Below are 57,671 nucleotides of genomic sequence, written 5' to 3' on the forward strand. Positions count from 1 at the left end.
CGTGAAAGTCTGAATCTCTACAAATACTTGATTCTCAGCCGGCCATATCGTCGATTTTTGACTCAGTAGTATTAGCGAAGCGTAATCCGCCGCTTCCTGTCTACAGAGAGACGGCGGATTACGCCTTCGGCCAATCCGCCCTACGGGCTATGCAACTGTCGATCTGACGAATGCCTCATGAGTGAGACATGGATTATCGCAGTCTATTGCACGCAGCGACTGCCATCCAGAATCGATGTTCATCAGTATCGCCGTCAGCGAGCGCGCGTTCTGCCAGTTTGGTTGCGTAGGCTGCCGCCGAGAATCCGTGCCGGTCCAGTTGCTCATATGCGACGCGGCCCACTTCCATCCAGAACTCGTGATCGTAAGGTTCGTCTGCCATTCGTGTTCCGGGCCGCGGCGCTCACTGTTGCAGGTCAGCAATGACCCATGCTTGTTCTGGGCGCAACCTTGGTGGTCCGCTGGCGACTGTCAATTGGTCCGTCGGTTCGCCCTCGTGTGAACGCTGCGAAGCCGGTCGTCGGGCAAATCACAGCCATCGTGCCAAGTCCTGTCAAGGTCTTCCGAAAAACATAAACCATTTGGTGATTTCGCCAAATCAGCATTATAGTCCCGGCCATCCCGTTGCACGGTAGGGGACGGTTCGCGGTCGTCACGGACGTTGGCAAGGGGATGCGGTGGACGCGGGCGGCGGCGTGTGATGAGCACGGACGACCGTGCGGATCGCGGACGGTGAAGGCGTGTGGTTCTGATACTCCGATGCTAGTATCAACCCGGCGACGATGCCTGGCGGCGTCACGTTGGGGATGGTGGCCAGAAAGCCCGGTGCACCAGGAAGAGCGCGCTATAGCTTGTTAAAACCATCGCGCGGGGAAGGCCGGGTCTGTCCGGCTGTACTCGTGGTGACTGCCGCCTGCTTTTTTGTTTGCAGGCGGGCCACGGGCCTCAGCCGAGGTCCGGCCTTCCTCGCGCCCTCCATTTGGAAGAGGGCGGGATCTGGAGCACAACTCGGGCGCGGGATGCGTCGCGAGAGCGTGGGTGCTCGTGTCCCTGATCAGCCCGATGCTGTTTGAGATTGTGGATCAGTGTTGCCGCTTGCAATGACGGAAGGATGCAGCATGCCGCGCGGACGGTGAGCTCCCCTCCCCCTTGCGGGGAGGGGTTGGGGGTGGGGGTCTCCGGGCGCTGAATTTTCTTGGGATGCGGGAAGTTTTTTCTCCTCACGCGGCGTGAGAACGTTGCGCCAAGTATGCGTGCGCGATCGAGAGAGCGGAGTTCGGGGACCCCCACCCCCGGCCCCTCCCCGCAAGGGGGAGGGGAGTGGACCGGCCGTGGTGTGAGAGTGTGGCCGTTGCGGGAAGGCGCGAACGAAAAAGGCCGCGCTGGGCGCGGCCTTTTGGAAGGTCTGCGGCGCTGAGGCCGCCTTGCGAGGCGCGTCGGCTTACTTCGCCGCCGGCCCGATGCTCACCTTCAGCGTGCCGACGCCGTCGACGCCGCATTCGATCTTGTCGCCGGCGACGACCGCCGCCACGCCAGCCGGCGTGCCGGTCATGATGATGTCGCCGGCGGCGAGTTCGACCTGCTGCGAGAGCTTCCAGATGATCTCCGGCACGTTCCAGATCAGCTCGGAGAGGTCGCCGGTCTGGCGCTCGGTGCCGTTGACGGACAGCCAGATCTTGCCCTTCGACGGGTGGCCGATCTTGGACGCGGGCACCACGGCGGAGCAGGGCGCGGAATGGTCGAACGATTTGCCGACTTCCCAGGGGCGCTGCATCTTGCGGGAGGCGAGCTGCAGGTCGCGGCGGGTGAGGTCGATGCCGACGGCGTAGCCGTAGACGTGGTCGAGCGCCTTGTCGGTCGGAATGTTCAGGCCGCCGCTCTTGAGCGCGACCACCAGCTCGACCTCGTGATGCATGTCCGTGGTCAGCGGCGGGTAGGGGATGACCGCGCCCTCGGGCGCCAGCATGTCGGCGTGCTTCGCAAAGAAGAACGGCGGGTCGCGCTCGTCATTGCCCATCTCGCGGATGTGCTCGAGATAGTTGCGGCCGACGCACCAGATGCGGCGGACCGGGAAGACACCGGCTTCGCCCTGGACGGGAAGAGAAGGCTGCGGGAAGGCCGGGATGACGGTGGAGCTCATGAAAGGTCTCGATGCGGTGAAATGAATGGATCAGGACGTCGCGGTCATGGGGATGACGTTCGGCCCCATGTCGCGCTGTTGCAGGCGGAAGAACGAAGCATAGCGGCCGCCACGGCGCAACAGATCGTCATGCCGGCCGCGCTCGACGATGTCGCCGGCCTCGACGACCAGAATGGCGTCGGCGTTCATGATGGTGTGCAGGCGATGCGCGATGACGATGGTGGTGCGGTTCTGGCAGAGATGCTCGATCGCCTCCTGCACCTGGCGCTCCGACTCGGAGTCCAGCGCCGCGGTGGCCTCGTCGAGCAGGATGATCGGCGCATTGCGGACCAGCGCGCGGGCGACCGCGATGCGCTGGCGCTGGCCGCCGGAGAGCTGCGTGCCGTGCTCGCCGACCGGCGTGTCGTAGCCGAGCGGGAAGCCCATGATGAAGTCGTGCGCACAGGCCGCCTTCGCCGCCTCGATGATCTCGGCCTCGGTGGCGCCGGGCTTGCCGAAGGCGATGTTGGCGCGGATCGAATCGCGGAACAGGTAGACGTCCTGGCCGACATAGGCGGTCTGCTCGCGCAGGCTCCGCCGCGACACCTGCGAGATCGACTGGCCGTCGATCAGGATGTCGCCCCCGGTCGCCTCGTAGAAGCGCAGCAGCAGCGCCAGCACGGTGGACTTGCCGCCGCCGGACGGGCCGACCAAAGCGGTCACCTTGCCGGGCTCGGCGACAAAACTCATCCGGTTGAGCACCGGCTCGTTGTCGCGATAGGCGAAGGAGACGTCGCGCAGCTCGATCCTGGCCTGATTGAGCTTCAGCGCCGGCTTGTCGTCATCGGGCTTTTCGCTGGCGGGGCTGTCGACGACTTCGAGCAGCATGCGCGCGCCGACGAGCTGGCTGTTGAGATCGATGTTGAGCCGGGCGAGGCGCTTGGCCGGCTCGGTCGCCATCAGGAAGGCGATCATGAAGGAGAAGAACTGGCCGGGCGTGGCGTCGAGCGCGACCACGGAATAGCCGGCATACATCAGGCAGCCGGCGACGGCGAAGCCGCCGAGCATCTCCATCAGCGGATTGGAGCGGTTGGAGACGCGGGCCATCTTGTTGGCGTTCTGCTCGACGGCGGCGATGTTGGCATCGATGCGCGCGCGCATCGTGTCCTCGAGCGTGAACGCCTTGACGGTGCGGATGCCCTGCAGCGATTCCTGCATCGTCTCCAGGATGTCGGCATTGCCGGTGAACTGGCTGTAGGCAAGGCCCTTGATGCGCTTGACGAGCTTGCGCAGCACCAGCATCGCCGGCGGCACCACGAGCAGGCCGAGCAGCGACATCCAGGGATCCTGCAGCACCATCACGGCGATCATGCTGATCAGCGTGATGAGATCGCGCCCGATGGCGTTGATCAACATGCTCAGGATGTCGGTGATCGACTTGGCGCCGGAGGTGAGGCGGGCCAGGAACTCCGAGGAATGGCGCTCGGAGAAGAAGCCGACGCTCTCGTTCATCAGCTTGGCGAACAGCTGCCGCTGATTGTTGGCGAGGATGGCGTTGGAGATCTTCGACAGGATGACGGCGTAGCTGTAGGTGGTGATTCCCTTGACGAACAGCAGCAGCACGGTGACGCCGGAGAGCGCGACGATGCCGGGGATGCTCTTCTCGACATAGGCCTTGTTGATGACCTGGCCGAGCACGTAGGTCGCCGCGGCGCTCGCTCCGGCGGCGACCGCCATCAGCGCGAAGGCGGTGAGATAGCGGCGCCAGTAGACGAGGCCCTGTTCCATCACGAGGCGGCGGATCAGGATCGCGGCGCCATAGGGATCGTCGGTGATCTTCTTGGGAAATTCGGCCATTCTGGTCCCTGGCCGCCCCTCGGCAAATCGCCGGAGCGGACAGGTGTGCTTGCCCGCTCGGGGCGGCTTTTTCAAGCCCCCCGCTCTCCGGCTAAGTGCTTGATTCTACGCCGAGGCCCGCTGCAAGGCGCCGCTGTGGCGTTCCAGGAACAGTTTCTCCTCCCAGGCCAGCGCATGGGCGGCGATCGTTTCCAGATTGTCGTAGGCCGGCGTCCAGTCGAGCAGGGCCTTGAGCCGGCTGGTGTCGGCGACCATGCTGACGATGTCGCCGGGGCGGCGCGGCATCGACTGGGTCGGGATGGCGCGGCCGGAGACGCGGCGGACGGCCTCGATGGTCTCGAGCACCGAATAGCCGCGGCCATAGCCGCAATTCAGCGTCACCGAGGCGCCGCCGGTGCGCAAATAGGCCAGCGCGGCGCGATGCGCCTGGGCGAGGTCGCTGACATGGATGAAGTCGCGGATCGCGGTGCCGTCCGGGGTCGGATAGTCGGTGCCGAAGATGTCGATCTTGGCGCGCTGGCCGGTGGCGACCTCCATCGCGATCTTCATCAGATGCGTGGCGCCGACCGTGGCGAGGCCGATGCGCCCCTGCGGATCGGCGCCTGCGACGTTGAAATAGCGCAGCACGACATAGTTGAGGTCATGCGCCGCGGCCGCGTCATGCAGCATGATCTCCGCCATCAGCTTCGAGGTGCCGTAGGGCGAGGTCGGGCGCGTGGGCGCGGTCTCGAGAACCGGAACCTGCTCGGGCTCGCCATAGACCGCGGCGGTCGAGGAGAAGATGAAGCGGCTGATGCCGCGCTTGACCGCCGCGTTCAGGAGGCTGCGCGTGGTCATGGTGTTGTTGCGGTAATACAGCAAGGGATCGCGCACGGACTCCGGCACCACGACCGAGCCGGCGAAATGGATGATGCTGTCGACGCCGTGCTGGCTGATGACGCCGTCGACGAGGTTCTCGTCGCCAGCATCGCCGATGAACAGCGGCACGCCGTCGGGCACGAAAGCGGAAAAGCCGGTCGAGAGGTTGTCGATCACCACGACATCCTCGCCGGCTTCTGCCAAAGCGAGCACCATGTGGCTGCCGATATAACCGGCGCCGCCCGTCACCAATACAGTCATCGTTCGCCGCAATCCCTGTTGTTTTCAGGCACGGTAACGCCAATGAAATGAAGGACTTCTTGAACGGGGATGCGAACTGGCGGCGGTGCTCAATGTCCCGTATAGGGAACCGCTAAAATTGGAGTGATTGGGTGGGTTCCGAGCCGTTTTCCGCCGCCGATCTCGACGTGATCGTGCCGAACCTGCACCGGCGCTATTCCGGGGTGACGGCCACCAACCGCATGGTGGCGCCGAAGCTGGCGAAGCTGGTGCGCGCGGCCTGGTTCGGGTCGTATGCGCCGGAGGGGATCGCGCGGATCGGCGTGACCGATGTGCTGAAGCTGTGGGGCCGGCGGCGGCCGCTGATCTGGCATGCGCGCCGCAACGACGAGATGATCGTCGGCGTGATGATGCGCGCGCTCGGCTGGCCGCTGAAGCTGGTGTTCACATCAGCCGCGCAACGCCATCACAGCTGGATCACGCGCTGGCTGATCCGCCGCATGGACGCGATCATCGCGACGAGTGACATCTCGGCGTCCTATCTGAAGCGCGAGGCCACGGTGATCACGCACGGCGTCGACACCGAGGTGTATCAGCCGCCCGTCGATCGCGCCGCGGCCTTCGCCGAGAGCGGACTTCCCGGCAAATACGCCATCGGCTGCTTCGGCCGCGTGCGCGCGCAGAAGGGCAGCGACGTGTTCGTCGCCGCGATGTGCCGGCTGCTGCCGCGCTATCCGGAGTTCTCCGCCGTCCTGGTCGGCGCCGTGACGCCCGAGCAGATGCCGTTCGCGAGCGAATTGAAAAAGCAGATCGCGGCCGCAGGCCTGGAGCAGCGCATCGTCATCACCGGCGAGCTCGACATCGCCGAGGTGCAGCGCTGGTACCAGCGGCTGACGATCTACGCGTTCACCTCGCGCAACGAAGGTTTTGGCCTGACCTTGATCGAAGCCATGGCCGCCGGCGCCGCGCTGGTCGCCGCGCGCGCGGGCGCCGCCGAGATCGTGGTGGAGGAGGGCGTCACGGGCAGGCTGGTGCCGCCCGGCGATATCGATGCGCTGGTGACCGCGCTGGAGCCGCTGATGCGGGATCCGGATGCGGCGCTCGCGATGGGTGAAAAGGCGCGAGCGCGCGTGGTGGACAAGTTCAGCCTCGAAGCCGAAGCCGACAAGATCGCCGCGGTCTATCGCGGCCTGGTCTGAGCAATGACGTCGGCGACGAACGCATCGAGGTCGCCGCCGGCAAACAGGAAGCCGGGGAGACCGGCGGCTTCCGCGGCAGCGATGTCGGACGACCGATCGCCGATCACGAAGCTGCCCTCGCGCTGCACGGGCCAGTGCTGCATCAGGTCGAGGATCATCCCGGGCTGTGGCTTGCGCCAGGGATGCTCGCGCAGATATTGCGCGACGGAGCCCTCGGTATGGTACGGGCAATAGCGGATGTCGTCGATCACGGCGCCCTGCGCCGCAAGCTCCGCGCGCATCCAGTCATGCAGGCTGAGCACGTCGTCCTCGCTGAACAGCCCGCGCGCCACGCCGGACTGGTTGGTGAACAGGAAGACGTGATAGCCGGTCTCATTGAGCCGCCGGATCGCAGGACCCACATTCGGCATCCAGCGGATGCGGTCGGGGGAGCCGATGTAGTTGTCGTCGTGATTGAGGACGCCGTCGCGATCGAGAAACGCCGCGGGCTTGAGCTGGGCATTCGTCATCTAGGGCTGGTCTCGCATCAAGGCCGCCTCGATGGTCTCGCAAATGCCGTGCGCGGTGGCGAGGTGGATCTGCTGGATCAGCGGCGTGTCGTCGCTCGGCGCGACCAGCAACTCGTCGCACAGCTCGGCCATGGCAAGGCCCTTCGCGCCGGTGAAGCCGATCGTGACCAGCCCACGCTCGCGCGCCTTGCGCAGCGCGTTGAGGATGCTCGGCGAGCGGCCCGAGGTCGAGATCGCCAGCAGCACGTCGCCCTTGACGCCGAGGCCTTCGACCTGGCGGGCAAAAACGTGATCGAAGCCGTAGTCGTTGCCGATTGCCGTGAGCGCCGAGGTGTCGGTGGTCAGTGCGATCGCGGCATAGGCCGGCCGCTCCTGCTTGTAGCGGCCGACGATCTCGGCGGCGATATGCTGCGCATCCGCCGCGCTACCGCCATTGCCGACGATCAGCAGCTTATGGCCGCCGCGCAGCGCCGCGATGATCTCAGCCGCGATCCGCTCGGCGCTCGCGAGCATCGCGGCATCGCAAGCGGCGCGCGCCATCGCGGCTTGCGAGCGGGCGAGATGGCTGGCGATCAGGCTGTCCGGTACGGAGGTCACGGTGCTGGCTCGGATGGCAACAGGGCCGGTGTAGGGGGCGCGGCGTTGCGGCGCAAGCTAGGGTCCCACCGGGATCGCGGCCTTGGCCAGGATCTGCTGCGCAAGCGTCGCCACGTCGGTGGCCGGGATGTCGCGCATGCAGCGGTGGTCGTTCATGCGGCAGACCGGACGATGGCAGGGCTGGCAGGGCACCTGGGTCTTGGTCTGCACCGTCGCGGCGAGACCATTCAGGGGGGCCCAGTGGTACGGGCTGGTGGGGCCGAAGATGCCCATGGTCGGCGTGCCCAGCGCCGCCGCGATGTGCATCAGGCCCGAATCATTGGAAATGGCGACACCGGCCGCCGCCATCGCCAGGATGCCGTTGCGCAGATCGGTTCCCGTGAGGTCGCGGACGTCAGGCCCTCCCTGAGACACGATCTCCGCGGCGAGCGCCTTCTCACCGGGACCGCCGACCACCCAAACGTCGAGGCCGGCGGCGATCAGCAGCCGCGCTGCCTCACCGTAAAACGGCCAACGCTTACCGGAGCCGACCGAGCCCGGCGCCAGCGCGACCGCAGGGCGATTGCCGAGGCCATTGGCCTCGCGCCAGCGTGCGAAATCCTCCGACGGCACCCTCAGTTGCGGCACGGGCCATTCCTGAGGCAGCGGCGCGCCGTCCGGACGGGCCAGCGCGGCATTCTTGTCGATGAAGCGCGGCAGCTTCTTCTCGCCCCAGCGCCAGCGGTTCAGCAGCCCGAACCTGAATTCGCCGACGAAGCCGACCCGCTCGGGAATCGCGGCCAGCGCGGGCGCCAGCGCCGACTTCCAGGTCCGCGGCATCACCAAAGCGGTGCGATAGTGACGCTCGCGCAACAGGCTGGCGAGGTGCCACTGCTTGGCCAAAGCCAGCCGGCTGCGCGGCAGGTCCCAGACGATGCCGGAACGGACGCCGGGCATGTAATCGACCAGCGGGGCGCACAGCGACGTCACCAGCAGGTCGACGGGACGATTCGGCCAGCGCTCCTTGAGCACCCGCACCACGGTGTGGCCACGGACGAAATCGCCGATCCACATGTAGGGGATGATCAGGATCGGGCTGGCGTCGTCGGCGTCCACCTCGACCTTGGCCGAATTCACGTTCATTCTTTATCCGCTTGCCTGTGCGCGGCGCTGGTAGCCGCTCGGCCGCCGCAGGTAAAGTGGGCGAGCGCTGCCGTCACCAAACCGCTTACACTTTGGCCCCGCATGCGCTACGCGAGGGCCGGGTTTTCGGGATCAGGACGGGTTGCGCAATGTTGCTGGTGACCGGCGGCGCCGGGTTTATCGGATCGAATCTGGTGGCGGCGCTCAACGACGCCGGCCGGACCGACGTCGTGGTGTGCGATACGCTCGGCAGCGCGGGCAAGTGGCGCAATCTGGCCAAGCGGCAGCTCGCCGACGTCGTGCCGCCGGCGGAACTCGGCGAGTGGCTCAACGGCCGCCGCCTGGACGCGGTCCTGCATCTCGGCGCGATCTCCGAGACCACTGCGGTCGACGGCGATCTCGTCATCGAGACCAACTTCCGCACCTCGCTTCGCCTGCTCGACTGGTGCACGGCGAGCGCCACGCCGTTCATCTATGCCTCCTCGGCCGCCACCTATGGCGACGGAGCGCAGGGCTTCGTCGATGATCCCTCGCTCGCCGCGCTGAAAACGCTGCGGCCGATGAACCTCTATGGCTGGAGCAAGCATCTGTTCGACATGGCGGTGGCGGCGCGCGCCGAGCGCGGCGACAAGCTGCCGCCGCAATATGCAGGCTTGAAGTTCTTCAACGTGTTCGGGCCCAACGAGTACCACAAAGGACCGATGGTCGGCGTGCTCGCCCGCCGCTTCGACGACATCAAGGCCGGCCGCACCATCCAGCTGTTCAAGTCGCATCGCGAGGGCATTGCGGACGGCGACCAGCGCCGCGACTTCATCTATGTCGACGACATCGTGCGCGTGATGATGTGGCTGTTGGCCTCGCCGTCCGTGTCCGGGCTGTTCAACGTCGGCACGGGCGAGGCGCGCAGCTTCAAGGAGATGATGCTGGCGGCCTATGCTGCGCTCGGAGCCACGCCGCGGATCGAGTACGTCGACATGCCCGAGGCGATTCGCGGCAGCTACCAATATTACACGAAGAGCGACGTCCGCCGGCTGCAGGCCGCCGGCTATAATGGCGGCTTCACCTCGCTCGAGGACGCCGTCGCCGACTATGTCCGCGGCTATCTCGATTCGGCCGATCGATTCCGCTAGAGCATGATCACGCTGACCCCCATCCAGACGTATCGAGACTGCCGCTGATGTTCGACTTCGACGATCTCTCGCAAGCGATCGCCCGCCAGACGGTGCTGTGCGTCGGCGACCTCATGCTGGACGAGTTCGTCTATGGCGAGGTGTCACGGATTTCGCCGGAGGCGCCTGCGCCCGTCATCGCCGTCCGGCGCAGCGAGACCAACATCGGCGGCGCCGGAAATGTCGCGCGCAACATCGCCGCCCTCGGCGCGCGCTGCGTGTTCGTCGGCCTCATCGGGCAGGACGCGGCCGGTGATCAGCTCGAGGCCGAACTCGCCAAGGAGGCCGGCATCGAGAGCGTGCTGGTGCGCGATCCCGCGCGGCCGACGACCCGCAAGGTGCGCTTCGTCTCCGAGCATTTCTCCACTCACATGCTGCGGGCCGATTGGGAGCGTGCTGCCCCCGCGAGCGGCGAGATTGAGCAGACGCTGATCGCGGCCATCCTGCCCTTGCTCGCACGCGCCGACATCGTGCTGCTGTCGGACTACGCCAAAGGCGTGCTGACGGCGCGCGTGCTGCGAAACGTGATCGATGCCGCGCGCAAGGCAGGCAAACGGGTGATCGTCGATCCGAAGAGCGCCAATCTCGCGATCTATCGCGGCGCCAGCGTGTTGACGCCGAACCGCAAGGAGTTTTCGGAAGCCACGCGCAGCCGCGCCGAGACCGAGCAGGAGATCGCCGTGGCCGCGCAAGATGCGATCTACCTCGCCGACTGCGAGGCGATCCTGGTGACGCAGAGCGAGCGCGGCATGACGCTGGTGCCGCGGCAAGGCGATCCGGTCCACGTGCCGGCCTATCCGGTGAAGGTGCGCGACGTCTCCGGCGCGGGCGACACGGTGGTCGCCGTGCTGGCGGCGACCTTGGCGGCCGGCGCCGGCTGGGCGGACGCGTTGCGCATGGCCAGCGCGGCGGCGGCCGTCGCCGTCAGCAAGCAGGGCACCGCCAGCGTGACCGCGGCCGAGCTCCGGCGCAAGATCCTGCCGCATGCCTATCTCGCGGCCGAGGAGAAGATCATCACCGGCGATGATGATCTGGTCGTGCGCGTCGAGGCGTGGCGCCGCGACGGATTGCGCGTCGGCTTCACCAATGGCTGTTTCGACATCCTGCATCCCGGCCATGTGAAGGTGCTGACGGCAGCGCGCGCCGCCTGCGACCGCCTCGTGGTCGGGCTGAACAGCGACGCCTCGGTCAAGCGGTTGAAGGGCGAAAGCCGGCCGGTGCAGGACGAGCGCGCGCGCGCCGAAGTGCTGGCGGCCTTGGAGGCGGTCGATGCCGTCGCGATCTTCGGGGAAGATACGCCGCTGCGCCTGATCGAACTGGTCCGGCCGAGCGTGCTGGTCAAGGGCGGCGACTATACGCGTGAGCAGGTGGTGGGACATGAGGTCGTCGAGGCCCATGGCGGCGAGGTCCTGCTGATCGACATCCTCAAGGGACACAGCACGACGGCGCTGGTGGATCGCGCGCGGAGCGACAAGCGATGAGCGCGCTGGCAGGCCATCCCGGCCCGACCTTGCTGGTGCGCCGCTGGCGCGATCCCGCGGCATGGCGGACCACGTCCGACGTCGTTGCGATCCTGCTCGCGGTCTCGCTGCCGTGGTCGACGTCGCTGGTGTCGATCCTTGGCGTGGTCATGCTGATCACGATGGTGCCGTTTCTCGACATCGACCGCCTGCTGCAGGTGCTGAAGCGGCCGATCGCGCTGGCGCCGATCGGGCTGTTTCTGCTGGCGCTGCTCGGAACGCTGTGGTCCGACGTTGCCTGGGGGGCGCGGCTGTATGCGGTCGGACCGGCGGCCAAGCTGCTGGTGCTGCCGGCGTTGTTCTATCACTTCCAGCGCTCCGAGCGCGGTCTGTGGGTGTTCGCGGCCTTTCTCGGCTCCTGCGCGCTGATGGTCGTGGCGTCGACGGCGGTCGCGTTCAATCCGGCGCTGGCGCTGAAGGCGAATGCCGACCGCGGCATCTTCGTGAAGAACTACATCGACCAGGGCCAGGAGTTCTCGCTCTGCGCCGTGGCGCTGGCCTATCCGATCGCGCAGCTGTTGCGCTCGCGCCGCTATTGGCAGGCCTCTCTGCTGACGGCGCTGATGATCGCCTTCCTCGCGAACATGGCCTTCGTCGTCGTCTCGCGCACGGCGCTGGTGACGATCCCGATCCTGGTCGCGGTGTTCGGCCTGATGCATCTGCAATGGCGCGCCAACCTCCTGATCGCGGTCTCTGCTCTCGGGCTCGGCTTCGCGGCATGGGCGGTCTCGCCGCAATTGCAGGCGAAGGTCGCGACGTTCACCAGCCAGTATGACGACTATCGGAACGATCGCGCCACGACCTCGATCGGGGAGCGCCTGGAATACTGGCGCAAATCGCTGCGCTTCTTCGCCGAGGCGCCGCTGATCGGCCATGGCTCCGGCTCGACGCGCCATCTGTTCGAGCTCGCCGCGAGCGGAACCAAGGAGCTTGCCTCGGGCCAGGTGATCGGCAACCCGCACAACCAGACGCTCAACGTCGCGGTGCAATGGGGCGCGCTCGGCGTGATCATCCTCTATGCGATGTGGGCCGTGCATCTGCTGCTGTTCCGTGGCGAGGGGCTCGTACCGTGGATCGGCCTGCTCGTGGTGGTGCAAAACATCTTCACCTCGCTGTTCAACTCGCACATCTTCGATTTCCACGAGGGGTGGATGTATGTGATCGGCGTCGGCGTGGCCGGCGGCATGGTACTGAGATCGCGGGCGCAGGCCGAGACGACACAGGGGCCTGTCACGTCATGACGCGTCTGGCCCAGTTGACCTACCGGAACCTGCTGATCGCGGCGCATGACATCCTGGTCAGCGTCGTCGCGCTGTTCGCGGCGTTCTACATCCGCTTCGAAGGCGCCAGCTCCTTCTGGGAGCGGGTGCCGCTGCTGCTGCAGCTCCTGCCTTACTTCATCGCCTTCAGCTTCATCGTCTTCTACTTCTCCAATCTGCTGACCACGAAGTGGCGGTTCATCTCGCTGCCGGATGCGCTCAACATCGTCCGCGTGGCGACCGTGCTGACGCTGGCGCTGCTGGTGCTCGACTACATCATCGTGGCGCCGAACGTGCGCGGCACGTTCTTCTTCGGCAAGCTCACGATCATCCTGTACTGGTTCCTCGAGATCCTCGGGCTGAGCGCGCTGCGTTTCGCCTACCGCTACTTCCGCTACACGCGGGTGCGCCGGCACGCCAGGTCGGACGATGCCGCGCCGGCACTGCTGATCGGCCGCGCCGCCGATGCCGAGGTGGTGCTGCGCGGCATCGAAAGTGGCGCCGTCAAGCGCATCTGGCCGATCGGCATTCTCTCGCCGTCCGCGGCCGATCGCGGCCAATTGATCCGTGGCGTTCCCGTGCTCGGCGGGATCGATGACGTCGAAGACGTCGCCGCCGATTTCGCCCGGCGCGAGCGGCCGATCGCGCGCGCGCTGATGATGCCGACTGCGTTCGAGCCCGACTGCCATCCGGAGACGTTCCTGATGCGCGCGCGCCGCTTGCGCCTGATCGTCAGCCGGCTGCCGTCGCTGGAGAGCGGGGATGCGCCACGGCTGGCGCCGGTCGCGGTCGAAGATCTCCTGCTGCGGCCGAGCCACAAGATCGATTACGGCCGGCTCGAAGCGCTGGTGAAGGGCAAGGCCGTCGTCGTCACCGGCGGTGGTGGCTCGATCGGTGCCGAAATCTGCCAGCGCGTCGTGGCTTTCGGCGCCGCGCGGCTGCTCATTCTCGAGAACTCCGAGCCGGCGCTCTATGCGATCACCGAGGCGCTCGCGGCGGACCCCGAGGCGAATGTCGCCGTCGAGGGCCGCATCGCCGACATCCGCGATCGCGACCGCGTGTTCGCGCTGGTCGGCGAGTTCAAGCCGGATCTGGTGTTTCACGCGGCCGCCTTGAAGCACGTGCCCATTCTGGAGCGCGACTGGAGCGAGGGCGTCAAGACCAACATCTTTGGCTCGATCAACGTCGCCGACGCCGCGATGGCCGCCGGCGCCGAGGCCATGGTGATGATCTCGACCGACAAGGCGATCGAGCCGGTGTCGATGCTCGGCCTCACCAAGCGCTTCGCCGAAATGTATTGCCAGGCGCTCGATCGCCAGCTCGCCGAGCGTCCCGCCGGCCGGCCGCCGATGCGGCTGATCTCGGTGCGGTTCGGCAACGTGCTGGCGTCCAACGGCTCCGTCGTGCCGAAGTTCAAGGCGCAGATCGAGGCGGGCGGCCCGGTCACCGTGACCCATCCGGACATGGTGCGCTACTTCATGACCATCCGCGAGGCCTGCGATCTCGTCATCACTGCAGCCTCGCACGCCTTGGCGCCGCAGCGCCCGGATGTGTCGGTCTATGTGCTGAACATGGGCCAGCCGGTCCGCATCGTCGAGCTGGCCGAGCGCATGATCCGCCTCTCAGGGCTGCAGCCGGGCTACGACATCGAGATCAAGTTCACCGGCATCCGTCCGGGCGAGCGCCTCAACGAGATCCTGTTCGCCAGCGAAGAGCCCCCGGTCGAGATCGGTGTGGCCGGCATCATGGCGGCCACGCCGAACGAGCCGCCGATGCCGACCTTGAAGGCCTGGATCGCGGCGCTCGACCAGGCGATCACGCGCAACGACCCGGTGACGATCAAGTCGGTGCTGAAGGATGCCGTGCCGGAGTTCGGCTCAAGCGCCGCCTGATCGCGGCCGCGAGAAGCGGCGGAGCACGAAGGCGACGGCGGCAAGGCCCGCGAGCAGCAGGAGCCCATCCGCCGCCATCGACTGCAAGGCGACCGAGGCGCCGGCCAGCGCGGCGAGCCAGAGATTGAGCACGAAGACCTCGCTGACCACACGCGCAACGGTGAAGCCGTTGTCGGTCGCCTGCTGATAGAAGTGCGTGCGGTGCGCCGCCCAGAACGGCTCGCGCCGCGCCATCCGCCGCAGCAGGGTGAAGGTCGCATCGACCAGATAGTACAGCGGCAGCAGCAGCGCCGCCGCCACATATCCTTGCCACGCCAGATGCAGCAGGCCCCAGCCGAGCAGGAGGCCGATCGGCAGGCTGCCCACATCGCCGAGAAAGACCTTGGCGACAGGGCGGTTGAACGGCGCGAAGCCGAGCAGGGCGCCTCCGAGCGCGGCTGCGATGGCGGTGGCGGGCCACGGCAGTGATCCGGACACGCCGAACAGGACCAGTGTCGCCGTGATCGGCACCGCTTCCGACACGGTCATCAGGTCGAGCCCGTCCATGAAATTGACGAGGTTGACGAACCAGAGCCCCGCGATCAGCAGCAGCGTGCGCTCGACCGCAAGCGGGATCGGAAACAGCCTGAGGTCGTCGGGCGCGGTGAAGATCACGAGCGCAACGGCCAGCCCCTGCAGGACGAAGCGCGGCAGCACGGGGATCGGTCTGACATCATCGACCAGGCCGACCAGCGCCAGCATCGGCACCGCGATGAACAGCATCAGCAGTGGCGCAAAGCCCATCACGGAGGCGAACGCGCCGCCGACCACGAGCGTCGCGCCGATCACCGCGATCCCGGCGCCCTGAGGCGTCGGGATCTTGTGCGAGGAGCGCGCGTTCGGCCGCGCCAACGCATAGCGCTGCAGCAGGGGACGCAGCAGCACGATGAGCACGGCGCACATCACGGCCGCAAGCAGGGCGACAAGGGCCAGGATGGTCGCTGGATTTGCGATCATCGCGGCGCGCCCGTCGCGGAGGTGAGGCGATCATACAGCGCGACCACCGAGCGGCCGATGATCCGGGCCGAGAGCTTGTCCTCGACCAGCTTCCGGGCCGCCGCGCCATAGTGGGTGCGTAGTTCGGCAGAGGTCGCCAGCTTAGCCATCGCTTCGGCGAGTGCGCTGGCATCCTCCACCGGCACCGACAATCCCGTCTGGTTGTGAATGGCGATCTCGCGGCACCCCGGCGCATCGGTCGAGACCAGGGGCCGGCCGCAGGCCGCAGCCTCCAAGAGGCTCACCGGAAGACCCTCGCGATGCGACGGCAGCACCGCGATATGGCAGCGCCGCCAGAGCTCGGTGATGTCCTTGATCTGGCCGAGCAGGGTGATGCCGGGCTCCTTGCGCCAGGCCTCGATCTCTTCGGCGGACACGGAGGCCGGATTGGCCGGATCGGGGGAGCCTGCGATCAGCAGCTGATCGTCGCGGCCCTGCTGGCGCAGGATGCGGTGCGCCTTGACCAAGGCGCGGACGCCCTTGTCGGTGAGCAGCCGCCCGGCGAAGCCATAGGTGATCGGGCCGTCCGGTTCGGGCAGCGGCTGGAAGCGCTCGGTGTCGACGCCGGAGCCCGGGATCAGCGTGATCTTGTCGGCGCGGACGCCCATCGCCTGCAGCGCCTCGCGATCGTCCGGGTTCTGCACGAGCACGCAGCTCGACGCCCGGTTCATCAGGCGCGGCAGCAGCCATAGCAGGCCCTGCTTGAGCAGGCGCGAGCGGAAGCTCGACGAGGTAAAGACGTAGCCAAGCCCGGTCAGGGCGTTGACCACCGGGGTCGCGTGCCCGAGCGCGGCGAGTGAGCCGAGCACGCTCGCCTGCAGCCCCGAATGGTGTACGACGTCAGGCCGGATGGCGGCCTGCACGGCCCGGATGGCGCGGATCGTTGGCCAGGCCGACGACGGCGACAGGCCGCCGCGCTGGAACGGGATCGGATGCAGCACGAAGCGTTCGGCGGCAATCGCGGCCGCGCCCGCATTCACATTGGTCGCGACATGCACCTCGTAGCCGGCCTCGCGCGCCGCGCGTGCCATCGGCAGGCGATGCATCAGGAAGGCGAAATCCTCATTGGCCACATAAAGCAGGCGGCGCGGCGAAGCAGGGCGGGGCGGGGACATCACTTTCACGGTCTCGGGCGGTCGCAGCGCCGTATAGGCCAAGACCGCGCCGCGCGCGAGCCGTTATCCGCCGGCGGCGGCCGGAAAGCCGGCCGCGCCGCCCCGCAAAGATCGCGAGAGCGCCACCCGACAACGCTGGCCGCCGGCTGCGCACCGGGACGGCCGGATTTCAAACCAAATGGAAGGTCGACAGGTGCGACAGAAGCTCGGCCGTCGACACATGCTGGATCGTGATCGTGTCCTGCGCCGCATCGGTGATGACGGCATTGCCCGCAGCATCGTCATGGATTGCAGCCTGCAGCGCCGCCTGGTCAGCGAAGATGCCCTGGTTGAACACGATCTTGTCGGTCCCGGGAGTGAAGCCGGATACACTCACGTTGCCGAAATGCTCGGCGAAGACGAAGGCGTCATGTCCCTGAAGGGAGACCGGCTGACCGGTGGCCGCGGGGGGAGCGTTGACGCCGGAAATGAGCACACCGCCGTTGCTGTCCGCGGCGAAGTGGAAGCCATCGTGGAGCTCGGGGCCTGCGAAGTGCAGGACTGCGCTGCTCGTTCCGTCGTTCAGCGATAGCTGGCCGCTCTGATCGTCATAGACCGAACGGAGCGAGGCGAAGGCGAGGCTGCTGATCTTGATCTGGTCGGCAGTGCTTCCGTAGCCAATCAGCTCTCCGCTGAACGTGCCCGAAATCTCGAGAGCGTGGCCTGCCGAAGGACCCGAAGCCGCTGTCTGGATCGCAGAGGGGGAGGCAGCCAAACTCGTCGAGCTCGGGGGGCCAATGATGCTGTCGCCGTTCAAATCCTGTTGGAAAATCAGCTCGAACGACTTCACCGACGCAGACGTTCCATCGACGAGGCCGCTCAGGTTCGAGCTGTAGTTGCCGTTGGAGTCGATCGCCCAGAATGTGAACTGGCTTGTGCCGGGAATCTTCCAGGCCACATCGAAGCCGGTGGCCGTTTGAATCGCGCCGATCGGCGTGATCGTTCCGAAAATGCCGTCCGTGACCGGTGATCCTGCGTATTTAAGCTGCGGGCCGCTGCCATTCACGTAGATGTAGTAGGTGTCGGCGATGTGAAGCAGATTGGTCGAGCCGTTCGTGCGCACCAGGGCCGCGGTGACGCCGATCGTGCCGTCACCGTTGAAGTCCTGGCCGAAGGTCGTCTCCATCGACTCGGTCGCAAAGCTGCCGGCGGACACCAAGCCGGTGAGGTTGCCCGTATAGTTGCCATCCTTGTCGGTCGTCCAGAACGTGAACCTGTTCGTCGCGGAATCCTTCCAGGCCACGTCGAAGCCGTTGCCGACCTGAACCGCCGCGATCGGCGCGATCGTTCCGAACTGCCCGACAGTGAACGGACTGCCGGCGTACTTGAGCTGCGGCCCGGATCCATTCACGTACATGTAGAAGCCGTCTGCGATCTGCAGCAGACTGGTCCCGCCGTTGGCGTGCACGAGCGCCGCCGTGACGCCGATCGTGCCGTCGTTGTTGAAATCCTGGCCGAACGTGGTTTCGAGGGCCTCGGATGTGATGCTGTTGCCGGACACGATCCCGGACAGGTTCGACGTATAGTTTCCGTTGTTGTCCGTGGTCCAGAACGTGAACTGGTTCGTACTGGGAATCTGCCAGGCGACGTCATAGCCGGCGGCTGTCTTGACCGCTCCGATGGGGGCGATGCTGCCGAACTGGCCGGCGAGGACGGCCGCGCCGGCGTACTTCAGGACAGGCCCGACACCGCCCGAAACACTGTTCAGATAGTATGAGCTTCCTACCTGTGTCAGGCTCGTATCGCCATTCGTCCGAATGACGGTGCCTGACGACCCGATGAGATGAAACCCCAGGGCGACCATCTGCTTGAGGTCGATGGACGTGAGCGTCTGGAGCGTATTGTAGGTATAGAACTCATTGAACGGATCGTTTGCGCCCTGTACGCCGCTATTCAGGAAGTCGCTGGGATCCGACGACTGGCCATAGTCGCCGAGCTTGGTATAGCCGCCATCGACCGAGAAATAGGCCGTCGACGCCGTCGCGCCGCCGGTCATCAGGCGGACGCCGGGACTGGAGAAACGGAACAGATCGAACACGTCGGGCTGCGGCCCGTAGGGGACGCGGCCGAAGGCGTGCGTCAGTTCGTGCAATGCGACGCCGACCAGCAAATTGGGATTGATGTCGGTCGCGAACGTTGCGCTGCCGTCATCGGTGGTCGCGTCGTTGGCGCTCAGCCCGCCCCACAGTTTCAGCTGCGAATTCCAGACCGCGACGTAGGACTGTCCCTGAATGCTGGATCCGGTGGGCAGGGCATTGAAAGTGGTGTCACCGGGGCTCGCATTAGTGATCAGGTTGGAGCGGACGCTGGAATAGCTCATCCACTGACCGTTGTCCGGCCCGGCAGCCGCGCCGCCTCCGGTGCCGCTGTAATCGATCTTGAGATTGACCGTGATGTGATCCGAGATCGCGGAGGTCAGGATTGCCGCGGCCTGTTGAATGCCCGCCCGGAAGCTCGCGGGCGCATTCATCGCCGCGGTGTCGAACAGCAGATTGATCGTCAGCCCGCCTGCCGTTACCGAGGTGATGGCGCCGACGCCGGCGAAATCACCCTGAGCAAGCAAGGATTCGACGGCCTCTTCCGGAAGCTCGATGGGCGTAGACGGAGGGGTCCGTTCGTCGCCTGCCTGGGTTGTGTTCGGGGAGCCCTGTAGCGACGCTGACATTGCCTCAGTCCCTGCAATTCGTATCGGCGGAGCACTGATCGCCAACGTCCATCCGCTGGCGGCGATTCGCGCTCCTGCAGGCTTTACCTATCAGGCCGATCGTCTTGCCCGAAGGTTAATGTGCCGAACATCGGGAAATTACTGGGATACAGGTGGGCGTTGATCGAACGCGGCTTCCCTTGCGCGCTCAGTCCAAGAGTTCAGGAACCCGATCGAGAAAAGCAGGCACGGGCAATGCCGCACCGAAATTGTACGGGTTGTCGCGAAGAGTGGCCCGATAGCGATCGAGGAGGGGGCCGCCCTCGCGCATGGACTGGCCAATGCCGTCCAGGCAGTCGAGCTTGTAGCGAACCGCTTCCAGCACGTCCTGCGCCGTGTTGGCGTGAACCTCCAGGCCGTGGCGCGCCAGCACGGCGGTGTCGATCAGCAGCGCCTGCAATGGCTGGCGATAGGTTTCACGCAGCGACAGGTAGCGCCGGTTGCGCCGGTCGTAGACCGGACGGACGGTGAAGTCGGTGCGCTCGTGCCAGAACTGGCAGTCATTGGAGATGCAGTTCACCAGCAGCATGGGTGTTCCAAGCGCCTGCACGGCCGTGGTCAGGCCCGACGTGGTGCCGACGAACAGGCGTGCGGCGGCGCAGAGATACAGGTCCATCTCCGCCGACTTGATGTCGCTATGGGCATAGTCGAACACGCCTGCCATGCCGCGCAGCGGCGTCATGCTGCGGTCGCCGAGCCGGACGACGGCGCCGCCGCGCGCCGTGATGGCGGTGATCGCTTCGAGATAGTCGCCAACATTGGCGGAGCGATGCTGGCGGGTCGTGCCGGGACCGTCGCCGTGATAGCCGCCTTCGCGGATGTGGATTGCGACGAACCAGTCGGCGGTGACGCCGGCGGCGCGCAGCTTGCCGGCTCCCTTTTCCATCAGCTCTGCTGAAACCGTCACCAGCGGCCCGCGCTGCTGTTCAGCCCAGGCGACCTGGGCCCGCGAGGCTGCGTGCGCCCAGGGCTCGGCCAGGCCATCCTTGCCGCGGACGGCAATGAACTGATCCCCGACCAGCCGCTGATAGGGCAGGAGCTCATCGACGAGACCCGGGTCTTCGATGATCGTGACATGCTGCTCGAACAGCCTGAGAAAGGGCTGGTTGACCACCTTGTTGTGCGGGGCAAGCAGCACGTAGTTGGCGCGGGGCAGGATGCCCATCGCGGCCATGCGCAGATGGCAGTCGATGAAGCCGATATGGCCGATCAACGTCACCCATTCGTAGCCGAGCAGCCGGACCGGGAGTGTTGGATCGAAGATCCTGCTCGCGGCGGCGATCCGCTGGACCAGCTTGTCGGGAACAGACCATCTGCGCGCCAGGGCGTCCTGATGATCGAGCGCCGCCTGATAGCTGCGGAACGTGTCGTCGTAACGACCCTGATGATAGAAGTTCTCGCCGAGCTGAATCAGATTGTCGTAGATCAGGAGTTCGCCGGCATTCTCCAGCTCCCAGGAGCCGGGCGTGTAGGTCGACGGGTCGTAGCCCCCGGCATAATTTTGATGCGCCATCACCGAGCGCGGATCGCGTTCGACCGAGGCCTTGAAGCAGGCGGCCGCCTGGGCGTGATCGCCGGCCAGAGCATGGACAGCGCCGAGCTTACGCAGCGCGTTGCCGTCCCCGGAGGATGCGGCGGCTTCAAGGAAGTGAGCGGCGAGCGTGAGATTGCCGCGGTACATGTGAGCGACGCCGGCCGCGAAGTTGATCGCAAAGCTGTCGATCGTCTCGGGCTGCGGCACCTCCCGCACGATACGATCATAAGCGCTGCACAGGGCCAGGGTGGTGAAATAGGCCTGGGCGCCGACGCCTGCTCGCGCACGGATCTGGCTGCGGAACATCAGGTTCAGCAAGCGAACCGCACGCAGCGCGCTCGGCTTGCGGCTCGCGGCCAGGTGCACCTGCGCCGCGGCAGCCAGCGTGGTCGAGACGACGCGGGCGAGCAGATCGTCCATCCGTGAGCCTTCGGCCAGCCGGCGGTCCATCGACCGCAGCAGCCGTGCGCCTGCGGGCGCCAGGATGACGTGGTTATCGAGGACATTGGCGGCGCGGGTGGTCAGCGGCAGCAATTGCCGGCGCCGCGCGCTCAGGAACGCATACAGGCGAAAGGCCGTCCCAGTCAGCCAGACCCGTGGTGACCATTTGCCCGGCACCGGCAGGCTCCCGGTCGCTGCCGGCGCGACCGACGTCGTGACCGGCGCGGGCGGCCGGCTGCCGGCCATCCGCTTGCCGAGGCGATGGCGCAGAGAGCCGAAGGGGGCGCGCGTCGTCATGGCGCGCGGTACGCCGGGGTCGCGGAGATGATCTGCCGTCGAACCCCGCGCTGGGCGAGCAGACGCATGAGCGACATCGGGCGGGTCCTCAGGGTGATCCAGGCGAGAGCAGCCAGTCGTCCGGCTGCCCCGAGGCTGAGCATCACATGCAGCAGCCGGGTGTCGAGCACGTTTCCGTCGAGCAGGGCGGCGACGCGTGCGGCCTTTGCCGCGGGCGCCATCGCGTTGCCCAGTACCGTCCGCGCCGCGCCGAAGCGGTTCCGCCGTGCGAATGCCTGGTCATAGCCGGGAGGAAACAGGCTGCTCTGCTGGATGAGCGTGGAAATCTCGGCCAGCTTGGCGTTGAGCAATGCCGGGTCGGTTGCTGTCGCGGTCGAGTAGTTCTGGCCGTGGATGCGCCAATAGCCGAGGACGTCGGCGATGAACGAACAGCCATAGGTGAGCGCCAGCCGGCGGGCGAGGAACGCATCCGAGAACGAGCCCAGCGTGACGTCGAAACCGCCGAGCGCCTGCAAGGCCTGCTTGCGGTACAGCGAGGTGGTCCCGGAGAAATAGTTGTCGCCGAAGCCCAGGATGCGGCGGACGGCGGCGGGCGCCAGCATCGTTGATGCGGACGCCGGCAGCATCATCGGCCGCAGCATGCGCTTCGCGGACGGCCCGGTCGGCCCGATGATCTCGCAACACGCGAAGATCAGACCGGCTTCGGGATGATCCGCGGCTTGGCTCATGGCCTTTTCGAGATAGGTCGGATGCAGCGCGTCATCGGCCCCGAGAAATCCGACCCACTCCGTCTCCGCAAGGGCCAGCGCCTCGTTCTGGCCGCGCACCACGCCCTGGTTGACCTCGTGACGGATGAGCCGCCAGTTCGGCCGGTCCGCCACGAAGCGCGAGATGACCGCGATGCTGTCATCTGTCGAACAATCATCGATGACGATGACGCGGTCAGGCGCGTGGGTCTGCGCGGCGATGCTGCCGAGTGACTCCGGCAGGTAGTGCGCATGATTGAAATTGGGGACGACCAGTGTGACGGTCGGCGCGGCGGCTCGGCTGGTCGTGGGGGTCATGGCTCAGCGAACATCCCGCCGCATGTCTCGAGTTCGCCCGCTCAAGCCGGAGGCAGCTCTTTCACGACGTCATCGAGAGCGCCGAACGCCCGCACGCGCCCGCCCTCGAGATAGAGCCCGAGGTTGCAGGTCTCCCGCAGCAGGCCCAGATCGTGCGAGGCCAGCACCACGATGCCCGAGCGCCCTGTGATCTCTTGCAGCCGGTCGTGCGTCTTTTTGCGGAAATGAGCGTCGCCGACCGCGATCCACTCGTCCATCAGGATGATGTCGCCATGGATCGAGGCTGCGATCGAGAACACCAGGCGCAGCAGCATGCCCGACGAATAGGTCCGGATCGGCAGCTCGAGATAGTCGCCGAGCTCGGCGAATTCGGCGATTTCCGGCACGCGCTGCTCGATCTCCTCGGGGGAGAGGCCCAGGATGAGGCCGCGGGTGCGGATATTCTCGTAGCCCGAGGCTTCCTCGTCCATGCCGAGTCCGATGTCGAACATCGGCACATTGCGTCCGACGACGCGCAGCGAGCCGCGTGTCGGCTCGTAGATTCCGGCGAGCACGCGGATCAGCGTGGTCTTGCCGGCGCCATTGTGTCCGACGAGGCCGAGCCGGTCGCCCTGCTTCAAGGTGAAGCTGATGTCGTCGAGCGCCTGGACGAATTGGAACGAGCCTTGGCTGCGGGAGACCTGCCCGCCGACGCGCGAGGCCGCCTTGATGGCCAGATGCCGAAACGACCGCGCGTTCGGCGGCGCGACCGGGAATTCGATGCCGATTTGCTTGGCTTCAATCAGAGGCATGAGGGATCTCGAATGGCCTTCATCAGGCCCAGTAGACGACGCGCGAGCGGTAGCGCGTGTAGATATAGACCATGGCGGCGGTCAGCACGGCGACAACTCCGATGGCACCGGCCCAGGTGGCGAGGTTGGGAACGGCGCCCATCAGCGGGCCGCGCGTGATGGAGAGAAGATAGGCGATCGGGTTAAGCGTGACGGCCCACTCGCCGCCACGGATATGCGACGGCTCCCAGATGATCGGCGAGATGAAGAACAGAAGCTGCAGCACGGCCGCCATGACGGGGGGCACGTCGCGATAGCGCACGCAGATCATCGAGACGATCATCGAGGCGCTGACGACGAAGACGTAGACGATCATGAGGCCGACCAGCGCCAGCACGCTGCCAAAACCGATCGACCAGGGATAGACGAGCCAGATGAACGGGATCACGGCGATGTTGTGCAGGAAGATGATCAGATTGCGCTGAACCATCCGCATGATGTGGATCAGGATCGGCATGTCGACCGCTTTGATCATGCCTCCCGCATTGATCATCGTGTAGCAGGACTCGCTGAGCGACGAGGAGATGAAATTCCAGATCGTCATGCTGACCATGAAGTGGGGCAGGTAGGTCTTCATGTCCGCGCCGAGGAACCGGCCGGCGACCGTTCCCATGATCAGGGCCGTGATCGCATTGGTGGCGGTGATCCACCATGGTCCGAGCATGGTGCGGCGGTATTTTGAGCGGATATCGCCGGCGGCCAGGGCGCGCCAGGTGACGTGACGGGTGATGAACGGGGCGATGTCCTCGCGGCAGCGCGCCCAGGAGAAGCGACGCTTATCCGCAACCACGAACCGCTCGACCTGTCCATCGGTCAGGGTGGTCATTCCCGCTACCTCGCATGTGCCGTAAGTGTCTGGCCTGTCAGCCGAAACCGTTCGGGATCCGGCGCGGCAGCGACGGATCGTCAGCGCTTGCTGGACCATGTTACGCGGGGGCTGTCAACCGGGCAGCCCCGGGGCCATCAGTGGGGCGTGGAGATCCGCCCCGTGGGCTCAGAGTGTCGCCGTGCCGGCCGCAGCGACGATGCGAGGCTCGGGGAGCGGCACCAGGAAGCGGCCGCCGGCCTCGAGATACGCCTGGTTCCGTTTGAGGATCGGATCGGCATAGATCCAGGCGAGAATCACCACCAGGTCCGGCTTGCGCGTCGCGAGTTCGCTGGAGGGCAGCACCGGAATGTGGGCGCCCGGGCTGAAGCGGCCGTGCTTGAGCTGGTTGTCGTCGACGATGAACTTGATCCGGTTCTCCAGCTCGAAATGGTAGAGCAGGGTGGTCGTGGTGGTCGAGGCGCCATAGGCGGCGACCAGCTTGCCCTCAGCGATCGCGGCATCGACGGCGGCCAGCACCTTGCGCTTGCAGTTTTCGATGGCCACGAACCAGTCGCGGTAGATCTGCGGCTTGGTCACACCGCGCCGCTCCTCCTCGGCGATCAGCTGCGACAGCTCCGCCGAGCGCGGGCGCTTGCCGGTCGATTTCGGCTGCGCGAAGGCCCGGATCGAGCCGCCCTTGGTCCCGGTCCGCTCGACATGGAACAGCGTCATGTCATGGCGATTCAGGAAGGTCTCGAGCGGGATCAGCGCATGATGCGAGACATGCTCGTGATAGATGGTGTCGAACACCATGTTGTCGATCATGTCGACGATGTAGGAGACTTCGAACACGAAGGCGCCGTCGTCGGCGAGCAGCAGCCGGATGCCCTTCACCACATCCGACATGTTGTCGATGTGGGCGAAGACGTTGTTGGCGCAGAACAGCTTGGCTTCGCCCTGTTCGGCCTTGATCCGGGCCGCCAGCGCGCTGGTGAAGAAATCCGGGATCGTCGGAATGCCTTCGCCAGTCGCGGTCGCCGCGATGTCGCGCGCCGGATCTATGCCCTGCACGCGCATGCCCTCGTTCTTGAACGCCTTGAGCAGCGAGCCGTCATTGCTGCCCATCTCCGCGACCAGGCTGCCCGCAGGGATCGCGAGCGTCGACACGACGGATTGGGCGTAGCGCTTGAAATGCTCGACGAGGCCGAGCGACACCGAGGTGCGGTAGGTGTAGTCGCGGAACAGGATGTCGGGATCGACGACGTCGAGATTCTGCAGATGGCCACAGGACAGGCACAGATAGCAGTCGAGCGGATAGAGGTCCTGCTTTTCGTTGAGCCGATCGGCCGTGACGAAGGCGTCCCCGATCGCAGAGGCCCTGATCGGCAGCACGTGATCGAGCGAGGTCGAGCCGCACAGGCGGCAATCGGTCTTGTGCTTGACGTGTTGCATGAACTGGCGATCCTGGTTTGCGGGCCCGCAGAGGCGGGGTGGTCGGCCGAAGAGATTTGCGGCGCGTTTTACAGGCCCGCGAAGCTCTTGGCGACCTCTTCTTGCCAGACTGTGGACACTCCGCCATCCAGGAACAGGCTCTGCCCGTTGATGAAGGAGGAACGCTCGCTGCACAGGAAATCGAGCGCGTCGGCGCATTCCTCGGCCGTACCGAGCCGTCCGAGCGGGACCAGCTTGCGGTAGGTCTCCATCAACCTGTCGTTTTGCTCGTAGAAGACGCGCGATTCGCGCTTCAGATAGGTCAGCGGCATGATCGCGTTGACGCGGATGCCGCGGCGGCCGAGCGTGGCGGCATAGTGGCGGACCATCGCGTTGAGGCCGCCCTTGACGACGTGATAGCCGACCGGCTGCGACGAGCCCACGAATTCGGCGTAGACTGAGCTGACCACGCCGATGGCACGGTCGCCGGCTTCGGCGAAATGGCCGGAAAAGCCCTCGATCAGGTCACGCGAGGCGGTCAGGCCGACCTGGATCTCGCCGGCCCAGGGGTCGCCCTGGCCGCGGAAGCGCTGGCTCAGCACGAGGTAGCGGACCGGACCATTGGCGTCGGCGACGTCGCGCCAGAGGCTGGAAAAGCTGTCGCTCCGCTCGAGATCGGCGGAAAAATGTTTCAGTCCGGGTTGATCGGGAAAATCGGCCGGGCGTTGCCGCGACACCACGCTGACCGCGCATCCGCGGGCCAGAAATCGCTCGACCACCACGCGGCCGAGGCCGCGGGTGCCGCCGACGACAACAGCATGCTCGGTCATGCTGCGGCGTCCTGAAGCGCCGCGACGCGCTTGACGAGATCGGCCTGGTAGGCAGCAGCCTTGGCGGCGTCGCTGTCCTCCGGCGCGAAATCGGCGAACACGCTGGCGCCGGGGCGGAACGGTCCATTGGTGATCTCATGCACGATCAGGAGATCACTGCGAATGATCAGCGTATGGAAGAAGGCGTTCGACATCCGGTAGTAGAACGGACGCGTGCCGCCCGGCGCCCCCAGCTCCACCACCCGTTCGATGCCGCCGTCATCGTTGAACACGACGATGTCGACCTCGCCCTCGATGATGTGGAAAGCTTCGCTTTTTCCGGGATGCTTGTGCGGCCGGATGTAGCTGCTCGCGTCGATCGCGATGATCATCTCGTGCAACTGGTCCTCGCCGTCGGGATGCGTATTGATCCGGGCCCGCTTTTTCGGGCTGGCCTTGACGGCGGCCTTGAGGGTGCTGATCTCGGCCACGCCGACCGAGGCGATGGGACCCTCCGCCAGGAACACCTCGGGAGATTTTTGAACGAGGCTCATGGCGCCATGTCCTTCAGAATGGAGTTGCCGTCCAGGTTAGCGCAGACGGAGCGCACTTCACACCGCACATGTGCCAGTTCTCCAGCCACGTGCCTCTTGACATGGTCGGACGTGGCACCAGGCGGGGAGGGATCCGCTCTTCGGGCTATCGGACGATGAGGGTCTAGCATAGGGCGGCGCAGGCAGGATGCAAAACCGGGGCTTTTCCGCAGGCTAGATCATTGGCCGGGGCGCGATGTTCGAGGCGCAAAAGCGCGGCAGCCCCGTCCAGCTCGGTCGATAGCGACTTATCCGCGCACCGCTCCTGATCGAGCTACTGCAGCTGGAAATTCCGCTGGTCAACGAAATGCAACCCGCTATCCTCGGACGCCGTCGTGCACGATGTGGTAGCGATGGTTTCCGGGTGCAACCACGATTGATAGCCTCGGCTTGATTGATTGTTGCGCGTTGTGCCTCGACGGCTCGTTTCTGACTTGATGATCTTCTCGATCCAAATGGGGCTGCGACACCGCGCTTTTGGGTGCCGCGTCGGTCTAGTGCAGGGAGACTCTGTCGGTGGGTATGAATTTGAACGGCCCGATTTATTTGCAGCGCAAGGGATTTTTGACGCCGCAGCTAAACAAGGTGCTCGATATCGGACCTCAGAACGTGCTGCTCGTGAAGGAGGAGCAGATCCGGGAGTTCATCGAACGCCAGGGCGGGTCGACCATGCCTGGCCCGCAGCTCGACAAAGAGATCCAGCGCCTCGTGTATTTTTCGACCCCGCGTCCCGAAGAGCGAACGACGCTGTTCTCCGAAATCACGGACCTGACTAACATCGAGTACAATTCCGTCGACGTGTGCCCCGGCCTGAAGACGAGGATCCTGGACCTCAATTTCGATACAGTGCCCGGTGACATGATCGATCACTACGACGTCGTCTTCAATTTCGGGACGACCGAGCACATCTTCAACCAGTGGAATTGCTTCGAGTTCGTGCACGATGCGTTGAAGGTCGGCGGCATCGCGTATCACCAATTGCCGGCGAGCGGATATCTCGATCACGGCTATTATTGCTATACACCGCTGTTCTTCCGCGAGATGGCTCAGGCGAACGGCTACATGGTCGAGCACATGGCGGTGACGCCGGCCGGCGAAAGCAGGATCGACGTCATCGGAATCGAATCCATGGGGGGAGATTCGCTGTTGAGCAACACTGCCCCCTTGGGACAGGACAACCGCGTGCCGCAGTTGAACATTCACGTCATTCTGCGGAAGACCAAGCACGCTCCATTCCGGGCATCGCTCGAAATCGCGACAGCGCATTCGCAGGTGAATTCGACGATGTTGGAGCGCTATCAGAACGGCGGCGGCGCGATGCCCGCCGGCAACGTACCCAAACAGAGACTATCTGAACTGCTGGCCGCGGAGCGCGAATTGATTGCGCTCAAGCGATCACGGTCCTGGCACATCACGAAGCCGCTCCGTGACGCGGCAGACCTGGTGCGTCGGGTCCGGAGCGGGAGATGGGAGATGTCAGCCTGATGGCGGGAGCTTGCGGCGCCGCAAGCTCCTGCAAGGCAAGGCCTGCAGCCGTCACCCGAGACCGCCAGTGATGGCATTGTTCAGCGAAGCGTAGACCGAACGGAAAACGACTCCGCGCTCGGCGAGCGGCGCAAGCTTGTCGCGCACCCGTCCTTCGATGTGGGGCGCGACCGCAAACAGGCATGTGCCGATCCGTTGATCCGCGAGCAGGCGCTCTGAACCCACCACGGGGACGCTGAACCCAGGCGGAAAGAAGCCCGCCTTGTCGGGATCGTCGTCGACCGCCAGCGCGATCATGTCGGCGACCCCGAAGGCGTTTGCAAACATGATGGCGTGATGCCCGATGCCGAACAGGGCCAGACCGTCGTTGTTGGGGCCGGCGGCGACGCGCAGCAGCGACTGCAATGGCTCGCGCTGATCCAGGAAGCCCTGACGATAGCTTCGGAACAGCTCCGATTCGCCCCGCTTCTTGAGGGGAGGTGTATCCTGACACGGCGCGAGCACCGCGACCAGCGCATCTTCGAGCGCACCCGGATAGCGCAGCAGCGCCAGCACTTGGTATCCGCTCGCTTGCGCCAGCAGGCGCAAGGTCTCCTCGACGAAATAGCAGCTGTGCTCTTCCCAAAGAAAACAATAGTCGCGCGCAGCCAGAAACTTGCTGCTATCGGGCACCTCGACCAGCAGCAGGCCCTCGGGGCTGAGCAGATGCTTGAGAGCCTGTAAGGCCGCCACGGGCGTCGGACTGTGCTCGACGATGTAGCGGCACGAGACGATGTCGAAGGTCCCGTGCTGTGCCGAGGCAGCCGACAGCCGTTCGTCGTTGAGGATGGTCTGCCAGCTTTCGAGGTACGGATAGCGGCCGGCGGGGGCATCGACGCCGATCGGCAGAGTGCTGGTCTCCAGCCCGCGCGCGCCGAGCCGGGACAGCAGCGGCAGTTCGAAAGGACCGGTCCCGATCGCCCGTTGGGCTTCGGGGCGCAGCGAGAGCAGGCTGGCCGCCAGCGCGTCGAGATGGCCTTCCGGTTCGCGATAGCGAATCCACGCCACGCGCGGCATCAGCAGATCGGCGGAAGCCGTGCTGCGCAACTGCACCAGTTGGCAGAACTCGCATTCGACGATGTCGAGATCGACCCTGCGGTCGACCACGCCATCGTCGCTGAAATTGTTGCAGACCGGCAAATGGCCGAGCGACAGCGGCGACGACCCGATCGGGTGACCGCAAACCCGGCAACACGTCTCGTGGTTCTGATCGGAGCGGGCGTTACTCATCGCGATCGGTTGTCCCGTGATGAACCTGGATTGGTACTCAAACCTGACCCCGAATGACCAGCAGCGAGCGGCGAGGCCGCTCGCGACCTCATGCGACATCGCTCCCCATCATCCGGCGGGAGACCGATGGGAGGGCGGCCCGAGGCCGCCGACGAAACATCCCATCGTCATGACGTCGCAGTCGCCGCGCTCGTCTCAAACTCATTCGAAGAAGATGAATTCGTGGTCGCCGGTGTAGCCGGAACGCTTGAACTCGAAGGCCCATTCCTCGGGTGTGTGGAAGATGCGGCAGGTGAGCTGCCAATACATCAGGTTCACCTTCTCGCGCTCGTTGCGATAGCCCTCGACGCAGAGATATTTCGCCCCGCGGCTGACGCGCTCCATCTCGCGCAAGGCGGCGTCGAGATCGTAGTTGTAGAGGTTGTGCAGCGTGTTGATCGAGATGACGAGGTCGAAATACTTGTCCGGGTAGGGCAGCTTTGCCGCCGAGCCGACCTGGCAGAACGGCTTCACGCTCTCCATCGTGTGCTCGACGCCGTAGGAGGAGATGTCGATGCCGGCCACCTCGAGGTCCGGAATCGCCTCGCGGAAATCGTGGAGAATGAAACCCTTGCCGGAGCCGACGTCGAGCACGCGCATGCCCGGCTTGATGCCGTAGGTCTCGATCATCGCGTCGGCGACCTTGCGCCAGCGGCCGTCATATTTGTAGCCGCCATAGCCGGTCTCGCGGCTGCCGTCCCAGTAGTCGTAGTCGAACTTGATCGCCATTTCCGCGACATCGGCCTTGTCGCGCTGGGTGACGCGCGCGAGATAGTCGCGCTTGGTCGATTTGTGGACGAGACTGACGAACTCGCGATAGGCCATGAAGATCTCCAGGCGTGGGATTATCGGTTAGTCGGAAGTGGCGCCGATCAGGCCGAGCTGCGCTTCGGCCTTGGCGAGCTGCGCGGCGCAGCGCTGCGCCCAGGCGCCGGTGTCGGCGAAGGCGCGCCTCGTGGCGCCGAGCGGCAGGAAGTCGTTCAGGATGATGCAGGTCCATTTGACCTGGTAGGCGTCGATCAGCAGACGGCAGCGCGCCACGCTGGCGGCGTCGAGCGCGAGGCCCTCGGTCAGCCGGTCGATGAAGTGCTCGTGCACCGCGAGCGGCACCGGCACCTCCGGCTGGCAGAAGAAGTCGGAGACCAGCTTGGCCGGATCGTCGCGGCCGGCATATTCGAAGTCAAGAAAGGTGAGCTTGCCCTGATCGTCGATCAGCGCGTTATGGAAGCCGAAATCGGACGGCGACAGGCAGACCTGGTCGTCGGGGATGGCGGCCTCCAGCCCGAGCCCTTCGGCCGCGGCGCCGCGCAAGATGCTAGCCTTTACCTCGGCCCATTCCGGCTGCAGTCGCTCCGCCACGAAGGCCCTCGCCTCGGCGACATGCGGCACGTCGGCATCGAGCGTCGCCAGCCGCGCCACGCGGCGCTCGACAGTGGCGAGATGCTCGGCGAGCGAGAAGCAGGCTTCCGATCCCGGTGCCAGCGCGGGGCGGGGCGGGGCATTCACCGCGAGCACGAAGTCGATCGCGGCATCGACATGCGCCGGCGCCAGCTCGACCGCGGTCAGCTTGCGTCCGTCGACGAAGCTGTAGAGGCCGGCCTGCTCGGCCCGGTCGCAGGCCAGCGGCTCCGGCACGACGCGGACGCCGTTCGACCAGGCATGGCTGATGAAGCTCCATTCGGCGCCGAGACGGTCGCGGGTGTCGCGGGCATCGGTGAAGTAGCGCTTGAGGACGAACGGGCCATCTTCAGTATCGAGACGGAAGACCTGATTGTTGCGGCCGCCGGCGAGCCGGGTCAGCGCCGTCGGGCTGGCCTTGCCGGCCTGCGCGGCGAGGCGCTGTGCCAGCGCCAGCAGAGCGGCATGGGCGCTGGCCTCAGCCGCGGTCACGGATATCCGCCGCGATCTCGGACCACGACGCCCGGCGCTCGTAAGGCACGGCCTTGGCGGCGAACTGGTTCTCAGGGTCGAACAGCACCTTACGCATGCCCTCGGGGAATCCGGCCATGGCCAGGATCTCCGGCAGGTCATCGACGAACAGCTCGCAGGCGAGCGCATGCGCACGCGCGACCTTCTCGTCCTTGGTCAGCTCGAAGAACACCCGGTCCGGCGCGATCTGGCCGGGGGCCGAGCCCATCAGCCCGCGATCGGTCAGGAAGCCGCGCGCGGCGGCGTGCATGTCGTGCTTCGGCCCGAGAATGGGGTGCTTGGTCTTATGGCTGACGATGAACAGGTCATGACCGGCGCCACGGGCGGCGGCGACGAACTCGGCGAAGCCCGGGTAGGGCGACACCAGGTCCATGCGGGCGCCGTAGACGTAGCCCTGCAGCTCGGTGAAATCGTCCTTGCGCCCCGAGCCGTTGAGATGGTCGCGGACGCTGTTCTTGTCGCGGCCGAGATCGGCCGGGATCAGGCCACGCTCAAGCGCGGCCGCATGAAACACGCCGTCATAGCAGGCGATCGTGTTGTCGAAGTCGATCCCGATCCGCATGGCCTGATCTTAGCGCAGCGACATGTCGATCAGCGGACGACCGACCTTGCCGGCGGCGAGGTCCTGCAGCGCCTGGTCGGCCTGGGCGAGGCTGTAGGGCTTCGACAGGAGATCCCGCACCGGGAAGCGGCCGGAGCTCAAAAGCCGGCCGTATCGCCCGTAATCGCGATCCGGCACGCTGTCGCCGCCCCAGGTGCCGAGCAGGCTCTTGCCCTGGTTGAAGACGCCGGGATTCAAGGTCAGCGCCGCGCCATGCTTGGCGTTGCCGATCACGACCGCGCGGCCGCCCTGCTGCCGGGTGGCGTTGATCGCCTGATCCATCACGCCGGGAATGCCGGAGGATTCGACCGCGAGATCAACGCCCTGCGGCACGATCTTCTTGATCTCGGCCAGCACGTCGCCGTTAGCGTCGATCACGTGCGTCGCGCCGTAGATCTGGGCGAGCGCGCGGCGCGTCGGGTTGGGATCGATGCCGATCACCGGCATCGCGCCGGCGAGCGCCGCCGCCATCAGCGCGTTGAGGCCGATGCCGCCGGTGCCGAACACGGCGACCGCATCGCCCGGCTGCACCTTCAGAACGTTGTAGACCGCGCCCATGCCGGTCGGCGCAGCGCAGCCGAGCAGCACCGCGACATCCATCGGCAGGTCGGGCGGCAGCAGGGTCAGGCGGTTCTCGCTGACCACCGAATGGCGCTGGAAGGTGGTGACGCCGCCGGCGTTGACCTTCTTGCCGTCCCAGTCATAGACGGCCCCGCCGGCCTCGATGCCCGTGCCCTTGATCCAGGACAGCACGACCTTGTCGCCGACCTTGACCTTGGTGACAGCGCTGCCGGTCTCGATGACCGTGCCGGTGCCCTCATGACCGAGGCAATGCGGCACCCATTTGTCCTCGCCCTTGTCGCCGCGCCACTCCATCACCTGCGTGCCGCAGGCGCCGGAATAGGCGATCTCGACCAGCACCTGGCCCGGCTTCAAGGCGGGCGTCTCGATCTCGGCGAGCACGAGCGGCTGGCCGGTCTGGACCAGGAGGGCAGCTTGGGTCTTCATGTGATGTCTCAGCTCAAGGCGTGGATGATCTTGTCCGCGATCTGGTGGCCGGTCAGGCCGAGCACCTCGCGGGCATATTCCTGTTCACCGGATTTCTTGAAGAACGCATCCGGCGTGCCGAAGCGCAGGAATTTCTTCGCCTGCGTCTCACTGTCGACGAGCCACTCGGAGACGGCCGCGCCGAAGCCGCCGATCAGCGAATGCTCCTCGATGGTCGCGACCAGCTTGAAGCGGCTGAACGCCTGCTTGAGCTTGTCCTCATCCAGCGGCTTCACGGTGTGGAAGCTGACGACCTCGGCGGAGATGCCCTTTTCCTTCAACTTATGTGCGGCTTCAATGGCTTCCGGCAGCATGTTGCCGGTCGAGAGCAGGCACACATCGCTGCCTTCTTCGATCGTGATCGCCTTTCCGATCTTGAAATCCGCGATCGGGCCCTTGTGAACGACCGGCTCACCCTTCTTGCCCATGCGGATGTAGACCGGGCGGTCCTGCTGCATCGCCGCGCGCAGGGCGCCGCGGACCTCGAAGGCGTCGCCCGGGCAGATCACGACCATGTTCGGGATCGAGCGCAGGAACGAGATGTCCTCGCAGGCGTGATGGGTCGGGCCGAGGCCGGAATAGGCGAGGCCGGCACCGACGGCGACGATGGTCACCGGCGCCTCGTGATAGCAGACGTCGGTGCGGATCTGCTCCAGGCAGCGCGTCGTCACGAACGGCGTGATCGTATAGGCGACCGGGCGCAGGCCGTTCATGGCCATGCCGGCGGCGACGCCCATCATGTTGGCTTCGGCGACGCCGCAGTTGAAGAAGCGGCTGGGGTGCTTGTCCTTGAACTTGTCGAACAGGCGGTTGCCGATGTCGCCCGACAGCATCACGACGCGGGGGTCGTCATTGCCGAGCTTGGTCAGTTCGTCCGCGAACGCGTTTCTCATGACAGGCCGAGCTCCTTGAACGACTTGACGACTTCCTCAGCGGTGGGGGCGCGGTAATGCCAGTTGTTGTCGTCTTCCATGAACGACACGCCCTTGCCCTTCACGGTGTGGGCGATCAGCGCCACCGGCTTGCCCGAGCCGTTCGGGATGTTCTGCATGGCCTCCGCCAGCGCGCCGACGTCATGGCCGTCGATCTCGTGTGCGTCCCAGCCGAAGGCGGCCCATTTGTCGCGCAGCGGCGCCAGCATCAGGGTCTCGTTGGAGCGCGCGGTCGCCTGCCACTTGTTGTAGTCGACGACGACGCAGACATTCTCGAGCTTCTGGGCGGCGGCGAACATCGCGGCCTCCCACACCGAGCCTTCGTTGTTCTCCCCGTCGGAGAGCAGGGCGAACACGCGGTAGTTCTCGCCCTTGATGCGTCCCGCCAGCGCCATGCCGCAGCCGAGCGGCAGGCCGTGGCCGAGCGAGCCGGTGGCGGCTTCGACGCCAGGCAAGAGGTTCGCCGGCGGATGCTCAGCGAGCCGGCCGCCGTCCTGGCAGTAAGTGTCGAGCTCCTCGAGGGGGAAGTAGCCTTTCATGGCGAGGGTCGCGAACAGCGCTGCGGCGGCGTGGCCCTTGGACAGGATGAAGCGGTCGCGCAGCGGATCGGTCGGATTCTTCGGATCGATGTTCAGGACGTGCCAATAGGCGGCGGTCATCGCATCGGCGCAGGACAGCGACGACGCCAGATGCGCGGCCTGGGCCTTGTGCGACATCTCGATGATCTTGCCGCGCAGCTTGGCGGCCTGCGCCTTCAGGGCGGCCACGTCGGGCTTGGCCGCGGTGTTCCGGACTGCCACGTTCATCGTGCTCTCCAGTCGCGCCCCACGAGGAGACGCAGGAATAAATCAGGGTTTATGCTCGTACTTGGTCGGCAGCTTGGCCATCACATCCTCGAAGCGCCGCGCCCAGGCGATGACGTCGTCGATGCCCTGTTCCAGCGAGAAGGTGTCGCGCCAGCCGAGCTCGGTGCGCAGCTTGAAGCTGTCGAGCGTGTAGGCGGTGTCCTTGCCGGGCCGCTCCGGTCCGATCTCGACGCAGTCCTCAAAGTTCTTGCCGAGCCGGGCGAGGATCATCTCGACCAAAGTGCGGATCGACACCAACTCGTAGCCGGAGATGTGATAGGTCTCGCCGAGCTTTCCGCTGCGGCCGATCTTCACCGTCGCGTCCGACACGTCGGTCATGTGGATGAACACGCGCACCGACTTGCCGCCGCCGTCGAGGCGCAGCTTCTGCCCGGTCATGGCCGCGACGATGGTCCGCGGCACGATGCGGTAGAGCTGCTGGCCCGGGCCATAGACATTGGCCGCACGGGTGAACACGACCGGGAATTGGTAGTTGGCGAAATAGGTACGCAGGCTCATGTCGCCGGCCGCGCGCGACACCGCATAGGGCGTCGACGGGTTGAACGGCGCATCCTCGCGCACCCAGCCCTCGGTCGAGCCGTAGACTTCCGGCGTCGTCACATGGACGTAGCGGTCGAGGCCGTCATAGTTGCGCAGGATGTCGTGCAGGCGGACGGCGGAGACGACGTTGGTCATCATCCAATGGTCCGGGTACAGCCAGCTCTCGCCGACCATGCTCTGCGCGGCAAAGTTCACGACATGGGTTGGCCGCTCGGCTTTGAGCAGCGCCTTCAGCGCCTCGAGATCGTGGTTGAGGTCGACGCGCTGGAAGCGGACCTTGCCGGGACGCTTCTGCCACTTGTAGGGCAGGAACGCGTCATGCGGCTCGTCGGAGCGGCTGGTGGCGATCACGTCGTGACCGGCCGCGGCCAGGAAGTCGACAAAGGTTGCGCCCGAGAAGGAGTTCGAGCCGAGGATCAGGTACTTTTCGTTCGCAGCCATCGTCTCTGTCCGTCAGACCTCGCGCGTCGTGATGATGTCGCCACGCTGGGCATACAGCCACTGCATGATCATGTGGCCGATCACCATCTGCGCGTCCTCGGCGATCTGCATGTCGTCGACGGCGAAATGGATCGGCACGTCGGCCAGCGCCTTGGCCTTGCCGCCGGTGAAGCCGAGCACGGCATAGGAGGTCATGCCGATCTTCTTGCCCTCTTCGAGCGCCTTCAGGATGTTCGGCGAATTGCCGGAGCCGGAGAAGGTGATCAGCACATCGCCTTTGCGCGCGAGCACCGCGAGCTGCAGCGAGAACACCTGGTCGTAGCCTTCGTCATTGGCGAGGCAGGTGATGACCGACGGATTCGACGACAGCGAATGCACGCGCAGGCCCGAGCCCGGCGTCTTCGACAGCGCGTAAAGGAAGTCGTTGGCGAGGTGGTTGGCGTTGCCGCCGCTGCCGCCATTGCCGCAGAAGAACACCTGCCGTCCGGTCTGCCAGCAGTCACGCAGATCATAGGCGAGCTTCTCGACCGGGGCCCAGTCGAAATCCTTCAACACGGTGCTGAAGCGGCTGGTGTAGTCGGCGAACAGGCTGCCGGGGGTCTTGAAGGCCAGGACGTTCATTTCACGACCTCCTTCTCCATCCATTTCAGATTGTACCAGCGGTCCTCGTTCTTGAGCTGGCCTTGCGAGTACATGCCGATGATTTCCTTGATCGCGTCCTCCACCGTCTTCTTCGGGCGGAAGCCGGTCGCGAGCAGGCGATCGGAGTTGACGCGATAGCTGCGCGGATCGTTCGAGGGCGTCACGATGACCTCGGCCGGCACGTGCTTGGTGACCATGTTGGCGATATCGAGGATCGAGATGTTCTCGAATCCGGCGTTGTAGACACCGGTGTGCTCGGGATGATCGAGCAGGAAGAGATAGAGATCGGTGATGTCGTCGATGTGGATGTTCGGGCGGGTCTGGTCGCCGCCGAACACGGTGATGCGGCCGTTCATCAGCGCCTGCATCGTCAGCATGTTGACGGAGACGTCGAGGCGCTGGCGCGGGGAGTAGCCGCAGACGGTGGCGGGGCGCACGATCTGCACCACCATGTCGTCCTTGTAGGACAGCACGATGCGCTCGCCGCACATCTTGGTCTTGTTGTACTCCGAGATCGGCAGCAGCTCGAGATCCTCGGTGACCTGCTCCTCTTCCTTCACGCCGTAGACGCTGCCAGAGGACGCGTAGATGAAGCGCTTGATGCCGTGGCGGTAGGCGCGATCGGCGAGCTGCATCGTGGCGAGGCAGGAGATCTCCCAGGTCAGCTTCGGATCGAGATCGCCGCAGGGGTCATTGGCGACGCTGGAGAGATGGATGATGGCGTCCACGCCGGTCAGGTCGATCGCGTCGGGATTGCGCACGTCCCCCTGAACGACGGTGAGATCCGGATGCGGCTCGAGGAAGTTGCCGAACCACATGATGTCGAACGCAACGACCTTGTGGCCGGCCTTCAACAGCTTCGGCACGAGCACGCTGCCCTTGTAGCCGCACGCTCCGGTCACGAATACTTTCATCTGAGCAATCCCCGTGGCTCGCCTGTCGTCTCGCCGGCTGGCGCGTCGCGCGCACCTTTATACAAATTGGCTGGGGAAGGCGACCGGCCCGGCGGCAATAGCCGCCCGTCAAACGTCCCCGCCACGGCGCGGTTCGTGATTAAACTCCAAATGAGCCCGGCGCAAGCTTTCCGGGTTGCCGATATCCCGATGATAACCGCTGGTTTCCACGCACAAAATGCGTCCCAAATAGTTGGGGATGATTTCGGTGGAGAGGTCGACGACCGGCTTTCCGAGCGCCGCGATGTCGGCGATCACGCCGGGTTCGAACACGTAGACCGCGCCATTGGCGAGGTTCCCGGGCGGATTCTTGACCTTCTCGTGGAAGGCGATCACACGGCGCTGATCATCCAGTTCGAGAATCCCGCACGAGCTTGGATCGTCGGTCCGGAACGCGAGCATCGTCATGATGCAGCCGGACGGCCGCCCGTGATGAGCGGCGAGCACCCCCTTGACGTCGAAATCCGTCAAATTGTCCGCATGGGCGACCATGAACGGCTGGTCGCCGAACCAGGCGCGGTTGGCCAGCACGGTGCCGCCGGTGCCGAGCAGTTCATCTTCGTGAACGAGATCGACCCGGTCGCGCCAGCGCGACTGCGCGACATGGGCCCGGACCTGCTCGGCCAGCCAATACGTGTTGAGCAGCGCCCGCTCGACGCCGCCTTCGAACACGAGGTCGAGCCAGTAGTCCAGCAGGGGCCGGTCGTGCACACGCACCAGGCATTTCGGCGTCGTGTTGGTCAGCGGACGCAGCCGGCTTCCGATCCCGGCCGCGAGCAGAAGGGCACGCATGACGACATCCTACTCGTGGCTGAAGCCCGTTTCGTCGATTTCCTTGACCAGTTCCGCGGTCGTGAGCGGCAGGTTGCCGACGCGGGAGACCTGCAGCGCCGCGGCCAGCGAGCCGAGATAGGATGCTCGCCAGATATCGGCGCCCGCGCGCAGGCCCATCGAGCAGGCCATGAAGAAGCTGTCGCCGGCGCCGGAGACGTCCTTCGGCGACGGGTTGAACGCGGGCAGACGGTCGGAGGTGAAGGCGCCTTCGGCCATGGTGTTGATCAGCGCGCCCTCTGCGCCGAGCGTGATCACCAGGTTCTTGGTGCGTGCCCGCTCGACCAGCCGCTCGCTGATGACGGCGAGGCCGGAGATGAAGTCGTTCAGCGCGACGCGCGCCTCGCGCTCGGTCGGCGTCAGCAAGGTCATGCCCTTGAACCGGGAGACGTCGCCGGTCTGCGACGAGACCTGGCTGTCGGCGGCCATCATGACGCCTCTGGAGCGCGCGAGATCGGCGATCGCATCCACCAGATCCTGCGGAAGGCAGCCGTAATTGAAGCAGGAAAACAGCAGCAGATCGCAGGTCTTCAGGGCGCGTTCGACCGAGGTCAGCATCTGCCGCTGCAGATCGGCGTCCGCGGCGTGCTGGCGCAGATGATTGACGCGCAGCAGCGTCTTGTTCAGCGCGCGAAAGCGCTGCTTGCGCGTCGTCGGCCGGGTCTGGTCGGCGAAGGCGTTGAAATTCACGCCGTGCTGCTCGAGCGTGCTGCGGGCAAAGCGCGCCGCATCATCGTCCCCGACCAGGGTGAAGAAGCTCACATCCGCGCCGAGCCCATGGGCGTGGGCCGCCACGGCGCCGGCCCCGCCCACGAAGGTTCGGGTCATCAATGGCGTCACGACGATGGTCGGATCCTCCTGCGACATTCCGACGGCGTCGCAGGTGACATATTCGTCGACGATCAGATCGCCGATCACGGCCACCCGCATGCCCGAGAGCTTGCGCAGCAGGTCCTTCAGGCTCGAGATCTCGAAACCATGGCGTTTCGGAAACTCGAGCGGCTTGCGGACGGTGGAGATGTCGATGTTGGCGTCGCGTTCCAGCAGCGACAGCGAGGCGAAGCGCAGTTCACCGGAGGAGAAGATCAGTCGGCCGCCATAGGCGTCCACAGCCTCCTGTTCCGGGTTGGTCCGGTCCTCGAACTCCTTGCCCTTGACGACGATCGTCGGTTTCAGCTGCCCGATGAAGTCGGACGCGGAGGTCTCCAAACGCACGGCATGGTGCACAAACGAGATGGAGCGCACGTTGTCCAGCCGCATGTCCTGCGCCAGGGTCACGCCGGGCGTCGAGTCCGGATTGACGCCGACGACGAGCACATCGGCCTGCTCGGCCGCGAACTTCAGAAGCCGTAGATGTCCGGGGTGCACGACGTTGAAGTTGCCTGACACGAAGGCAATCGTCTGACCGGGCTCGCAGGAAGCGCGAATTGTCTGACAGACCAGATCCATCTGCGTCATTTCGATAACCTGATCCAAGGGCTTCGACTCCGGCTCATCTGTCCTGAATGGGCCTCGCTGCCGGCTGCGTATGCGAATCGCCGATGCAACGGCCAGGATCCGGGTGATCGTAGCGGCGAAGGTCCAACTCCAGCACGCCTCGTCGACGTTGATTCTATTGCGAAAAGTCGAAGCATTCTCATGATCGGTGACGAGAGGCGCGAGGCATCCAGGCGTTGTGCACCCCTCTTTAACAGGTGTGCGCAGCAGCACAAACCCCTGCACGGCCTGTTGTTGAATTCTCGGACGATGAAGTTGCGATCATCGCGCAGATCTCAGGGTGACGGATGTCGGTTCACAGCGGCCAATCCTGCTGAGACATGCTGCGTTCATGCCCGGGATGGTCGTCTCCACACGCGCCGCGCGGAGATCTCGCGTTGCGCCCTTGAACGTCGCGGCCGATGGCGACGGAGAGCAAGAGCGATGGAGGGGAGGATCCTCGCGCTCTGGTCAGTGATAGAGATCGAACTGCTCTTCCTTGCGGTCGAGGTCGGCCGCGAGTTCGTTGCGATCGATGCGCGGGAAGTGCCTGCTGAAATCGGGGCGGTTCAGCAATGCGAGATAGGTCTTCAGCATGCCGCGTTCCGAGGGATGAGCCGGATCGAAGAAGTTCTCAGTCGTCTGCGAAATCTCGGTACGGCTCATGTCGAAGAACGAAATTCCCAATTGCGCGAATCTGCTTGCGGTCTGCGGGCTCTTCAGCTCCCGCCACAATCCCGAATAGGGCCAGTAGTTTTCGTCGGTATCGAGGAAAGCTGCGGCGCTCTCCAGCAGAGGGTACTGAATAGCGATCACCGTGAAATTGCGCTCGCGCGCCAGTCGGGACAGCCGCTCGATCTCGCCGAGCTGCCGCTCGCTGAGATGCTGGGCTCCGGGAAAGGATGAGGTGACGTATTGAGCGCCGCGCGCCAAGGTTTCCGCGGCAAGATTCCGATAGGGCGGAGCGACCATCACCGAACCGTCCTTGCGGAAGCCGAATTGGCCGCGAATGGCCTCGGTCCCGATCAGCCTGTTGCCGTCGACCGGCTCGTGCTGGGGAGTGGTCACCGCGGAGAGGATGGCATCGCGGTTGCCATGAGTTCGCACGATGAAGTCGATGACATCGTGCAATTTCCGACGATGTGACGCCAGCCCCTGGCTGAAGTCCATCGTACGCTCCTTCTGCCAGACTTCTGCGAGAGAATCGCCGAACAGGAAGTAATCCAGCGCGACGATGACGACACGAGGTTTGGCGACGTGAGTGGCGCGGTCGATGAAGTCGACGACGTGGGTGAGCGGCCACGCCGTCAGGCATGCATTGTAGGCGACATAGGGCCGGAACATCTGGTCGCGGGCCTGACCGCACCGCGAGCTGCCGACAAGCAGCACCTCGGGTTGAACCTGCTTGATCCGTTCGAGCTTGAACGGAGCGTAGTCCTTGAAGGAACCGAGCCAGAGAAGATGGTCATTGTGGGTTTGCTCGGCAGCGATGGTCGAGAGAGGCACTGTCGCACCCAGCCGCCAGCCGAGCCATTCGAGGCTCGCAAGCATCGGCGAAAATACTGCCGCGAACAGCGCCAGGACAACTACAACATAGCGCGTCACGGCCGATGCCAACCCCGCCTCGAATTGCTCGAAACTCTAGCTTAAGTCTCGGAAAAATCCACCGTTATCCGTACTTTCCCAGGGGGCTCCCGTCCACCCCGGCGCTAGCGTCTTTCGTCATCCCCAATGGCTGTTGTCGGCGCTTGATGCCCGGCCGCGGTGTCGAGGTTGCGCTCGATCTCAGTTGCGTCGATGTTCGCGAACATGCCGCGGAACTCATCATCCTTGAGCAGATGCAGCATCACCTTGGCGGCGCCACGTTCTGCAAGATGATAGGCGTCGACAAAGCTCGCGGTCTCGTCCTCGAATTCCAGTCGTCCCAGATCGAAGAGCGGAATGCCCAGCGTCCTCAGCCAATCGCGCATGTCCTGCGTGGCAAACTCGCGCCAGGCGCCGAACCCGTAGCGACCGCCTTGTTCGCGATCCAGCAGTTCGATGCCGGCGCGGATGAACGGAAGTTGCACCCCGAGCAAGGTGATGCCACGCGTCCGCGCCATCTCGGCCAAGGCAGCGATTGGCCGCTTGAGCCAGGGGGAGATGCCTGCCGCACGCGGCAATGTGTCGGCGAGGGTGGCGGCGTTCATGAATCGGGACCGGGCATCAGCCAGGTGCGCGGGTGAATACTGGTAAGAACCGTCGCTGCGGAAACCTTCTTCGTGAAGGATCGATTGGGTTCCGGTGAACACCGTCGGCGCATTCAAATAGTTTCGGAAGGTGGCCGGATGGCGGGCCGCCGTCCGGGCGAAGTCGAGCAGGCTGCCGCTCAGGTAGGAGAGCGGCCAATTCTCGTGCATCTTTCGCGTGATCGCGAACCATTCCTCCCATCTGTCGGCGAACAGGAAATGGTCCAGCGACAGGATCGCTATCCGCGGTCGGTGTTGCCGCGTGGCCAAGTCGAACAGCGTGGCCGTTTGGCCCGTGGTCCAGGCGGTGAAAGACAGATTGTAGAAGCGGTACGGCTTGAACATCTCGGCGCGGAATGCTCCGGCGCGAGACGTGCTGATCCATATGATGTCGGGGCGCTCTTGCTCCAGCCGCGCCAGCTTGAACGCCGCATTGTAGCGCAAATCGTAGGGAAGCACGATCTGCTCGGGATTGTCCCGTTGCGAGTCGGCAAGCTGCTGCAGGCTGCTCGACGCACCGAACCGTTCTCCAGCCCGAAAAAGACCGAGGGGAGGCAGGTAGCCCGCGAGTGCGGAAGCCGCCAAGACGCTGATGACATAGCGTCTCGTCCGGTCGGGCTGCGGAGGGGCATCGGCTCGATGCGGCGAACCAATCACGCTGCGATCGTCGCCTTCGCCGTTCGTCAGCATCGCCAATCGTCAAGTTCTGCCGGATCAGCCCCGCGGATCATCTGAGGGCGACTAGAACTGGAAGTAAAGGAACTGCGACGTGTCGCCGGCGATGATGTTCATGAGGACGGCTGCGACCAGCGCGACCGATGTGCCGATCGCCCAGGGCAATGACGGACGCCACTTCAGATTGAGAATGCTCCAGGGGCGCGGATTGTGATAGGTTTCGAGCCCGACCTTCCACCGATCGAACATCGCGTTCACGTTGGGCAATCCCAGGCAGGCCGCATAGCCCAGCACGATTGCCAGCATGATCCGTGCGTCGATGAGATTGCTGATCGTGATCTTTTCGGAGTTCGAGAGACCGACCATCCCCTTGATCAGCCTCACGGCCGCAGCGGGATTGTCGGCGCGGAAGAACACCCACGCCAAAACGACGACGAACTGCGTCAGCAGCAGCGCGGCTGCGGCGTACCAGATGGAGCTGGACAAACGCGCGAGCGTCGGCTGTCGCTGAACGAACTTGCTCCAGCGGTGATTGATGATGAGGAAGAGCCCGTGCAGGGCGCCCCATATCACGAAGGTAAAACCGGCGCCGTGCCAGAGGCCGCCGAGCAGCATGGTCGTGAACAGGTTGATGTTCCGCCTGTGCTCGCCGTGACGGTTGCCCCCGAGAGGAATGTAGAGGTAGTCGCGCAGGAAGCGTGACAGCGAGATGTGCCAGCGGCGCCAGAACTCGACAATGTTCTGTGATTTGTACGGCGAATCGAAGTTGAATGGCAGCTTGATGCCGAACATGATCGAAATCCCGATCGCCATGTCCGAATAGCCGGAGAAGTCGAAGTAGATCTGCAGCGAATAGGCGAGCGCGCCGCCCCAGGCGTCCATCAGATGGAGATGGCTGGAATTCGCGGCCTGGAAGACGGGATTGGCGACGAGGCCGAAACCATCGGCAATGAACGACTTCTTGAACAGGCCGATGGTCAGGATCGTCAGGCCGATGGCGATGTTCTCGAGCGAGATCTTCCGGCTTTCCTCCGAGCCGAACTGCGGCATCATCTCGCGATGATGGAGGATCGGTCCTGCGATCAGATGCGGGAAATAGGTGACGAACAGGCCATATTTGACGAAGCTGCGCTCGTCGGAATAGCCGCCATAGACGTCGGCGAGATAGGCGATCTGGGTAAAGGTGAAGAAGGAGATTCCCAGTGGCAGCACGATCGCGAGCGAAGGATACTTCGATGCGCTCAGCGCGTTGAGGATCTGAATGCCGAAATTCGTGTATTTATAGAAGGCCAGCGCCGCGAGATTGAGCGTAATGGCGCCGGCGAAGAGACCGCTGCGCGCCTTCCCCTGTTGTCCCGCGATCAGCAGGCCCATCGTATAATTGAAGACGATCGAAACGAGAATGATCGGGACGAAATGGATGTCCCAATAGCCGTAAAACGTCAGCGATGCGGCGGCCAGCCAGCTCAGGCGCGCGACGGGAGAAACGACAAACCGCGCCAGCAGGAAGTATCCGGCGAACGTCACCGGCAGGAACAGGAACAGAAACTCGAACTGCGTGAAGAGCATGGAAAGTTTCTTGGTGTTGCCGCGGGTTAATTTGGTTTATCAACGATCGTACGCCATGCCAAGGTTATCCTGGGTGCGGGCGTCGAAAGTCTGTGGGATTGTGGTTCTCCGACACGCCGTCGGACTGGCTGAACGGTGCTGATGATGCTTTAAGTCCGCAAGCGGCTTCGTCAAATCTGATCGGCAACTCGCAAATGCGCGCCGCGCTGCTGCGGCTGGCGCTCCAGGAAACGGCTCTGCGTTCAGGGGTGGCGTGAGCTGGTCAGTTGGTGGCTACACTCGAGGGGCAGCGAACGCTCCTCAGCATGTTCCGGAATCCGTGGAAGTGAGATCGAGCCATGTCATCAGTCGCCGGAGCGGGGGCCAAGTCCGAAGCCGGGTCCGAAGCCAAGTCTGGAACGCCCGCGGTCCGACGCTACCTTCTCGTTGTCGGCCTTTGCGGAGTTGTCGTCTTTGGCCTGTTCGTCGTCGGCATTGCCCTGTTTTCATATGACGGCTGGACGTTTCGCGACGGCTGGCTGCAGATACCCCGCCAAGGCGATGCCGGATGGTACCGCGATTTCGGCGGGCGCAATGTGCCGCAAATCCAGGATCAGGACGTCTTCTTCAGCAATGTCGGCTCATCAGTCGACGCGGCCCGGAGCTCGGACATCGTCTTTCTCGGCCCATCGTTCGTCGGTTATGCTCTCGATCGCCGGACGCTTCTCGCAGACCCGCAGCTGTCTCGCCTGAAGATCTACAACATGTCCTTCCTGGGTCTGCGCGGGGGCGAGTTCTCCCGTCGGCTCATCGAGCGCTGGAAGATCCACCCGCCGCTCTGGGTGATCAACGCCGACGATCAGTTCGTCCACTTCTTCAGCAACGATCTGAATGTCACCCTGGGCCCGCAAAAAATGCCGATCGCTGCGGTGACGCGCACGCGGCTTCGTGGATATCTGACGGTCGTGGGGCGCAATCTTCATTGGCGCATCGAGGACATGGTGGCTGCGTATCGCAGTGGGCAGTTCACCCCATCCGGGCTGTACCGGAACATTTCCGACGGAGACCTCGGGCTGGACGCAAATCCAGCCTATGTCGCGGACGGCAACAAGCCGCTCGTTTCAGCGCGCGACCCGGACTGCCATACCACGCCCGTGATTGTCGACTACGCGAAAACGATGCTGAAGGAGATCGGCGGTCGCGCTGTGCTTACCCTGGTTCCGCACAGCCAGTCATGCTTGAAGCAGGCCGAAGAGCTGGCGAAAGCGCTCGACGTGGATTTGATCGCGCCGCCCTTCGACGGCATGACGACCGTGGACGGCGGCGGTCACCTGGACCGCCGGGGCGCAGAAAAATACACGAGCTATCTCGCGCGCGAGATCGTCCGGACGCGGGCGTTCAAGCAGGCATTTTCCAGCAGGCTCGGACTCGCCGACTGAAGTTCATGCGACATGGCGGCCGCTTCATGTTGTGAGAAGCGGATGTCGTCCCGCGGCGCCAGATGAGATCGATTCGCAGGCGCGTTGGCGTACGGAATCTCCCGATTGGGCTGACGAATCTCGGTTCACGAGCCAGGGGATGGGGAGGCAGCCGGGCAGGGGGCTCCGTTCATCGAAGCCGGCAATCGTGCAGGACAGGTCGAAGCGTGCGGTGTTTGCTGAACGCGCTGTGGAGCGCGGCGGCATGTGTTCGCGGTGAGATTCGGTTTGCGCCGAGCTGAAAGCCAGATGAACAGCAAGGCAGCAAGTTGCGGATTTCTGCACTCTGTCGGCGCCGATCAGTCTGTCGCGAGGTTCGGCTTGGCTTGGCAGCATTCGCTCTGCTATACGTCGTGCCTGGGGCAGACGATACAACTTTGGATCATCCATTGCCGAGCTGATAGCTCGGCAATGCCCGTTGTTCCTTGGGGCTTCGCATTCTTATGAATTCATTCTCGAAGCTGATCGTCGACATCGTATTTGCACGCAACTTGCTTCGGTCATCCAACCCAAGCTGAATCTGTCTGCGGGGAAGCAGGTACATCGGCTCCGTTGGGGCGTTACCGGAGGAAGTTGAAGCTCAAAATGAAGCCCGCTCGCTATCGCAGGTTTGTCTATCTGGCTTTCATCACGTTCGGCGCGGCGCTGAGTCTGCTGCCGCGGCGATTGGTGTTCCTTGGTCTCGTCGTCGCCGAGTTCGTGAGATTGCCGCTGCGTGAGCGGATGTACCAGGCCTACTTTCCCTACGTCACATCTCATCTCGCGGAGCATACTGGCTATCGCTATTCGACGGCTCTCAGTCGTCGCTTCTATCGGGCATCGATCCATGTCCTGTACCGGATCGGAGCCTATCGGGAGGTGATCGAGTCTGTGCGTCGGAAGACGTTGCGTTTGGACAGCCCGGCCGTCAGGTATGCGCTCGTGAGGTCGCGCTTCGAACTGGGAGAGTTCGATGAAGCCTTGGATGCGGCAGCGGGAGCCACAGACGACGATCTGATCCGAATCATCGATCTCGCCTTTCACAGGGCGATGCTCCAGATCATTGACGGCGATGAAACGGGTGCGTTGGACGCGCTATTCTGGGCCTGCCGGGGCAGCCTGCATTTTTTTCGTCCTCATCAGAATATCGCTGCTCGCGCTTCGTCACGCTATTTCCCCAACCAGATCGATCTGCTCGCGGGAGCGCCCGGCCGGCTGTTCGATCTGTGCAACTTCACTGGACAGCGGGTGACGCATGTCGGACGGGGCGAGCTTGGAACTCGCTTGTTCGAACGTGCGTTGGACGCGCAAGAGGAACTCCGCCAATCGCCACCGCTGCTATCCGCAGAGTTGGCAGACCTGCTCGGGCGACTCGACGTCTCCCTGGAGGAGCTGCGCTTGGTCCCGGAGGAATGGGCCACCCAGATCGGCCATCTGGGGATGCTCGACATTCTGTTTCGTATGCGTGAGCTTCGCTGGTGGTCCGGCAAGGCGGTGATCGTTGCGCGCCCGGGATTGATCGCCAACGACCCATTCTTCCGTCTTTTCGAACGCTTCGGTCAGATCCTTGTGGTCGGTGAGTCGATCTCGGAGCGGACCGCACATGAGTTGTTATCCCTTCAGCGGTGGTATGGCTTGAATTTCAATGCGTGCCGGCTGCCGGACGGACGTGCCGTGCCGTGGCAGGAGGCGGGAGCGATCGCCATCGAGCAATGGGAGCGCGAAGGACGACCGCATCCGTTGCGGGAGGTCTATGATCAGGCGACCAATCTCGCGGATGTTGCCGCCGACGGATTCCGGCGGCTCTGTTCCAGATACGGAATGAAGCCCGACGACTGGTACGTCTGCTTGCACACCCGCGATGCAGCCCACTATTTCGAGTTCATGGGGACGGGGCAGACGCATCGCAATGCGCCGATCGAAACGTCGCTCGAGGCCATCCGACTGATCACCTCGCGGGGTGGATGGGTGATCAAGCTTGGTGGGCCAAAATCTCCCAAGCTTCCTCCGATGGAGCGAACCATCGACTACGCATTGAGCGAGTTCCGCTCGGAGTTGATGGATATTCACTTGATCCGTCATGCCCGCGCCTTCGTCGGGACCACGTCCGGACTGACGAACGTGGCCGTGAGCTTTGGGATTCCCTGTGCCATCGTCAATGCCATCACGACCGATGCCCAGCTCTGGCACGCCAATGTCCGTTTCGCGTTGAAGCACGTGAGGCTGAGGGATGGAACGACGCTGACGCAGCGGCAGCTGACAAGCGAGCCGTGGCGATGGCGGGTTTTTGATGCCGCCGTGCTGGGCAGGAACGGCGCGCACCCGGAGAACAATTCGTCCGATGAGATCTGTCATGCGGTCGAGGAGGTCCTGGCGTTGGCCGAGGGACGATCGGCGGAATTCGAGGCCCGCTATGACACGGCGGGACTTCTGGACCGCTGGAAGCGCTCCCTCGCGCTGCCCTATTTCTACGGTCCAAGTCGTCCCAGCCTTGCGTTTCTCGCCAAGCATGAGAAGACGTTTCTCCTGAATGAGACCGGGGTCGCCGAGCTCTGCCTCGGAGAGCCTTAACGTCGAACGAGAACTCATGTGCGGCATAACCGGACTGTTGCGGCCGGGCGGGGCTGACGAGAGCATGCTGACCGGCGTCGTCGCCGGCATGACGGCGGCGCTCGTCCATCGCGGGCCGGATGCATCGGGGCTGTGGACACGGGCCGATGTCGGTTTGGCCCTCGGCCAGCGGCGACTGGCGATTCTCGATCTTTCCGAGGCGGGCGCGCAGCCGATGCACAGCGCCTGCGGGCGCTACACCATCACCTTCAACGGCGAGATCTACAACCATCTCGAAATTCGGGCCGAACTGGAGGCGTGCGGCGGGGCGCCGAACTGGCGCGGCCATTCCGACACCGAGACGCTGCTTGCCGCCGTCAGGCAATGGGGCATCGAGCCGGCGCTGCAGCGCCTGATCGGCATGTTCGCGTTCGGGCTATGGGATGCCGAGACTCGGCAGCTGACCCTGGCGCGCGATCGCTTCGGGGAGAAGCCGCTGTTCTACGGCTGGTGCGGCACCGACCTGGTCTTTGGTTCGGAGCTGAAGGCGCTCGCCGCGCATCCCTCCTGGGCGCCGTCGCTCGATCGCGCGGCGCTGACATCGTTCATGCGCTACTCCTATGTTCCGGCGCCCGCGACGATCTGGACCGGCCTGCGCAAGCTGCCTTCGGCCTCGTTCGTGAGCTTCTCCGCGAACGCCGCGTCGGGAAGCCTGCCCGCGCCGCAGGCCTATTGGTCGCTGCGGGACGTCGTCGTCGCCGCCCAATCCGATCGCATCCAGAGCGAGCCGGACGCGGTTGCGCGGCTGGAACAGCTGCTGTCCGCCGCCGTGAAGCGCCAATGCCTCGCGGATGTGCCGCTCGGCGCCTTTTTGTCCGGCGGCGTCGATTCGTCGACCATCGTCGCCTTGATGCAGGCCCAGACGAGCCGGCCGGTGCGCACATTCAGCATCGGGTTTGCGGAGGGCGGCTACAACGAGGCCGAGGATGCGCGCAAGGTGGCGCAGCATCTCGGCACCGATCATACCGATCTCTATGTCGATGCGCGGACCGCGATGGACGTGGTTCCCAGGCTCCCGCTCATCTATGACGAGCCGTTCGCCGATTCCTCGCAAATTCCGACCCATCTGGTGGCGCAACTGGCGCGCCGCCACGTGACCGTGGCCCTGTCCGGCGATGCGGGCGATGAGCTGTTCGGCGGCTACAACCGGCATGTCTGGGGCGAGCGGCTGCAGGCGCGCCTCGGCCGGCTGCCGCTGCCGGTGCGGCGGATGATCGGGGCTGCTCTTGGTGCTGTCGCGCCGGAACCCGCGGACACGATCCTGTCGGCGCTGCAGCCCATTCTTCCGGGGCGCTTGAAAGTGCGGCATGCCGGCGATCAAGTCGCCAAGCTCGGCCGCCTGATGGCCGCGGACGGTTTCGAAGGCCTGTACCGGACGTTGTGCTCGATCGACCAGGATCCCGCCCGCACGGTGATCGGTGGTGAGGAGCGCACCGGCTGGGCGGCGGATGAAGTGCACAAGCTGACGCAACCGCTCGATCCGCTCGATCGCATGACGCTCGCGGACTCCCTCAGCTATCTCAGCGACGACATCCTGCAGAAGGTCGATCGTGCCGCGATGGCGGTGGCGCTGGAGACGCGCGTGCCGTTCCTCGACAAGGACGTCGTCGAATTCTCCGCCAGGGTTCCCGCCAGCATGAAGGTGCGCGATGGTCGCGGAAAATGGCTGCTGCGCCAGGTGCTGTATCGCCATGTGCCCGCCGAGATGATCGACCGGCCGAAGACCGGCTTCAGCATCCCGATCGACGCCTGGCTCCGTGGCCCGCTGAAATCATGGGCAGCGGATTTGTTGTCGTCATCGCGGCTGCAGCGGCAGGGCCTGTTCGACCCCGCGCGGGTAACGCGCATGTTAGACGAACATCTCAGCCGCCGGCACAATCACGCCTACTGGCTGTGGAATGTGCTGATGGCGCAGGCTTGGCACGACCAATGGGCGGCCAACCGTTAAGCGTCACTCCTCCGCGGTCGCGGGGATAGCCATCCGGCCCGCGCCCTTCTCGGCGCTGAGGATCCACACCAGCCCGCCCATGCCGCCGACGATGAAATAGATCGCGCCGAACAGGATCGAGACCACCGTGCCGTCGGCCGGCGCCAGCCCCGCATAGCCGAACGTCACCATCATGGTGGCTTCGCGCACGCCCCAGCCCGCGATCGAAATCGGCAGCATCGTGATCAGCATGATCGGCGGCGTCAGCAGGAACAGCTGCTCGAAGCCGACGGACGCTGCGATCGAGCGCACGGCGCACCAGGCGATGACGACGGCCAGCACGTGGACGGAGAGCGAGAGCGCGGCGATCTTCACCGCGGTGGCCTTGCCGAAGATCACCTTGTTGGCGATCACCGAGCAGGCATAGACGTGACGCGTCGGCCACCACGCCTTCATCCACGCGGCGGGCAGGTAGCCGATGATCAGAAAGCCGGCGCCCGCCGCCAATGCGGCGGCATCGACGAACACCAGCGCAAGGCGTCCGTTCTCGTTGGCGATCAGGCCGTAGCTCCACGGCAGGCTCGCGACGATGATCAGCGCCAAGGCGATGAACCCGACGGCGCGGTCGGTCAGGATCGAGTAGCTGGCAGCGCGCCATCCGGCGCCGGTGCGGCCGATCAGCCACAGCCGCACAGCATCGCCGCCGATCGAGGAGGGCAGGGTCTGATTGAAGAAGGCGCCGATCATGTTGTAGCGGAAGGCGCGCATGTCGGTCAGCGGCGCCCCGCACAGTGCCGAGATCTCGCGCCAGCGCAGCGCGCCGATGAAGATCTGCAGCAGCGTGATCGCCACTCCCAGCACGATCCAGCCGATGCTGATCTGGCTGAGCCGCTCGCGGATCGCCGCGAAGTTGATCCCGCGCAGCGCGAGATACAGCAAAGCGAGCGAAACCACGATCCGGAGAATGAGAATCAAAAACGCTCGCATGCGAGGGCTGGCTTCGCTCTTGGTTGAAAGGTCCCAAGCCGAGTGCGAGACGCGCAACTCCCGTCCTGGCGGCATCGAGGCCCGGATGGGACCGGCCCATCGGGGCGGCCGACCCCTTGCGGTCCCGATGCCCCGGTGGCTAAACAGTCGCAGGGGTGGCGTCAATGGCCTCCGAAACGACCGGAATATCAATTTATGTCTCATGGCCGGAAGATTGCGGTGATAGGCCTCGGCTATGTCGGCCTGCCGGTCGCCGCCGCGTTCGCGCGCGCGGGCTGCCCGGTCATCGGGTTCGACATCGATGCCGTCAGGGTCGCCGAGCTCCGCGAGGGCCGGGACCGAACCTGCGAAGTGGATGCGGCCGACCTGCGCTGGCCCGGCCTGCGCTTCAGCAGCGACCCCGGTGAGATGGCATCGGCCGACTTCTTCATCGTCACCGTCCCCACACCGATCGACAGCGCGCGCCGGCCCGATCTCGGCGCCATGCTCGCCGCGACCCGGGCCGTGAGCGCCGTGTTGAAGCGTGGCGACATCGTCGTCTACGAGTCCACGGTCTATCCGGGGGCGGTCGAGGAGGACTGCGTGCCGCTGCTCGAAAGCGGCTCGGGGCTGAGGGCCGGCCGCGACTTCAACGTCGGCTATTCGCCGGAGCGCATCAATCCCGGCGACAAGACGCATCGCTTCGAGACCATCACCAAGGTGGTCTCGGCCCAGAACGCCGAGACACTCGAGACGGTGGCCGCCGTCTACGGCTCCGTCGTGTCGGCCGGTATCCACCGCGCCCCGTCGATCAAGGTCGCCGAGGCGGCCAAGGTGATCGAGAACACCCAGCGCGATCTCAACATCGCATTCATGAACGAGCTGTCGTTGATCTTCCAGGCGCTCGACATCGACACCGGCGACGTGCTGGCGGCGGCCGGAACCAAGTGGAACTTCCTGCCCTTCACGCCGGGCCTCGTCGGCGGCCACTGCATCGGCGTCGATCCCTATTATCTCACCTATCGTGCCGAAAAGGCGGGCTATCACCCCGAGGTCATCCTCGCGGGCCGCCGGATCAACGATGAGATGGGGCGGCGCATCGCGCGGGAATGCATCCGTGGGCTTTTGAAGCGGCGCGGCCGCAGCGGCGTCGTCACCATCCTCGGCATGACGTTCAAGGAGAACGTTCCTGACATCCGCAATTCCCGCGTGATCGACATCATCAGCGAATTGCAGTCGTTCGGCATCGAGGTGCAGGTCGCCGATCCGCTCGCCGATGCCGCCGCCGTGCATGAAGAATACGGCATCGGCCTCACCCCGATGACGGAGCTGCAGCCTTCCGACGCCGTCGTGCTCGCGGTCTCGCACGATCCGTTCCTGGCCGGCGGCTGGCCGCTGGTTCAGCGGCTGTTGCGCGAGGAGAGCGGCCTCGTGCTCGACGTCAAGATGAAGCTCGACCGCGCGAGCAAACCCGCCGCCATCGAACTCTGGCGACCGTAAGGAAGTGACCATGGCCGATCAGCCCATCCTCGTGACCGGCGCCGCCGGCTTCATCGGCTTTCACCTGTCACAGAAGCTGCTCGCCGAGGGGCGGCAGGTCGTCGGGCTCGACAATCTGAATTCGTACTACGATCCCAAGCTGAAGGATGCTCGCCTCGAGATTCTCAAGGCGCAGCCCGGCTTCACCTTTCACAAGCTCGATCTCGTCGATCGCGCCGGCGTCAAGGCGCTGTTTGCCCAGCATCGCTTTCCCGCGGTGGTGCATCTCGCCGCCCAGGCCGGCGTGCGCTACTCGCTGGAAAATCCGCACGCTTACGTCGACGCCAATCTCGAAGGCTTCATCAACGTGCTCGAGGGCTGTCGGCATCACGGCTGCGGACACCTGCTGTTCGCCTCGTCCTCGTCGGTCTATGGCGCCAATACGAAGCTGCCGTTCTCGGTCAAGGACAATGTCGACCATCCGATCAGCCTCTATGCGGCGAGCAAGAAGGCCAACGAGCTGATGGCGCATTCCTACAGCCATCTCTACCGGCTGCCGGCCACAGGGCTGCGCTTCTTTACTGTCTACGGCCCCTGGGGCCGGCCGGACATGGCGATGTTCATCTTTGCCAAGGCCATCCTGGCGGGACAGCCGGTCAGGCTGTTCAATCACGGCCAGATGCGGCGTGATTTTACCTATGTCGACGATATCGTTCAGGCCATCGGCCGCCTGATCGGCCGTCCGCCACAGGGAAACCCGGATTGGGATGGAAACAGGCCCGATCCCTCGAGCAGCCGGGCGCCATGGCGGGTTTACAATATCGGCAACAATCACCCCGAGCAGTTGACCGACGTGATAACGCTGCTGGAGAAGGAATTCGACCGGCCGGCGATCAAGGAGATGCTGCCGATGCAGCCCGGGGACGTCGAGGCGACCTATGCTGACGTCAGCGACCTCGAACGGGACATCGGCTTCCGGCCGGCGACGTCGATCGCCGACGGCATTTCACGTTTTGCGAAATGGTATCGCGACTACCACCAGATTTGATGGACTGATTTCATGACCGGACGCATCATTCCCCTCATCATGTGCGGCGGCGCCGGGACCCGGCTGTGGCCGGCCTCACGCGAAGTGCGGCCCAAACAGTTCCTGCCGCTGTTCGGCGCGCGCTCCACCTTCCAGGACACGCTGCTGCGCGTGTCGGACGCTGACCTGTTCGCGCGGCCGATCATCATCACCAACATGGCCTATCGCTTCATGGTGCTGGAGCAGCTGGCCGAGATCGGCATCGAGGCCGATGTCCTGCTGGAGCCGATGCGGCGCGACTCTGGGCCGGCGATCGCCGCCGGCGCCGCCTTCGCCCAGTCGCGCGATCAGGATGCCGTGGTGCTGGCGCTCGCGGCCGATCATATCGTGCGCGACAACACGGCCTTCGTGGCGGCCTGCCGGCAGGGGCTGGCGGCGGCGGAAGCCGGCCGGATCGTCACCTTCGGCGTCAATCCGGAGCGTGCGGCGACGGAATACGGTTACATCAGCCCTGGCGCTGTGGTCTCCGGAGAAGTACGGGCCGTGGCCAAATTCGTCGAGAAGCCGGACCAGCCGACCGCCGAGCGCTACATCGGCGAGGGCTATCTCTGGAACAGCGGCAACTTCATGTTCCGTGCCGGCGTGCTGCTCGACGAGTATCGCAAGTATGATGCCGGCAGCGTGCAGAGCGTCGCCGACGCGGTCGCCAAGGCCGGCCGCGATCTCAGTTTCATCATCCTGGACTCCGATGCCTTCGCGGCGGCCAAGCCGATCTCGATCGACTATGCCGTGATGGAGAAGACCGAGCGGGCCGCCGTCGCGCCGGTGTCGTGCGGCTGGTCCGACGTCGGCTCGTGGCACGCGGTCTGGGAGCTGTCCGACAAGGACGGGCAGGGCAACGCCGCGCGCGGCACCGCCGTGTTCGAGGATTCCCGCAACTGCAACGTCGTCACCGACAAGGCGCTGGTGGCGCTCGAAGGTGTCGACGATCTCGTCGTCGTGGCCGCGCAGGACGCGGTCCTGGTGTCGCGCCAGCGCGACGCCAACGGGCTGAAGCGGCTGGTCGCCAAGCTCAAGACCGTGGCGCCGGAGGTCACCGAGGCGCACATCAAGGTCCACCGGCCCTGGGGCAGCTACCAGTCGGTCGACAATGGCGAGCGCCACCAGGTCAAGCGGATCGTGGTGAAGCCCGGCCAGCGGCTGTCGCTGCAGAAGCACTACCACCGCTCCGAGCACTGGATCGTCGTCCGCGGGGCGGCGCGCGTCACGGTCAACGAGACGGTCAAAACCGTCCACGAGAACGAATCGATCTATATCCCGATGGGCGCGGTGCACCGGCTGGAGAACCCGGGCAAGATCCTGCTGGAGCTGATCGAGGTCCAGACCGGCTCGTATCTCGGCGAGGATGACATCATCCGGATCGAGGACGATTACCGCCGCGAGTAAAGCGGGCGCTCGCCGCGAATCAGGCGAGCCGTGCTAGATAGCCCCGGATCAGCCCGCCGGAGAGCTTCGTTGCAAAGCACGATCGGATCGCGCGCGTTCCAGAACGCGCGCCTGCAGAAGAAGAACCGCAAGCAGGCCGATGGCCTGATGCCGAAGGCCGTCGAGGCCTATCGCGCGGGCCGGCACGCGGAGGCCCAGGCCATCTGCGGCCAGGCGCTCGGCCTCGTACCCGATCATTTCGACGCTCTCCACCTGCTGGGCGCCTCCGCGCTCGACAGCGGCCGGTTCGATCTCGCGGAGCAGGCGCTCACTCGTGCCGTCGCCGTGGAGCCCCGCAACGCCGAGGCGCTTTCCAATCTCGGCCTCGTGCTGTTCAGCCTGAAGCGCTACGAGGAGGCGCGCGCGGTGCAGGAGCGCGCCGTCGCGCTCAAGCCGACCTTTGCGACGGCCTGGACCAGCCTGGGCAACACCTTGATGAACATGCAGCTGTTCGCGCAGGCGATCGAAGCGCATGACCGCGCCATCGCGCTCAAGGCCGACTTCGCCGACGCTTATTGCAACCGGGGCATGGCGCAACTGCTCCTGCTGCGCAACGAGGAGGCAAGGCAGAGTTTCGATCGCGCACTGGCCCTGGCGCCGCGCCACATGCAGGCGATGTTCGGCAAGGGGCTCGTCAGCATCAATCTGCGGCACCTCGAGCCGGCGCTGGCGGCCTTCAATGCGGCGCTCGCGCTCAAGCCGGGAGCGGCCGCCGTGATCGCGCAGCGCGGCCGGCTCTACGTGCAGATGGCACGGTTCACGGAGGCCGAGGCGGATTTCGATGCTGTGCTGGCGGTCGATCCCGGGCAGGAGTCTGCACTGCTCGGCAAGGCGCATGTCTGCGTCCTGACCGAGCGGATTGCGCCAACGATGGTCGCCTGCAAGCGGGTGCTCGAGCAGAACCCGAGGTCCGAGGTGGCGTTGATCTGGCTCGGCACCTGTCTCGCCAAGCAGGGCGATACCGCCGGCGCCATCCAGCATTTCGACCGCGCCCTCGAGATCAAGCCGGATTTCGAGGATGCCATCCTGAAGAAGATCTTCGCGCTCGATTTTTATCCCGGCGCCGACGTCGCCGTGCATCAGGCGGTCCGGCGCGAATGGTGGGAACGCATCGGCGCGCGCATCCCCCAGCGCCAGTTCGCCTCCATCGACCGCAATCCAGACCGCCGCATCACGGTCGGCTACGTGTCGTCGGACTTCCGCAGCCATTCGGCGGCGCTGACCTTCCTTCCGGTGCTGCGCCATCACGACCACGCCGCCTTCAAGGTCGTCTGCTACTCGTGCTCGACGCAGCTGGATTCCGTCACCGAGCAGTGCAGGGCGACGGCCGACATCTGGGTCGATGCCGCCCAGATGTCCGACGACGAACTCGCCGACCGCATCCAGGCCGATCAGGTCGACATCCTCGTCGACCTCTCCGGCCACTCGGCCGGCAACCGCCTCACGGTGTTCGCGCGCAAGCCCGCGCCGATCCAGGTCACGGCCTGGGGTAATGCGACCGGCACGGGATTGCCGACCATGGACTACTTCTTCGCCGATCCGGTCTCGGTGCCGGAGGCGGTGCGGCCGTTGTTTGCGGAAAAAGTCTACGATCTTCCGGCGCTGATCACGACCGATCCGCTGCCCGGCGCGCAGGCGACGCCGCTGCCGATGCTGCGCAACGGCCACGTCACCTTCGGCGTGTTCAACCGGGTCGACAAGATCTCCGATCATGTACTGACTGTCTGGGCCGCACTGCTCCGCGCGCTTCCCGACGCCCGCATCATCATCAAGAACGGGGCGCTCGACGATGCTTTCCTGCGCGACGGACTGATCTCGCGCTTTGTGGCGCACGGCATCGTCGAAAGCCGGCTGACCTGCCTGGGATCGTCGATGCGGCAGGAGCACATCGCAGCCTTCGCGGAGATCGATATCTCGCTCGATCCCTTCCCGCAGAATGGCGGCGTGAGCACCTGGGAATCGCTGCAGGCCGGCGTGCCCGTCGTGGCGAAGCTCGGCAACAGCTCCGCCTCGCGCGCCGGCGGCGCGATCGTGAAGGCGATCGGGCTCGACGACTGGGTCGCCGAGGACGATGACGGCTACATCGCGACCGCGCTCAAGCATGCGGCTGATCCCGAGGCGCTGGCGCGTGTCAGGGCCGAACTGCCGGCGCGTGTCGCGAACTCCGCCGCCGGCAA

At 65.0% G+C, this 57,671-nt stretch carries 46 protein-coding genes (1 of these 46 running past the window's edge); 14 read left to right on the top strand and 32 right to left on the bottom strand.

The genetic code is table 11. The annotated features are described in order from the left end of the window. Positions 1–1,441 precede the first annotated feature (1,441 nt). The 3 genes from ACQR1Y_RS28835 to galE all read right to left on the bottom strand — a co-directional run bounded on the left by ACQR1Y_RS28835 (position 1,442) and on the right by galE (position 5,095). Complete coding sequence (locus tag ACQR1Y_RS28835) at positions 1,442–2,140, bottom strand: fumarylacetoacetate hydrolase family protein (protein ID WP_434879048.1); 699 nt, start codon at positions 2,138–2,140, stop codon at positions 1,442–1,444. Positions 2,141–2,170: 30 nt separating this feature from the next. Beyond that, positions 2,171–3,976, bottom strand: a complete 1,806-nt coding sequence (locus ACQR1Y_RS28840; protein WP_434879049.1) for an ABC transporter ATP-binding protein — start codon at positions 3,974–3,976, stop codon at positions 2,171–2,173. 105 nt (positions 3,977–4,081) lie between these two features. Further along, entirely contained in the window at positions 4,082–5,095 is a 1,014-nt protein-coding gene (gene galE / locus ACQR1Y_RS28845; RefSeq protein ID WP_434879050.1) for a UDP-glucose 4-epimerase GalE, read from the bottom strand. A gap of 131 nt (positions 5,096–5,226) precedes the next feature. On the opposite strand from galE, the gene ACQR1Y_RS28850 reads away from it, so the two are divergent. Next, entirely contained in the window at positions 5,227–6,273 is a 1,047-nt protein-coding gene (locus ACQR1Y_RS28850; RefSeq protein WP_434879051.1) for a glycosyltransferase family 4 protein, read from the top strand. On the opposite strand, the gene ACQR1Y_RS28855 is transcribed toward ACQR1Y_RS28850, so the two are convergent. The 3 genes from ACQR1Y_RS28855 to waaF are packed head-to-tail and all read right to left on the bottom strand — an operon-like array spanning position 6,255 to position 8,501. Beyond that, complete coding sequence (locus ACQR1Y_RS28855; protein WP_434879052.1) at positions 6,255–6,782, bottom strand: D-glycero-alpha-D-manno-heptose-1,7-bisphosphate 7-phosphatase; 528 nt, start codon at positions 6,780–6,782, stop codon at positions 6,255–6,257. The two genes, ACQR1Y_RS28850 and ACQR1Y_RS28855, sit on opposite strands and share 19 nt — an antisense overlap. Continuing rightward, positions 6,783–7,379, bottom strand: coding sequence for a D-sedoheptulose 7-phosphate isomerase (locus ACQR1Y_RS28860; RefSeq protein WP_434879053.1), 597 nt, complete (start codon positions 7,377–7,379; stop codon positions 6,783–6,785). A 57-nt stretch (positions 7,380–7,436) separates the two neighbouring features. Continuing rightward, positions 7,437–8,501, bottom strand: coding sequence for a lipopolysaccharide heptosyltransferase II (gene waaF, locus ACQR1Y_RS28865; RefSeq protein WP_434879054.1), 1,065 nt, complete (start codon positions 8,499–8,501; stop codon positions 7,437–7,439). 149 nt (positions 8,502–8,650) lie between these two features. Between waaF and rfaD the strand changes: the two genes are divergently transcribed. From rfaD to ACQR1Y_RS28885, 4 genes are read left to right on the top strand one after another with little or no spacing between them, the layout of a single operon-like run. Further along, a complete protein-coding gene (rfaD, locus tag ACQR1Y_RS28870; protein ID WP_434879055.1) occupies positions 8,651–9,631 on the top strand; it encodes an ADP-glyceromanno-heptose 6-epimerase in 981 nt (326 codons plus the stop codon). Positions 9,632–9,678: 47 nt separating this feature from the next. After that, positions 9,679–11,151, top strand: a complete 1,473-nt coding sequence (gene rfaE1, locus ACQR1Y_RS28875; protein ID WP_434879056.1) for a D-glycero-beta-D-manno-heptose-7-phosphate kinase — start codon at positions 9,679–9,681, stop codon at positions 11,149–11,151. Beyond that, positions 11,148–12,431, top strand: coding sequence for an O-antigen ligase family protein (locus ACQR1Y_RS28880; RefSeq protein ID WP_434879057.1), 1,284 nt, complete (start codon positions 11,148–11,150; stop codon positions 12,429–12,431). Before rfaE1 ends, ACQR1Y_RS28880 begins: the two co-directional genes overlap by 4 nt. Next, complete coding sequence (locus tag ACQR1Y_RS28885) at positions 12,428–14,341, top strand: SDR family NAD(P)-dependent oxidoreductase (protein WP_434879058.1); 1,914 nt, start codon at positions 12,428–12,430, stop codon at positions 14,339–14,341. The genes ACQR1Y_RS28880 and ACQR1Y_RS28885 overlap by 4 nt, the downstream gene beginning before the upstream one ends. Here ACQR1Y_RS28885 and ACQR1Y_RS28890 read toward each other — a convergent pair. The 10 genes from ACQR1Y_RS28890 to ACQR1Y_RS28935 form a co-directional block, all read right to left on the bottom strand. Then, complete coding sequence (locus tag ACQR1Y_RS28890; RefSeq protein WP_434879059.1) at positions 14,327–15,337, bottom strand: glycosyl transferase; 1,011 nt, start codon at positions 15,335–15,337, stop codon at positions 14,327–14,329. The two genes, ACQR1Y_RS28885 and ACQR1Y_RS28890, sit on opposite strands and share 15 nt — an antisense overlap. Further along, positions 15,334–16,491, bottom strand: a complete 1,158-nt coding sequence (locus ACQR1Y_RS28895) for a glycosyltransferase family 4 protein (RefSeq protein ID WP_434879060.1) — start codon at positions 16,489–16,491, stop codon at positions 15,334–15,336. The genes ACQR1Y_RS28890 and ACQR1Y_RS28895 overlap by 4 nt, the downstream gene beginning before the upstream one ends. 169 nt (positions 16,492–16,660) lie before the next feature. Then, positions 16,661–19,195 carry an NF038122 family metalloprotease gene (locus ACQR1Y_RS28900; protein ID WP_434879135.1) on the bottom strand — a complete coding sequence of 845 codons (2,535 nt, stop codon included), beginning with the start codon at positions 19,193–19,195 and terminating at the stop codon, positions 16,661–16,663. A 187-nt stretch (positions 19,196–19,382) separates the two neighbouring features. Next, a complete protein-coding gene (locus tag ACQR1Y_RS28905; protein ID WP_434879061.1) occupies positions 19,383–21,506 on the bottom strand; it encodes a TIGR04372 family glycosyltransferase in 2,124 nt (707 codons plus the stop codon). Continuing rightward, the gene (locus ACQR1Y_RS28910; protein WP_434879062.1) at positions 21,503–22,570 is read right to left on the bottom strand and encodes a glycosyltransferase family 2 protein; all 1,068 of its coding nucleotides are present in this window, start codon (positions 22,568–22,570) and stop codon (positions 21,503–21,505) included. Before ACQR1Y_RS28910 ends, ACQR1Y_RS28905 begins: the two co-directional genes overlap by 4 nt. A gap of 41 nt (positions 22,571–22,611) precedes the next feature. Beyond that, entirely contained in the window at positions 22,612–23,361 is a 750-nt protein-coding gene (locus ACQR1Y_RS28915) for an ABC transporter ATP-binding protein (RefSeq protein WP_434859486.1), read from the bottom strand. Between the two features lie 22 nt (positions 23,362–23,383). Next, a complete protein-coding gene (locus ACQR1Y_RS28920; RefSeq protein ID WP_434879063.1) occupies positions 23,384–24,226 on the bottom strand; it encodes an ABC transporter permease in 843 nt (280 codons plus the stop codon). A gap of 168 nt (positions 24,227–24,394) precedes the next feature. Then, positions 24,395–25,660, bottom strand: coding sequence for a methyltransferase domain-containing protein (locus tag ACQR1Y_RS28925; protein WP_434879064.1), 1,266 nt, complete (start codon positions 25,658–25,660; stop codon positions 24,395–24,397). Between the two features lie 68 nt (positions 25,661–25,728). Further along, positions 25,729–26,469 carry an SDR family NAD(P)-dependent oxidoreductase gene (locus ACQR1Y_RS28930; RefSeq protein ID WP_434879065.1) on the bottom strand — a complete coding sequence of 247 codons (741 nt, stop codon included), beginning with the start codon at positions 26,467–26,469 and terminating at the stop codon, positions 25,729–25,731. After that, a complete protein-coding gene (locus tag ACQR1Y_RS28935) occupies positions 26,466–27,002 on the bottom strand; it encodes a WbuC family cupin fold metalloprotein (RefSeq protein ID WP_434859490.1) in 537 nt (178 codons plus the stop codon). Before ACQR1Y_RS28935 ends, ACQR1Y_RS28930 begins: the two co-directional genes overlap by 4 nt. 555 nt (positions 27,003–27,557) lie before the next feature. Here ACQR1Y_RS28935 and ACQR1Y_RS28940 point away from each other — a divergent pair. Continuing rightward, positions 27,558–28,526, top strand: coding sequence for a hypothetical protein (locus ACQR1Y_RS28940; protein WP_434859491.1), 969 nt, complete (start codon positions 27,558–27,560; stop codon positions 28,524–28,526). A 51-nt stretch (positions 28,527–28,577) separates the two neighbouring features. On the opposite strand, the gene ACQR1Y_RS28945 is transcribed toward ACQR1Y_RS28940, so the two are convergent. From ACQR1Y_RS28945 to ACQR1Y_RS29015, 15 genes are all read right to left on the bottom strand, one after another. Continuing rightward, complete coding sequence (locus ACQR1Y_RS28945; RefSeq protein ID WP_434879066.1) at positions 28,578–29,894, bottom strand: class I SAM-dependent methyltransferase; 1,317 nt, start codon at positions 29,892–29,894, stop codon at positions 28,578–28,580. Positions 29,895–29,996: 102 nt separating this feature from the next. Next, a complete protein-coding gene (locus ACQR1Y_RS28950) occupies positions 29,997–30,659 on the bottom strand; it encodes a class I SAM-dependent methyltransferase (protein WP_012045559.1) in 663 nt (220 codons plus the stop codon). Between the two features lie 27 nt (positions 30,660–30,686). Next, a complete protein-coding gene (locus ACQR1Y_RS28955) occupies positions 30,687–31,724 on the bottom strand; it encodes a phosphotransferase (protein WP_434879067.1) in 1,038 nt (345 codons plus the stop codon). Next, on the bottom strand, positions 31,711–32,325 hold the full coding sequence (locus tag ACQR1Y_RS28960) for a hypothetical protein (RefSeq protein ID WP_434879068.1): 615 nt from the start codon (positions 32,323–32,325) through the stop codon (positions 31,711–31,713). The genes ACQR1Y_RS28955 and ACQR1Y_RS28960 overlap by 14 nt, the downstream gene beginning before the upstream one ends. Before the next feature lie 9 nt (positions 32,326–32,334). Beyond that, positions 32,335–33,372 (bottom strand): zinc-binding dehydrogenase, encoded by a 1,038-nt coding sequence (locus tag ACQR1Y_RS28965; RefSeq protein ID WP_434879069.1) that lies wholly within the window; start codon positions 33,370–33,372, stop codon positions 32,335–32,337. Positions 33,373–33,380: 8 nt separating this feature from the next. Continuing rightward, a complete protein-coding gene (locus tag ACQR1Y_RS28970) occupies positions 33,381–34,304 on the bottom strand; it encodes a transketolase family protein (RefSeq protein WP_434859497.1) in 924 nt (307 codons plus the stop codon). Continuing rightward, a complete protein-coding gene (locus tag ACQR1Y_RS28975) occupies positions 34,301–35,149 on the bottom strand; it encodes a transketolase (protein ID WP_434859498.1) in 849 nt (282 codons plus the stop codon). Before ACQR1Y_RS28975 ends, ACQR1Y_RS28970 begins: the two co-directional genes overlap by 4 nt. Positions 35,150–35,191: 42 nt before the next feature. Continuing rightward, positions 35,192–36,190 carry an NAD-dependent epimerase/dehydratase family protein gene (locus ACQR1Y_RS28980; protein ID WP_434859499.1) on the bottom strand — a complete coding sequence of 333 codons (999 nt, stop codon included), beginning with the start codon at positions 36,188–36,190 and terminating at the stop codon, positions 35,192–35,194. A gap of 12 nt (positions 36,191–36,202) precedes the next feature. After that, complete coding sequence (locus ACQR1Y_RS28985; protein ID WP_035640025.1) at positions 36,203–36,811, bottom strand: SIS domain-containing protein; 609 nt, start codon at positions 36,809–36,811, stop codon at positions 36,203–36,205. Next, positions 36,808–37,746 (bottom strand): NAD-dependent epimerase/dehydratase family protein, encoded by a 939-nt coding sequence (locus ACQR1Y_RS28990; RefSeq protein ID WP_434879070.1) that lies wholly within the window; start codon positions 37,744–37,746, stop codon positions 36,808–36,810. Before ACQR1Y_RS28990 ends, ACQR1Y_RS28985 begins: the two co-directional genes overlap by 4 nt. A gap of 108 nt (positions 37,747–37,854) precedes the next feature. Then, complete coding sequence (locus ACQR1Y_RS28995) at positions 37,855–38,577, bottom strand: nucleotidyltransferase family protein (protein ID WP_434879071.1); 723 nt, start codon at positions 38,575–38,577, stop codon at positions 37,855–37,857. A 9-nt stretch (positions 38,578–38,586) separates the two neighbouring features. Next, a complete protein-coding gene (locus tag ACQR1Y_RS29000; RefSeq protein ID WP_434859501.1) occupies positions 38,587–40,092 on the bottom strand; it encodes a PfkB family carbohydrate kinase in 1,506 nt (501 codons plus the stop codon). Positions 40,093–40,563: 471 nt separating this feature from the next. Then, positions 40,564–41,697 (bottom strand): hypothetical protein, encoded by a 1,134-nt coding sequence (locus ACQR1Y_RS29005; protein ID WP_434879072.1) that lies wholly within the window; start codon positions 41,695–41,697, stop codon positions 40,564–40,566. A 104-nt stretch (positions 41,698–41,801) separates the two neighbouring features. Next, a complete protein-coding gene (locus ACQR1Y_RS29010) occupies positions 41,802–43,010 on the bottom strand; it encodes a hydrolase (protein ID WP_434879136.1) in 1,209 nt (402 codons plus the stop codon). 51 nt (positions 43,011–43,061) lie between these two features. Next, positions 43,062–44,564, bottom strand: a complete 1,503-nt coding sequence (locus ACQR1Y_RS29015) for an MBOAT family O-acyltransferase (RefSeq protein ID WP_434879073.1) — start codon at positions 44,562–44,564, stop codon at positions 43,062–43,064. Positions 44,565–44,662: 98 nt separating this feature from the next. Here ACQR1Y_RS29015 and ACQR1Y_RS29020 point away from each other — a divergent pair, with 98 nt between their 5' ends. The 4 genes from ACQR1Y_RS29020 to asnB all read left to right on the top strand — a co-directional run bounded on the left by ACQR1Y_RS29020 (position 44,663) and on the right by asnB (position 50,558). Continuing rightward, entirely contained in the window at positions 44,663–44,821 is a 159-nt protein-coding gene (locus ACQR1Y_RS29020) for a hypothetical protein (protein WP_434879074.1), read from the top strand. Between the two features lie 81 nt (positions 44,822–44,902). Beyond that, the gene (locus ACQR1Y_RS29025) at positions 44,903–45,982 is read left to right on the top strand and encodes a hypothetical protein (protein WP_434859504.1); all 1,080 of its coding nucleotides are present in this window, start codon (positions 44,903–44,905) and stop codon (positions 45,980–45,982) included. A gap of 612 nt (positions 45,983–46,594) precedes the next feature. After that, positions 46,595–48,571: a TIGR04372 family glycosyltransferase gene (locus ACQR1Y_RS29030; RefSeq protein ID WP_434879075.1), complete on the top strand. Its 1,977-nt coding sequence runs from the start codon at positions 46,595–46,597 to the stop codon at positions 48,569–48,571. Between the two features lie 16 nt (positions 48,572–48,587). Continuing rightward, a complete protein-coding gene (gene asnB / locus ACQR1Y_RS29035; protein ID WP_434879076.1) occupies positions 48,588–50,558 on the top strand; it encodes an asparagine synthase (glutamine-hydrolyzing) in 1,971 nt (656 codons plus the stop codon). Between the two features lie 3 nt (positions 50,559–50,561). Here the strand turns inward: asnB and ACQR1Y_RS29040 are convergent, their stop codons facing one another. Further along, positions 50,562–51,524, bottom strand: coding sequence for a lysylphosphatidylglycerol synthase transmembrane domain-containing protein (locus ACQR1Y_RS29040; RefSeq protein ID WP_434879077.1), 963 nt, complete (start codon positions 51,522–51,524; stop codon positions 50,562–50,564). A gap of 195 nt (positions 51,525–51,719) precedes the next feature. On the opposite strand from ACQR1Y_RS29040, the gene ACQR1Y_RS29045 reads away from it, so the two are divergent. The 4 genes from ACQR1Y_RS29045 to ACQR1Y_RS29060 form a co-directional block, all read left to right on the top strand. After that, positions 51,720–53,003 (top strand): nucleotide sugar dehydrogenase, encoded by a 1,284-nt coding sequence (locus ACQR1Y_RS29045; RefSeq protein WP_434879078.1) that lies wholly within the window; start codon positions 51,720–51,722, stop codon positions 53,001–53,003. A 10-nt stretch (positions 53,004–53,013) separates the two neighbouring features. After that, positions 53,014–54,030, top strand: a complete 1,017-nt coding sequence (locus ACQR1Y_RS29050) for an NAD-dependent epimerase (protein WP_434879079.1) — start codon at positions 53,014–53,016, stop codon at positions 54,028–54,030. Positions 54,031–54,042: 12 nt separating this feature from the next. Then, a complete protein-coding gene (locus ACQR1Y_RS29055) occupies positions 54,043–55,455 on the top strand; it encodes a mannose-1-phosphate guanylyltransferase/mannose-6-phosphate isomerase (RefSeq protein WP_434879080.1) in 1,413 nt (470 codons plus the stop codon). Positions 55,456–55,524: 69 nt separating this feature from the next. Beyond that, positions 55,525–57,671 carry the 5' portion of a tetratricopeptide repeat protein gene (locus ACQR1Y_RS29060; RefSeq protein WP_434879081.1) on the top strand. 73 nt of this gene lie beyond the right edge of the window, so only the first 2,147 of its 2,220 coding nucleotides appear in the window; it begins with the start codon at positions 55,525–55,527; its stop codon lies off the right edge, out of view.

The sequence above is a fragment of the Bradyrhizobium sp. HKCCYLRH3099 genome (genome assembly GCF_051167855.1).
Lineage (GTDB): Bacteria > Pseudomonadota > Alphaproteobacteria > Rhizobiales > Xanthobacteraceae > Bradyrhizobium.

Excerpts from the sequence above, each read along its gene's own strand:
- ACQR1Y_RS28835 (WP_434879048.1), bottom strand. The coding sequence starts at position 2,140 with ATGAGCTCCACCGTCATCCCGGCCTTCCCGCAGCCTTCTCTTCCCGTC.
- ACQR1Y_RS28900 (WP_434879135.1), bottom strand. The coding sequence starts at position 19,195 with ATGTCAGCGTCGCTACAGGGCTCCCCGAACACAACCCAGGCAGGCGAC.
- ACQR1Y_RS28980 (WP_434859499.1), bottom strand. The coding sequence starts at position 36,190 with ATGGCTGCGAACGAAAAGTACCTGATCCTCGGCTCGAACTCCTTCTCG.
- waaF (WP_434879054.1), bottom strand. The coding sequence starts at position 8,501 with ATGAACGTGAATTCGGCCAAGGTCGAGGTGGACGCCGACGACGCCAGC.
- ACQR1Y_RS29010 (WP_434879136.1), bottom strand. The coding sequence starts at position 43,010 with ATGCTGACGAACGGCGAAGGCGACGATCGCAGCGTGATTGGTTCGCCG.
- ACQR1Y_RS28880 (WP_434879057.1), top strand. The coding sequence starts at position 11,148 with ATGAGCGCGCTGGCAGGCCATCCCGGCCCGACCTTGCTGGTGCGCCGC.
- ACQR1Y_RS28945 (WP_434879066.1), bottom strand. The coding sequence starts at position 29,894 with ATGTCGCATGAGGTCGCGAGCGGCCTCGCCGCTCGCTGCTGGTCATTC.
- ACQR1Y_RS29055 (WP_434879080.1), top strand. The coding sequence starts at position 54,043 with ATGACCGGACGCATCATTCCCCTCATCATGTGCGGCGGCGCCGGGACC.
- ACQR1Y_RS28915 (WP_434859486.1), bottom strand. The coding sequence starts at position 23,361 with ATGCCTCTGATTGAAGCCAAGCAAATCGGCATCGAATTCCCGGTCGCG.
- ACQR1Y_RS28965 (WP_434879069.1), bottom strand. The coding sequence starts at position 33,372 with ATGAAGACCCAAGCTGCCCTCCTGGTCCAGACCGGCCAGCCGCTCGTG.
- ACQR1Y_RS28930 (WP_434879065.1), bottom strand. The coding sequence starts at position 26,469 with ATGACCGAGCATGCTGTTGTCGTCGGCGGCACCCGCGGCCTCGGCCGC.
- ACQR1Y_RS29040 (WP_434879077.1), bottom strand. The coding sequence starts at position 51,524 with ATGCGAGCGTTTTTGATTCTCATTCTCCGGATCGTGGTTTCGCTCGCT.
- ACQR1Y_RS28960 (WP_434879068.1), bottom strand. The coding sequence starts at position 32,325 with ATGCGGATCGGGATCGACTTCGACAACACGATCGCCTGCTATGACGGC.
- ACQR1Y_RS28970 (WP_434859497.1), bottom strand. The coding sequence starts at position 34,304 with ATGAGAAACGCGTTCGCGGACGAACTGACCAAGCTCGGCAATGACGAC.
- ACQR1Y_RS29045 (WP_434879078.1), top strand. The coding sequence starts at position 51,720 with ATGTCTCATGGCCGGAAGATTGCGGTGATAGGCCTCGGCTATGTCGGC.
- ACQR1Y_RS28995 (WP_434879071.1), bottom strand. The coding sequence starts at position 38,577 with ATGCGTGCCCTTCTGCTCGCGGCCGGGATCGGAAGCCGGCTGCGTCCG.
- ACQR1Y_RS28905 (WP_434879061.1), bottom strand. The coding sequence starts at position 21,506 with ATGACGACGCGCGCCCCCTTCGGCTCTCTGCGCCATCGCCTCGGCAAG.
- ACQR1Y_RS28885 (WP_434879058.1), top strand. The coding sequence starts at position 12,428 with ATGACGCGTCTGGCCCAGTTGACCTACCGGAACCTGCTGATCGCGGCG.
- ACQR1Y_RS29050 (WP_434879079.1), top strand. The coding sequence starts at position 53,014 with ATGGCCGATCAGCCCATCCTCGTGACCGGCGCCGCCGGCTTCATCGGC.
- rfaE1 (WP_434879056.1), top strand. The coding sequence starts at position 9,679 with ATGTTCGACTTCGACGATCTCTCGCAAGCGATCGCCCGCCAGACGGTG.
- ACQR1Y_RS28840 (WP_434879049.1), bottom strand. The coding sequence starts at position 3,976 with ATGGCCGAATTTCCCAAGAAGATCACCGACGATCCCTATGGCGCCGCG.
- ACQR1Y_RS28910 (WP_434879062.1), bottom strand. The coding sequence starts at position 22,570 with ATGACCCCCACGACCAGCCGAGCCGCCGCGCCGACCGTCACACTGGTC.
- ACQR1Y_RS28975 (WP_434859498.1), bottom strand. The coding sequence starts at position 35,149 with ATGAACGTGGCAGTCCGGAACACCGCGGCCAAGCCCGACGTGGCCGCC.
- ACQR1Y_RS28895 (WP_434879060.1), bottom strand. The coding sequence starts at position 16,491 with ATGTCCCCGCCCCGCCCTGCTTCGCCGCGCCGCCTGCTTTATGTGGCC.
- ACQR1Y_RS29025 (WP_434859504.1), top strand. The coding sequence starts at position 44,903 with ATGTCATCAGTCGCCGGAGCGGGGGCCAAGTCCGAAGCCGGGTCCGAA.
- ACQR1Y_RS28925 (WP_434879064.1), bottom strand. The coding sequence starts at position 25,660 with ATGCAACACGTCAAGCACAAGACCGATTGCCGCCTGTGCGGCTCGACC.
- ACQR1Y_RS28855 (WP_434879052.1), bottom strand. The coding sequence starts at position 6,782 with ATGACGAATGCCCAGCTCAAGCCCGCGGCGTTTCTCGATCGCGACGGC.
- ACQR1Y_RS28985 (WP_035640025.1), bottom strand. The coding sequence starts at position 36,811 with ATGAACGTCCTGGCCTTCAAGACCCCCGGCAGCCTGTTCGCCGACTAC.
- ACQR1Y_RS28920 (WP_434879063.1), bottom strand. The coding sequence starts at position 24,226 with ATGACCACCCTGACCGATGGACAGGTCGAGCGGTTCGTGGTTGCGGAT.
- ACQR1Y_RS28890 (WP_434879059.1), bottom strand. The coding sequence starts at position 15,337 with ATGATCGCAAATCCAGCGACCATCCTGGCCCTTGTCGCCCTGCTTGCG.
- ACQR1Y_RS28990 (WP_434879070.1), bottom strand. The coding sequence starts at position 37,746 with ATGAAAGTATTCGTGACCGGAGCGTGCGGCTACAAGGGCAGCGTGCTC.
- ACQR1Y_RS28935 (WP_434859490.1), bottom strand. The coding sequence starts at position 27,002 with ATGAGCCTCGTTCAAAAATCTCCCGAGGTGTTCCTGGCGGAGGGTCCC.
- rfaD (WP_434879055.1), top strand. The coding sequence starts at position 8,651 with ATGTTGCTGGTGACCGGCGGCGCCGGGTTTATCGGATCGAATCTGGTG.
- ACQR1Y_RS28950 (WP_012045559.1), bottom strand. The coding sequence starts at position 30,659 with ATGGCCTATCGCGAGTTCGTCAGTCTCGTCCACAAATCGACCAAGCGC.
- ACQR1Y_RS29015 (WP_434879073.1), bottom strand. The coding sequence starts at position 44,564 with ATGCTCTTCACGCAGTTCGAGTTTCTGTTCCTGTTCCTGCCGGTGACG.
- galE (WP_434879050.1), bottom strand. The coding sequence starts at position 5,095 with ATGACTGTATTGGTGACGGGCGGCGCCGGTTATATCGGCAGCCACATG.
- asnB (WP_434879076.1), top strand. The coding sequence starts at position 48,588 with ATGTGCGGCATAACCGGACTGTTGCGGCCGGGCGGGGCTGACGAGAGC.